Source organism: Curvibacter sp. GW821-FHT09D12, assembly GCF_059416245.1.
In genome coordinates this window covers 1-57671 of the sequence record NZ_JBWKOU010000005.1, presented here as the reverse complement: position 1 = coordinate 57671, position 57671 = coordinate 1, and the positions used below count along the sequence as shown (strand labels likewise).

Below are 57671 nucleotides of genomic sequence, written 5' to 3'. Positions count from 1 at the left end.
CCCAGCAACAGAGGCGAAAGCTGGAAGGCGGCCGACAGCGCCACGATCTGCGTGGTCACACCCGAATCCACCAGAATGCGGTTAAGGCCGCCCCCTGCGCCCACCAGCAAGGTGATGCCCGCGGTGGGTGCCAGGCACTCCTGCGAGAACTTGAGAACGTCTTCGCGTGAAAAGCCACGCGCCAGGCCCAGTGTCCAGAAACTGACCACGGTGGCGATCAACAGCGCGATCACCGAATTGCCGACGAACAGCAGAAAACCGTTCAAGGCACTGCCAGCAGGCGCCAGCACAGGGGCCCAACCGCCCAGCAGCATCAGCGCCACGGGCAACAGCACGGTGAACATGGTGATGCCGAAGCCCGGCAGAGATCGGGTGCCGGTGTCGCGGTCCGTGAACTGGTCGGCCATCGGATTGTGGGCGGGCAGCACGATGCGTGGCGCCACAAATTTGGCGAACAGCGGGCCGGCAATGATGGCCGTGGGCACACCGACCAGGATCGCGTACGCCACCGTCTTGCCCACCTCGGCGCCATAGGCGCCCACCGCCATCATGGCGGCCGGGTGCGGTGGCACCAGGCCGTGCACCACCGACAGGCCTGCCACCATGGGCAGCCCCACCATCAGCATCGACACCCCCGTGCGCCGGGCCACGGTGAAGGCGATCGGGATCAGCAGCACAAAGCCCACCTCGAAGAACAAGGGCAGACCGCAGACGAACGCAATGCAGACCATGGCCCAGTGCGCGTTGCGCTCGCCAAAGCGATCAATCAAGGTAAGCGCAATGCGGTCGGCACCACCGGACTCGGCCATCATCTTGCCCAGCATGGTGCCAAGAGCCACCACCAGGGCAATGTGCCCAAGGGTCTTGCCGACGCCAGTCTCGTAGGCGCCCATGATGTCCTTGGCCGGCATGCCAGCCACCAGCGCCAGGCCCAGGGACACCAGGGTCAGCACGATGAAGGGGTTGATGCGGTAGCGTGCAATCAGCAGCACCAACGCCACGATGGCGATGAGCGCGTAAAGCAGCAAAGAGGGGTTAGCGACAGCGGGCACGGGGTCTCCTTGGTTGTTTCTTGTAGCAAACGGTTCAATGGGTGCCATCTGCAGGACGGCGCCGACGCACCGATCCAGAGCGGCCTGGCACGCAGGTCTCACGGGGCGGTCCGACGGGCCGTCGGCGGGTCAGGGCCTCAGCGTCAGAACAGGGTCTCGACAGCGCTCAGCACCTGGTAGTGCTCGTCGACCAGCAACAGCTGACGCCATTTGTCGAAAGTCAGACAGGGGTGGGAGATGTCGAAGATCAGGATGTCGCCCACCCGCAGGTCAGCCCCCTCCGGCACGCTCATGAAGGCGTGCTGATCCATCATCGCCGTCAGCACCCAATCCTCAGGGGCTGGCCGCACACCGGCAAACCCGCCTGGGCGGGCCTGCAGGCTCACGGTGGGCAGGCCGGCATCAAACGCCGCATCGCGCTTGCCCAGCGCGATGATGGCGCGCCCGGGCTCCGGCAGGGACTGCACGTGGGCGCACAACTGCAAGGCTGGCAACAGGCTTTGACCCATCTCGCGGGCGACCGGGTTGTCGGCCCGGATGCGCCGCTCGGCCTGGCGGTAAATACCGACGTCGTGCGTCAGGTAACAGCCCGGGCGCAGCACCACGTCCAGCGTACAGCCCAGGTCCTGGCGCGAAAACACCTCGGCCACCACGTCAAACCAGGCAGAACCGGCCCCCGAAAGCAGCACCGTGTCCTCGGCAAACCGCTGCTCGGCCGCCAGCGCCCGGGTCCGCTCCAGCACGTGCTGCAAAAAGCCCCGGATCGCGTCAGACTGCTGCAACACCCCCTCATAGACCTCCACCCCGACCAGGGCCAGCGCGCGGGGCCAGCGCGCCAGGGCGGCCAGACACTCGGCCTCATGGGCCGCGTCGCGCACCCCGGTGCGCCCCCCAGGCACGCCGTACTCGATCAGCACCCGCAGGCGCTGCCCCACTTCGGTGAAGAAATGCCCCAGCGCGTCAATGTTGGCCGCCGAATCGACAATGCAGCAGAAACTGAAATCAGGGTCCTGGGCCTGGATGCGGGCAATCAGCGCCATGTTGCCGCGCCCCACCAGTTGATTGGCCATCAGGATGCGGCGCACACCGTGGCGGTACGCGGCGTTGACCTGCGAGGCCGTCGCCAGCGTGATGCCCCAGGCGCCATGCTCAAGCTGTCGATGGAACAGCGCCGGGCTCATGGTGGTCTTGCCATGGGGCGCCAACTGCACGCCATAGCGGGCCATGAAGGACTGCATCCAGCGCAGGTTGTGCTCGATACAACTCTCGCGAAGCACGGCCACCGGCAGGCTGACCTCATCATCAAGAATTCGCCATTGCAAGTCCTTGAGCTGGGCCGGCGTACACCCGGCGGGCGCCGCGCCCAAACCCTTGGTATCGAAGTTCAGGGGGGCCTGGGTAAAAGAGGCTGAAAGAGGAGCTGCAGTGTTCATCATCGATCCTGGTCTGGACCGAGATTCTTGGCGATGGCGACTGTTTCGCGTTTGGGATTTTCAAACACTTGTGACTCGCAACACCTGGTCACAGGTGCACGCCTTCCAAGGACTGTGCGGGCCAAGCCGGTAAAATCACAGGTCGCGGGCCAGGCTCAGGCCTCCGCCCTTGGCTCCAACGATGGATCCGCCGCCCCTGGCGGCTTCCGGCCAGCCCTGAGTGCTTGCCGGCCAGGCCACGACAACCCTCTGCCTCAATCGGACAAAGACCTTGAGCTTTCTCGAAGAAACCCGCCGCCGCCGCACTTTCGCGATCATTTCCCACCCGGACGCGGGCAAGACCACGCTGACCGAAAAACTGCTGCTGTTCTCGGGCGCGATCCAGATCGCCGGCTCGGTGAAGGCGCGCAAGGCCAGTCGCCACGCCACCTCGGACTGGATGGAAATCGAAAAGCAGCGCGGCATTTCGGTGGCCTCGTCGGTGATGCAGATGCTGTACCGCGACCATGTGATCAACCTGCTCGACACCCCGGGCCACAAAGACTTCTCGGAAGACACCTACCGGGTGCTGACCGCCGTCGATTCGGCCTTGATGGTGATCGATGCCGCCAACGGTGTGGAATCGCAGACTCGCCGACTGATCGAGGTCTGCCGTCAACGCGACACCCCCATCCTCACCTTCGTCAACAAGATGGACCGCGAAGTGCGCGAGCCACTGGACATTCTCGACGAGGTGGAGCGCGAGCTGGGCATGCCCTGCGTGCCCATGACCTGGCCCGTGGGCCAGGGCAAGAGCTTTGCCGGCATCATCAACCTGCGCACCCAGGCCATGACGGTGTTCGAGGCTGGCAGCGAACGCCTGCCGCACGACTTTGAATCCATCCCCTTGTCTGAGCGCGCCACACTGGTCAAGCGCTTCGGCAGCGAATTTGAGGCGGCCGTGGAGGCCATGGAGCTGGCCACGGGCGCCTCGCCCAGCTACGACCATGACGCCTTCCTGGCGGGCAAGCAGACCCCGGTGTTCTTTGGCTCGGGGGTGAATAATTTTGGGGTGATGGAGGTGCTTGACGCCTTGGTCGATCTGGCGCCTCCGCCGCAATCTCGCACGAGCACCGTGGTCGTCAACCGCCAGCCGGTCGAAAAAGTGATCCAGCCTGAGGATGACGCGTTTTCAGGCGTGGTGTTCAAGGTGCAGGCCAACATGGATGCCAACCACCGCGACCGCATCGCCTTTGTGCGCATGGCCTCGGGCAAATACACGCCCGGCATGAAGCTGCGTGTGCAACGCACGGCCAAGGAGCTGCGGCCCACCAGCGTGGTGACCTTTCTGTCGCAGCGGCGCGAAGCCGTGGATGAAGCCTATGCCGGCGACATCATCGGCTTCACCACCCATGGCGGCGTGCAACTGGGCGACACCATCACCGACGGTGCCAGCCTGCAGTTCACAGGCCTGCCCTTCTTTGCGCCCGAGCTGTTCATGAACGTGATCCTGAAAAACCCGCTGCGCACCAAACAGTTGCAACAGGGCCTGGCCCAGTTGGGCGAAGAAGGCGCCATCCAGGTCTTCAAGCCCGACATGGGGGGAGCCATGTTGCTGGGTGCGGTGGGTCAGCTGCAGTTTGAGGTGGTGCAGCACCGCCTCAAGACCGAGTACGACGCCGACGTGCGCCTGGAGAGCAGCCAATACACCGGGGCCCGCTGGATCACCGCCGACACCCCCGCCGAGCTCAAGGCCTTCACCGACGCCTACCCACTGCGTCTGGCCCACGACGCTGCCAACACCCTGGCCTATCTGTGCACCTCACCCTATGACGTGCGTCTGGCCCAGGAGCGCTTCCCGAAAATCCATTTCCACCCCTTGCGCGAGCACGCGGGCCTGGCCCTGCAGACGGCGGGTTGAAGGCCATGAAAGCCGAAACCGGCCCATCAAGGGCCTCGGCACGCGCCGTGATCCGTCAACTGTTCTGGTTCGGGGTCTCGGGTGTGCTGGGCCTGCTGGTCGACATGGCGGTGCTGTGGCTGCTCACCCCCTGGCTGGGCCTTTATGGTGGGCGGGTGCTGTCCTTCCTGTGTGCCGCCACCACCACCTGGGCCTTCAACCGCCGCCAAACCTTTGCACCGACCGGCCGCCAGGGCAAGACGCTGGTGGCTGAATATGTGGCCTACCTGGGCACCATGAGCGTGGGCGGGGTCATCAACTACAGCGCCTATGTGGCCTTTGTTCATCACTTTCCCGAACTGAAAGGATCCGCCATGCTGGGCGTCGCCGTCGGGAGCCTGGCAGGCATGTGCGTCAACTTCCTGAGTGCGCGGTTTCTGGTGTTTCGTCGTCTGTCGCATACCGGCCGCCATTGAGATGATCACGACTGTCAATCGGTGGAGCCTGTGTAGCCGCCCCTCTGACAAACATCGTCCCGCTTAACCCGAGACACCTTCATGAAGCTGAGTCAATGCTTGGAAAGGCACAACAACAACTTCGATTTGCTGCGCCTCATTTTTGCAGCCCTGGTGATCGTCGGCCACGCCTATGCGCTGGTACCTGCTGCCGAAGGACGAGGGGATTTTGTCCAAGCACTGCTGGGGTTCGACTATGCAGGCTCACTGGCGGTGAAATCGTTTTTCTTTCTCAGCGGGCTGATGGTCAGCAACAGCCCATCCCTGCGCCATGACCTGCCCGGCTTCATCGGCGCCCGCGTCTTTCGCATCTTTCCTGGCTTGATCGTCTGCACCGTGTTCTGCATGGCCGTGGTGGGCCCGATCATGACCCGCATGCCGCTGGGCGACTACCTGACCCACCCAGCGACCCGCAGCTATGCAAACAACATGCTGCTGAGCCTGCAATGGACCCTGCCGGGGGTCTTCGAATTGAACCGCATGAACGCGGTCAACGGATCACTCTGGACGCTGCCGTCTGAGGTGTATTGCTATTCGATGCTGGTGGCACTGAGTCTGATCGGCCTGATGGCAACGCCCATGCTCAGCACGGTGCTCGCTGTCGGCGTGATCGCTGCAGGCTTTTGGGCGCCAGACACCATGGCGACCCTGAAGTTTGGCGGTGAAGCCCGCCTGCTGCCGGCGTGCTTTGCGCTGGGCATGTTGATGGCCTTGAACAAAGACCGGATCGAGGTCCGGGCCAGCATCGCAACCGGCTTGTTGCTGCTGACCCTGCTGCTGCGACAAAGCCCCCTGTTTCAGGCGCTGGTGTACCTGAGCCTGTTCTACGGTTCGCTGGTGATCGCCAGCGCTCGCGGGTTCAGAAAGCTGCAAACGCCCGGTGACTTCTCTTATGGCGTTTACCTGTACGGATTTCCTGCCCAACAAATGGCCGTCGCATGGTGGCCTCAGTGGGGAATCCATGCCAATCAGATTTTTGGCTTCGGCTTGGCACTTGCCCTGGCAGCCGCATCTTGGTACGCCGTGGAAAAGCCAGCCATGCGCCTTGGAAAACGTTGGGTCACCTTCTGCGCCTCTCGCCCCTTCATGCAGGCCCTCACACCGAATCGCCTCAACCATCCACCATGAGCCAGCCTCACCCCACGCTGCAGAGCTTGACCAATTTGCCGGCAGAGCAGGCCGCTCCCCTGCTAGGCCTTCTCACTGACATCGACGACACCCTCACGACGGACGGTGCCATCACGCCCGAAGCCTTGCAGGCCTTGCATGATCTGAAATCGGCGGGATTGCGGGTGGTGGCCATCACGGGGCGGCCTGTGGGCTGGAGCGAGCCCTTTGCGCGGACCTGGCCGCTGGATGCCATCGTGGCAGAGAACGGCGCTGTGGCCTTGATCCCCCAGGCCGACGGCAGCTTGCGGCGGTGCTACCAGCAGAGTTTGGCCCTGCGAGAGCAGCAGTACCAGCGCATGCAGTCGGTGTTGCATGACATCGAAGCCAACGTGCCCGGCGCCCGACGGGCCACCGACTCGGACGGGCGCGAAACCGACATTGCGATCGACCACAGCGAATTCACCGAGTTGCCACCCCAGGCCATCGAACAGGTGGTGGCCCGGATGCGGGCTGCAGGCATGAACGCCACCGTGAGCAGCATCCACATCAACGGCTGGTACGGCCCGCACAACAAGCTCGAAGGGGCGCGCTGGATTTTGCGCGAGTTGTGGGATCGCCCACTGGATGAGGAGCTGGTTCGCTGGGTGTACGTCGGCGACTCCACCAATGACCAACTGATGTTCCAGCACTTTCCGCTCAGCGTGGGGGTGGCCAATGTGCGCCGCTTCGTCCCGCAGTTGCAGCACCTGCCGCGCTACATCACGCCCAGCGAACGCGGCGCCGGGTTTGCTGAACTGGCGCAGACCCTGCTGAGGGCACGCTCAGGCGCTGTCTCGATGTGAACCGGGAACTTCGATGGCAACATCGCGGCCCGTGCCGGCGGCGATCCAGCGCCGGGCCAGGCGGACCCAATTTCCCAGCGGCCGAGGCCAACCGAAGATCGCACCGGACAGGCTGGTCGGGGTTGCATGACAGGGCTATGGCAAGATGATGTCTCTTGTCAATTACCTGACGCTCAGGGAGGAAAGGGGAAACGATATCCCTGACCTGGTTGCTGTCAGCCACATCCACGCCAAAGGTCATGATCCAGCCACGCATTGCAGTCGTCATCCCCTGCTACAACGAAGCCCTTTCGATCCAATTGGTGATCGACGAATTCAAGATATGCCTGCCCGAAGCTGAATTATTTGTCTTCGACAACAATTCCAGCGATGACACGGCCGGCATCGCCCGCCGGGCCGGCGCCACCGTGATCCCGGTCAAACTGCGGGGCAAAGGCCATGTGGTGCGACGCATGTTTGCCGATGTCGAAGCCGATGTCTATGTGATGGTCGACGGTGACGCCACCTATGACCTGTGCGACATCCGGACCCACATCGATCAATTGCTGGCCCAACGCCTGGATATGCTGGTAGGCTGCCGGCGTGACGACGGTTCAAAACCGCAGACGTACCGGCCGGGTCACCGCCTGGGCAACCTCATGCTGACGGGCTCGGTGGCCTGGATCTTCGGCGGCGGCTTCACCGACATGCTGTCGGGCTACCGCGTTTTTTCGCGCCGCTACGTGAAATCTTTCCCGGCCATGTCGCAAGGCTTCGAGATCGAAACCGAACTGACCGTGCATGCGCTCGAACTCCGCATGCCCTATGCCGAAGCCGAAATTACCTACCGCCCCCGCCCAGAGGGCTCAACCAGCAAGCTCTCGACCCTGCGCGATGGCTGGCGCATCCTGGGCACGATCCTGAAGCTTTTCATCAGCGAGCGCCCGCTGGCCTTCTTCGGGCTCCTGGCACTGCTGCTGTCCCTGTCAGGTCTGGCACTGGCCAGTCCCCTTTTGCTGACCTACGCCAAAACCGGACTGGTTCCTCGTCTGCCCACCGGGGTCCTTGCCACCGGCATCATGATGTGCGCCGGACTGTCGCTGGTGTGCGGGGTCATCCTGCACACCGTGACCATCGGACGACGCGAGGCCAAGCAACTGACCTACCTGTCCATCCCGTACTACGCTTCGGTCCGATGAACACGTCCGACGAGGCAAGCAGACAACACATCCGACATGGGTCGGGCCATGGACTGGCCACTGCCCTGATCGACGCTCGAGCTTCGATGCCTTGCTAGAAACCCAATCAGCACGGGGACCCTCCTCCACACTCGGAACCCGGCCCGCAACAGACACAAAGCCGCATGACTGAATTCGCATTTTTGCAAAAGTTCTATGGATCTCTGGCCTTGATGGTGCTGGCATTCTGGGGGCTGGGGCGATTCCTTCTGGACATCCTCAAGGCCGAACACCGGGGCGACCGTTGGCTGTCCAATGCACTGGCCATTGCGGTTGGTCTGGGCGCCTTCGCACTGGCCCTCCAGGGCCTGGCCATCGCCGCTCAACTCAAACGTCCTTTCTTGCTGGCTTTGTTGATCCTGAGTTGGTGCCTGGCTGCTCGACAAACATGGCGTTCTTGGCAAGACCGGCGCTTGACTGAAACACGATCGAGCGACGTGACCTGGCAGGCCCTGGACCTGCTCAGCCTGGGCTTGGTGCTGACGGTCTGGGTACCCACTTTGGTGGCCCCCTTGACTCCCCCCATGCAATGGGACGAACTGATGTACCACCTGCCCCACGCCAAGCAATGGGCTCAAAGTGGAGCACTGACGATCAACGAATGGCTGCGCTACCCCTGGTTTCCGTATAACTACGACTTGCTCTACGCTGCGGCCATCATCCTCAAAGGCGATATTCTTGCCCACCTCCTGCATGCACTGGCGGGCTGGCTTGTGGCACTCATGATGTATCGGCTGGGCCTACGCCATGGCGGGCGGGCTGTCGCGTGCCTCGCGACGTCAGCCTGGTTAGTGATGGGAGGGCACCTTTATGCATCGGCCTACATCGATCTGGGCATGGCACTCTTCGTGACGAGCAGTTTCGTATCGATGTGGCTTTGGTGGCAGCAAAGGTCACAACAAGGCTGGCTGAAGGTTGCCGCCTTTTGCCTGGGCATGGCCGCAGGCAGCAAGTACCAGGCATTGACGTACCTCCCTCTCTTTGTAACGGTCCTGCTGTGTTTGGAGCGCAGATCATGGAAGACTTGGGCCACTGCAGCGGTAGCCTTTCTGCTGCCCTGCGCCTATTGGTACCTGCGCAACTACGTCGAGACAGGAGATCCTTTTGATCCGCTGGGTGCGCGCATTTTTGGCTTTCATGACTGGAACGAATGGGATCTGTCTGGGCAACTTGCTGACCTCAAGAGGGTCTCCAACTGGCCTCCCAAGGCACTGTGGCCGGCTCTTCTGGCCTTGTTCATGCCCCGCTTCTACCGCGACCCGGATCGACGTGGCCTCTTAATATTTGGAGCCTATGGCAGTCTGGTCTGGCTGGCCACTTCACATTACGACCGTTACCTGCTGCCGATGTACCCCGCTCTGGCCATACTAAGTGCCCAGGTGATCGTTGACGCAGCAGGCTGGGCACTCAGGTATCGGCCACGCCTGGTCCTCGAACCCGCATGGATACGCCAGCAGTTGAGCCTGCTGTTGGCATTGGGTTTGCTGGTGGCGGCTGGACGCCACGGTTGGCAGGCCAGCCAGGATTACCTTCGCCGCGTGGCCTTTACACCAGCCCAGCGGGAACTCATCCTGACTCAGGTCTTCCCGGTCTACCCCATGCTTCAACATCTGAACCTATTAACAGACCGAAAGATCTATCAAATCGGCCTGGAAAACCTGATCTATTACGCCCCAGCGCCCATATGGGGAGAGGTCTTCGGCCCTTGGCGGTACAGCGAGCGCCTGCACATTGGCATGCAAATAGGGGCGCAAGCCTTGGCACAGCGTCTCCGCAGCGATGGATTCAATACGTTGCTGGCGCGCGATGACGTGCTGCAAGATTTTCGGCGCGATCCCGAATTCGACCGCTACTTCCGCAGCATCGAGAAAGGGGCTGGGGCCGAGGCTTTCCATATCCTTCCATGAGTGTTGGCCCCTTTCACCTTCGGGCCGGTGGCGTCTCTTCTGAAGGCGCTCTCAACCCCCGTGGCTCGCGGAACCTGCACCGTGCCCCAGGCCGGGAACTTCGATGGCAGCATCGCAGCCCGTGCCGGCGGCGATCCAGCGCCGGGCCAGGCGGACCAGCAGCGGCGCAGCCCAACGCAGGGCCGCGGGCAGGTGGGTGGCCGGGGCACTGACCATGCCACAGCGGTAAATCAACAGCTCGGGCGCCCACTGCAGGGCCTTGCAGGCGCCGCGGCGGCGGCGCGACACCAGCACCCCCAGGGGACAGGGCTCGGCCAGGCAACACACGCCGCAGCCATTGCAGGGCTGTCCCCAGACCGGCTTGGACGGGGCTTCAGGGTGGATCTCGATGACGCGGTGTTCGGACATGGGCAACAGGCCACGCCATCATGCCAGCCCAAGCCCGGGGCTCACGCGATCAGGCCGGCTTGTTCAGGCCCAGCTTCTCGATCAAGGCTTTTTCGCGGTTGAAGGTGTCCTGGGCAAACTTCAGGTATTGGGCGCTGTCCATGTAGTTGGGCAGCATGTCGTAGCGGCCCAGGGCCTGCACATAGCTGGGCTCTTCCATGGCCTTTTTGAACGCGTCATGCAGGCGTTTGACGACCTCGGGCGGTGTGCCGCGCGGCGCCCCGATACCGAAGGGTGAGTTCTGCACCAGATCCAGCCCCAGCTCCTTGAGCGTGGGCGCATCAGGGAACTTGGCCAGGCGCTGCTCGCCCCAGGTGTTGAGCACGCGCAGCTTGCCGCTTTCCACCTGGGGTGCGAAGCCGGTCGAATCGGCAGCGGCCATCACATGGCCACCGAGCACGGCCTGCATCAGGTCGGCGCTGCCCTTGTAGGGCACATGGGTCAGCTGCAGGCCCAGCTTCTGCGCCACCTGCTCCATGGTCAGGTGCGGGCTGGTCAGGGTGCCGGTCGAGCCGAAGGTGAGCTTGCCCGGGTTGGCCTTGGCATAGGCCACAAAGTCGGCCCAGGTCTTGATCGCGCTGCTGCTGGGCACCACCAGGCCGAAGGCGTAGCCGGTGACGTTGATCACGTAGCTGATGTCCTTCACCGGGTCCCAGTTGATCTTGGTGGTGTAGGGCATGCGGAACACGCCCAGGGGGATCTGCGCCACGGTGTAGCCGTCGGGCGCCGAGCTCTGCAAGGCCTGCGCGGGCAGGGTGCCGCCTGCGCCGGGCTTGTTCTCGACGATGACGGGCTGGCCCAGGATCTTGCCGGCGTTGTCGGCCAGCTGGCGCATCGTGATATCGGTGGGACCACCGGCCGGAAAGGCCACGATCAGCTTGACCGGTCGGGTCGGAAATGCCTGGGCGCGTGCGGCCAGCGGGCCCAGGGCCAGGGTGCTGCCAGCCAGCTTCAGCAGGGATCTTCTTTGCATAGGGGTGTCTCCAGTGACAGGGCGCCGGGCGCCGATTCGCAGGCCGCGCTTTGGCGCAGCCTGATTCCGGCACCCTAAACGATCAGACCTCGGCGACCTGTCCCCCGCGCGCCAGCACCGGCGCCAGCGCCACCCCGGTGTGGGTGGCACGCTGCACCAGCCCCTCGGGGGTGGTAGCAGCCACGATGCGGCCGCCGCCCTGCCCGCCTTCGGGACCCAGATCGATGATCCAGTCAGCCTCGGCCATCACGTCCAGGTCGTGTTCGATCACCACCACGCTGTGGCCGCCATTGACCAGGCGGTGCAGCACATGGATCAACTTCTCGACGTCCGCCATGTGCAGACCCACGGTGGGTTCGTCCAGCACGTACAGGGTGTGCGGCGCCTTGTTGCCGCGCCGGGTCACATCGTCACGCACCTTGCTGAGCTCGGTCACCAGCTTGATGCGCTGCGCCTCGCCGCCCGACAGCGTGGGCGAGGGCTGGCCCAGGGTGAGGTAGCCCAGACCCACATCCTTGAGCAACTGCAGCGGGTGGCTGATGTTGGGCATGGAGGCGAAGAAGTCCACCGCCTCGTCCACCTCCATCTGCAACACGTCGCCGATGCTCTTGCCACGCCAGGTCACGGCCAGGGTCTCGGGGTTGAAGCGCGCGCCGTGGCAGGTCTCGCAGGGCACCTTCACATCGGGCAGAAAGCTCATCTCGATGGTGCGCACACCAGCGCCGTCGCAGGCCGGGCAGCGCCCTTCGCCGGTGTTGAACGAGAAGCGCCCGGCCGCATAGCCCCGGGCCTTGGCCTCCAGGGTTTCGGCAAACAGTTTGCGGATGGTGTCCCAGAACCCGATGTAGGTGGCCGGGCAACTGCGCGGCGTTTTGCCGATGGGGGTCTGATCGACCTCCAGCACCCGGTCGATCACCTCATAGCCCTGCACATCGGCGCAGCCGACCAGGCCCACACGGCGGCCCTCGGCCTGGGCCTGCCGCCCGGCCTGGGTGCTGCGCTGCTGCACCAGGGCCTGCACATTGGTGAGCAGAACATCGCGCGCCAGCGTCGACTTGCCCGAGCCTGACACACCCGTCACCGCCACCAGCCGCTTGAGCGGCACCTGCAAGGTGATGTTGGCCAGGTTGTGCAGGCGCGCGCCGTCGACGCTCAGCCACTGACCGCCTTCGGGCGCACTCAGCACCTCACGGCGCGGGGCCAGCGGGTGCCGGATGGCGTGCAGCAGGTAGCGGCCGGTGACCGACTCGACGCAGGCCCCGATCTCGGCGGCCGTGCCCTGGGCCACCAGGCGGCCCCCGCGTTTGCCCGCGCTGGGACCAATGTCGATGATGTGGTCGGCGTGGCGGATGGTGTCCTCGTCGTGCTCGACCACCACCAGGGTGTTGCCTTTGTCGCTGAGGTTCTGCAGCGCCTTCAGCAGGATCTGGTTGTCACGCGGGTGCAAGCCGATGGTGGGCTCGTCCAGCACGTAGCACACGCCCTGCAGATTGCTGCCCAACTGGGCCGCGAGGCGGATGCGCTGGGCTTCGCCACCGCTCAGGGTGGGGGCACCGCGGTCCAGGGTGAGGTAGCCCAGGCCGACCTCGTCCAGAAAATCGAGACGGCTGCCAATCTCGGGGATCAGATCGCGGGCGATGTCGCGCTCACGCGCACTCATCTCGTCGGGCAGGGCCAGCGAGGCCACCCAGTCGCGCACCTGCAGCACCGAGCGACGGGCGATGTCGGTGATGCCCACCTGCGCAAAGCGCACTGCCCGCGCCACCTTGTTGAGCCGGGTGCCCTCACAGCTCGGGCAGGCCTCATCGCTGAGGTCTTCCACCTCGGGTTCGGCAAAGGTCTGTTCACGCCCCTTGTTGTCGTCGTCACGCACCGAATCGTCGAGTGCCTTGCGCTGCTCCTTGCTCAGGCGCACGCCGGTGCCCACGCAATCGGGGCACCAGCCATGCTTGCTGTTGTACGAGAACAGGCGCGGGTCCAGCTCGGCATAGCTGGTGCTGCACACCGGGCAGGCCCGTTTGGTGCTGTAGGGGGTCAGGCGGCCGATGGCCGAGGTGTCGCGCCCCTCGGCCATGGCCTCCTTGAGGCCGGTCAGGTCGCTCAGCACATGGACCACGCCCTTACCGTGCTCCAGCGCAGTGGCCAGGGCCTGACGCAATTCGGCCTCGTTGTCGGGCCGCACCATCAGGCTCCACACCGGCAGTTCGATGGTGTGTTCCTTGAATCGGTCGATGCGCGGAAAGCCCGTGGTGGGCAGAAACTGGCCATCCACCCGCAGGTGGGTGTAGCCGCGGGGGCGGGCCCAGTCGGCCAGCTCGGTGTAGACCCCCTTGCGGTTGATCACCAGCGGCGCCAGCAGGCCGATGTGCTGGCCACGGAACTGGCGCAGCAACTGAGAGGCAATGCTGTCGGGTGTCTGCGGCTGCACAGGGGCGCCGTCGTGGACGCAGTGCTGCACGCCCAGCTTCACATAAAGCAGGCGCAGAAAGTGCCACAACTCGGTGGTGGTCCCCACGGTGGACTTGCGCCCGCCGCGCGACAGGCGCTGCTCGATCGCCACCGTGGGCGGGATGCCGTACACCGCATCCACCTCGGGCCGCCCGGCCGGCTGCACGATGCTGCGGGCATAGGCATTGAGGCTTTCGAGGTAGCGACGCTGGCCCTCATTGAACAGAATGTCGAAGGCCAGGGTGGATTTGCCCGAGCCGCTGACCCCCGTCACCACGCTGAACTTGCCGCGGGGAATGTCGACCGACAGGCCCTTCAGGTTGTGCTCGCGGGCGTTCACGATCTGGATCGCATCGGCCCCATGGGCCGGGGCCTGCCGGCGCGGGCGCACCAGGGCCTGCAACGGCGTGCCCTCCTCGACCGAATAGGCACCCAGGCCCATGGCCCGGTCGTACTCCCGCAGCGCCTGGCCGGTGTGTGAGCTGGCATGGGCTCGCACCTCTTCGGGCGTGCCCACGGCCACCACCAGACCGCCGGCGTCACCCCCTTCCGGGCCCAGGTCGATCAGCCAGTCGCTGGCACGGATCACGTCGAGGTTGTGCTCGATCACCAACAGCGAATGCCCGGCCTCCAGCAGCTTGCGCAGGGCACGCATGAGCTTGGCGATGTCGTCGAAATGCAGGCCCGTGGTGGGTTCGTCGAACAGGAACAGCGTGCCCTTGCGCGCCACCGGCTGGCGGCTGCTGCTGCCGGCCTTGGCGGCCTCGGCCAGAAAACCGGCCAGCTTCAGGCGCTGGGCCTCGCCGCCCGACAGCGTGGGCACGGGCTGGCCCAGCTTCACGTACTCCAGACCCACGTCCACAATGGGTTGCAGGGCGCGCAGCACCTCGCGGTCGGCGGCGAACAGGCTCGCCGCCTCGCTGACCGTGAGGTCCAGCACATCCGCCACACTCAGGTGGCGGCCACCGCGCTCGATCTTGACCTCCAGGATCTCGGGCCGATAGCGCTGGCCATCGCAATCCTGGCAGCGCAGGTAGACGTCGGACAAAAACTGCATCTCGACGTGCTCGAAGCCCGAACCACCGCAGGTGGGGCAACGGCCATCGCCGCTGTTGAAGCTGAACTTGCTGGCGGTGTAGCTGCGCTGGCGGGCCATCGGCGCGGTGGCAAAAATCTCGCGCAGGGTGTCCCAGGCGCCCACATAGCTGACGGGGTTGGAGCGCGCGGTCTTGCCGATGGGCGACTGGTCGACAAACACCACATCGCCCAAGTGATCGGCGCCCAGCAGGCGGTCATGCAGGCCCGGGGTCTCCGTGGCCTTGCCGAAGTGGCGCAGCAGCGCGGGCGCCAGCACGTCCTGGATCAGCGAGGACTTGCCCGACCCCGACACCCCGGTCACACACACCAGGCGCTGCAACGGGATCTCGACCGACACGTTCTGCAGGTTGTGCTCGCGCGCCCCCTCCAGGATGAGGCGCGGTGTGTTGTCGCTGACCAGGCGCTTGAAGCCCATGCCCACCTGCTTGCGCGCGCCCAGGTACTGGCCGGTCAGGGTATCGGCACGGCGCAGGTCGTCGGTGGACCCGTCAAACACGATCTGCCCGCCGCGTTCGCCGGGGCCCGGGCCCATGTCGATCATGCGGTCGGCCGCCAGCATCACGGCCGGGTCGTGCTCTACCACCACCAGGGTGTTGCCGGCATCGCGCAGCCGGTGCATGGCCTCGGTGATGCGGTTCATGTCGCGCGGGTGCAGGCCGATGCTGGGCTCGTCCAGCACGAACAGCGTGTTGACCAGGGAGGTGCCCAGCGCGGTGGTCAGGTTGATGCGCTGCACCTCGCCACCCGACAGGGTGCGGCTTTGCCGGTCCAGCGTGAGGTAACCAATGCCCACATCGCACAGGTACCTGAGGCGGGTGGTGATTTCCTCGTACAGCAGCTTGAGGGCCTGGGCCTCGCCGTCCGAACCGTGGCCCGGCAGGTGCAGTGCGTCGAAGAAACGGCGCAGGCGATCGAGCGGCAACAGCATCAGGTCATGCAGGCACAGGCCGGGCAAGGCCTCGAGCTGATCGCGCGACCAGGCCACCCCGGCCGGCATGAAACGCTTGGCCGGCGCCAACACGGCATCGGCGGCCTCGCGGCTGCCGATGCGCCACAGCAGGCTTTCGGTCTTCAGGCGTGCGCCCGCACAGGTTTCGCAAGGCGTGTAGCTGCGGTATTTGGACAACAGCACCCGGATGTGCATCTTGTAGCTCTTGGTCTCCAGGTACTCGAAGAAACGTTTGACGCCGTACCAGTGCTGGTTCCATTTGCCGTTCCAGTTGGGCGAGCCCTGAATCACCCATTTCTGCTGCTCGGGGGTGAGCTTGTACCAGGGCGTGTCCCGCGGGATGCCGGCGGCCTCGGCATGGCGCATCAGGTCGTCCTGGCACTCGGCCCAGGCCGGGGTCTGCATGGGTTTGATGGCGCCGGCCCGCAGCGTGAGCTTGTCGTTCGGGATCACCAGGCCGTAGTCCACCCCGATCACGCGCCCGAAGCCACGGCACACCTCGCAAGCGCCCACGGCCGAGTTGAAGGAGAACGCCGACGGGATCGGCTCGCTGTAACGCAGGTCGCTGTCGGGGCAGTGCAAGCCGGTGGAAAAGCGCCACAGCTGGGGTTCTGCATCTTCGCCCGACAGGGCATAGACGTTCAGCCGACCACTGCCGCGCTTGAGCGCGGTCTCGATGGCCTCGATCACCCGCACTTTCTCGGCGTTGCCCGCACGCAGGCGGTCGGCCACCACATCCAGAACTTTGCGCGGACCAGTGGGCGTGGCCACCTCGCGCTCGGCCTGCACCCGGGTGAAACCGCTGGCCGCCAGCCACTGGCTCACCTCGTCGGCCGTGGCGCTGGCCGGCAGTTCGACCGGAAAGGTCAGGATCAGGCGCGGCTCCACCCCGTCAACGCTGGCCGCCTGGGCCCGCGCCAGCAACTGGGTGTAGATGGTCTCGGGCGAATCATGGCGCACCGGCTGGGCGGTCTGGCGGTCGAACAAGGCGCCAGCGCGAGCGAACAAGAGCTTCAGGTGATCGTTCAACTCGGTCATCGTGCCCACGGTCGAGCGCGAACTGCGCACCGGGTTGGTCTGATCGATGGCGATCGCCGGCGGTACGCCCTCCACCCGATCCACGGCGGGCTTGTCCATGCGATCAAGAAACTGGCGCGCATAGGCCGAGAAAGTTTCGACGTAACGCCGCTGCCCCTCGGCGTACAGGGTGTCAAACACCAGACTCGACTTGCCTGAACCACTGGGCCCCGTGACCACGGTCAGCTCACCCGTTCGGATGTCCAGATCAAGGTTCTTGAGGTTGTGCTGGCGGGCACCGCGGATTTTGATGATTCCCTGGGTCATGGTCGGCTGGTTCCTGTGGAGGCCAAACATTCTAGGCAGGCCACCGCAATGCCGGCATGACACAGGCCAAAGCCCTTCAAACCCGCCACCGGCACCTTCACAGTGGTGACTCGCGACCTCAAGTGCAGGATCAGCTGGCAACGCCCCCTGGCTGATCGGCTCAGGCCCATAACGAAGAGGTCAGGCCGGCGCCGGGCCGCCCCAAGGCGGCCTGCGGCCCCCTTGGGGGGCAGCGACCACACGAAGTGAGGGAGCGTGGGGGCGCTACTCAATCACCACTGTAGATATCGACTTGCCGAGTCTCTGGCACAAACACCAACCCGATGGCCAGGGTGGCCGCCGCGATCACCACCGGATACCACAGGCCATGGAACATGTTGCCGTTCTGCGCCACCATGGCAAAGCTGATGGTGGGCAACAGGCCGCCAAACCAGCCGTTGCCCACGTGGTAGGGCAGGCTCATCGAGGTGTAGCGGATGCGGGTGGGGAACAGCTCGACCAGCATGGCCGCAATCGGTGCGTAGACCATGGTCACATAGATCACCAACAGGGTCAGGATGAGCACGATGGTCACATGGTCCACCTTGGCCGGATCAGCCTGGGGCGGGTAGCCCGCACTCTTCAGGGCCTCGCCCACCTGCTTCTTGAAAGCCGTGATGGCCCGGTAGCTCTCATCGTCAAACTTGTGGTTGACCACCCGCCCCACCGGGGCCGTGATGTCTTGCTCGCCAATGCGCACCCGCGCCGGGCCGCCAGCCGCCGACACCTGATTGGAGTAACTCACCGCGTTCTGGGCCAGGAAGCGCTTGGCAATGTCACACGAGCGGTAAAAGTCGATCTCGCGGGCCACCGGGTTGCCCTGGAACGAGCAGTCCCCCGCGGCCGCGATCACCACGATCTGATTGCGCGCCTGGGCCGCCGCCAGGTCGGGGTTGGCCGCCTGGGTCAGCGCCTTGAACAGGGGGAAATAGCTCACGGTGGCCAGCAGCAGACCTGCCAGGATGATGGGCTTGCGCCCGATGCGGTCGGACAGCGTGCCGAACACGATGAAAAAAGGCGTGCCCAACAGCAGGGCCACGGCGGTCAGGATGTTGGCGGTGGAGCCATCCACCCGCAGCACGTTGGTCAGGAAAAAGGGCGCATAGAACTGCCCCGTGTACCAGACCACCGCCTGCCCGGCCACCAGGCCAAACAAGGCCAGCAACACCACCCGCAGGTTCTTCCATTGGCCAAAGGACTCGGTCAGCGGGGCTTTGGAGGTCTTGCCCTCGGCCTTCATCTGCTTGAAGGCAGGCGATTCGTTCATGGACAGGCGGATGAACACCGACACCCCCAGCAACAGGATGGAGATCAGAAAGGGCATGCGCCAACCCCAATCGGCAAAAGCCGCCTCGCCCACCAGATTGCGCACGCCCAGGATGACGACCAGGGACAGGAACAGGCCGAGCGTGGCCGTGGTCTGGATCCAGGCCGTGTAGGCACCACGGCGCCCGGGCGGCGAATGCTCGGCCACGTAGGTGGCGGCCCCGCCATATTCACCGCCCAAGGCCAGGCCTTGCAGCATGCGCAGGGCCACCAGGATCACCGGCGCCGCCAGCCCCACCGTGGCATACGAGGGCAGGATGCCCACGATGAAGGTGGACATGCCCATGATCAGGATCGTGACCAGAAAGGTGTACTTGCGCCCGATCATGTCGCCCAGCCGACCGAACACGAGCGCACCGAAGGGCCGCACGATGAACCCGGCCGCAAAGGCCAGCAGCGCAAAGATGAAGGCCGAACTTGGGTCCAACCCCGAGAAGAACTGCTGCGCGATGATGCCGGCCAGCGAACCGTACAGGTAGAAGTCGTACCACTCGAAGACGGTTCCGAGTGAGGACGCGACGATGACACGGCGCTCCTCGGGTGTCATGGGTCGTGCAGGGGCTGCCATGGTGTGTCTCCGTTGGTGGGGGCCAGCGATCCGGCCCAGGCTGTGGCAGCCACTATCAGAAGCTACTCTGACCGAACCCTGACAAACAGACTTGGGACAAGCCCTGATGCAAGGGTAAACACGGGTCAGGGGTTTACCCGATCCCCCTGCCGCCTGTCGACAGCTGAACGGTCAATCACATACCGTTCAGCGCTCCACAACACCGCTGAAACCCGCATGGGGCCTGGGTTTGCTGATTTTCGACGCTCGCACGCCCGGCCTGGCTTATCGCTGGCTTACGTAAGCAGTTGGTCAGGGACGCTGCCCAGAATTGTTTCGTGGCCGGTGGCTTTCGGGCCACGCCCTGCATCCATTCCAACTACTGGAGAGAGACATGAGCGACCCTGTTGTCGACAAGATAAAAACCCACCCGAAGTACCTGGAGCTGCGCCGCAAACGCAATGGCCTGGGCGTTTTCCTGACCATCCTGATGCTGGTCGTGTACTACGGCTACATCGGCCTGATCGCCTTCGACAAGGCCTTTCTGGCTCAGCCCATCGGCGCCGGCGTGACCTCGCTGGGCATCCCGATCGGCATGGGCGTGATCGTTTTCACCATCATCATCACGGGCATCTACGTGAAGCGTGCCAACGGTGAATTCGACCAGTTGACCAAGGACATCCTGAAGGACGCCACCAAATGAACAAGCAACTCCAATTCGCACTGGCGGGCGCGCTGGCCCTGGCCGCCAGCGGCTCGGCCCTCGCGGCGGGCGGTGATCTGGGCGAAGCCGCCAAGCAGGCCACCAACTGGACCGCCATCATCATGTTCGCCGCCTTTGTGGCAGGCACGCTGTGGATCACCAAGTGGGCTGCGGCCAAGACCAAATCGGCCGCCGACTTCTACACCGCAGGTGGTGGCATCACCGGCTTCCAGAACGGCCTGGCGATTGCCGGCGACTACATGTCGGCGGCCTCGTTCCTGGGCATTTCGGCCATGGTGATGGGCGTTGGCTATGACGGCATCATCTACTCCATCGGCTTCCTGGTGGGCTGGCCCATCATCACCTTCCTGATGGCCGAGCGCCTGCGCAACCTGGGCAAGTTCACCTTTGCCGACGTGGCAGGGTACCGCTTCCAACAGGCTCCGATCCGCGCCTTTGCGGCCTCGGGCACCCTGGTGGTGGTGGCCTTCTACCTGATCGCCCAGATGGTGGGTGCCGGCCAGCTGATCAAGCTGTTGTTCGGCCTGGACTACTGGCTGGCCGTGGTGATCGTGGGCGCGCTGATGATGGTCTACGTGCTGTTTGGTGGCATGACGGCCACCACCTGGGTGCAGATCATCAAGGCCTGCATGCTGCTGGCGGGCGTGAGCTTCATGGCCTTCATGGTGCTGGCCAAGTATGGTTTCAGCCCTGAAGCCCTGTTTGCCGAAGGCGTGAAGGTGAAGGCGGCCATCGCCGCCAACGCCGGCAAGTCGCCCGAAGAGGCGGCCAAGATCGGCCTGTCGGTCATGGGCCCTGGCGGCTTCATCAAAGACCCGATTTCGGCGATCTCTTTCGGCATGGCCCTGATGTTCGGTACCGCTGGCCTGCCTCACATCCTGATGCGCTTCTTCACCGTGCCCGATGCCAAGGAAGCCCGCAAGTCGGTGCTGTGGGCCACCACCTGGATCGGCTACTTCTACGTGCTGATCTTCATCATCGGCTTCGGCGCCATCACCCTGGTGCTGACCAACCCTGAAATGGCCGACGTGGCCAAGGGCGTGATCAAGGGCGGTGCCGGTACCGCCAACATGGCAGCGGTTCTGGTGGCCAAGTCGGTCGGCGGCGACGTGTTCTTCGGCTTCATCTCGGCCGTGGCCTTCGCTACCATCCTGGCTGTGGTGGCCGGTCTGACGCTGTCGGGCGCCTCGGCCGTGTCGCACGACCTGTACGCCACCGTGTTCAAGAGCGGCAAGGCCGACAGCGCCTCCGAGCTGAAGGTGTCGCGCATGACCACTGTGGCCCTGGGCATCGTCGCCGTGGTGCTGGGCATCGCCTTCGAGAAGCAGAACATCGCCTTCATGGTGTCGCTGGCCTTCGCGATTGCGGCCTCGGCCAACTTCCCGGTGCTGTTCCTGTCGGTGCTCTGGAAAGACTGCACCACCAAGGGCGCTGTGATCGGTGGCTTCCTGGGCCTGATCTCCTCGGTGGGCCTGACCATCGTGTCGCCCTCGGTGTGGGAAGCCACGCTGGGCTACCCCAAGGGCTCGGCCTGGTTCCCGTACTCGTCGCCAGCCCTGTTCTCGATGGCCATCGGCTTCTTCGGTGTGTGGCTGTTCTCGGTCCTGGACCGCAGCGGCCAGGCCGCCAAGGAACGCGAAGCCTTCGCTTCGCAGCAGGTGCGCTCGGAAACCGGCCTGGGTGCCTCGGGCGCCTCGGGTCACTGAAGCGGAAACGGGTCGCCCTGACGCGCCCCGTCTCCCACCCATGAAAAAACCGGGCCTCGGCCCGGTTTTTCTTTTTCTGCGCTGCGGGCGCTAGCCGCTTTTCAGCGCCCGCAGCTTGATGAAGGCCAGGCCGGCCATCACCGCGTCATTGATGGCGTCGTGGGCATCGCGCAGCGGCAGCTGCAAGTCGGCCATCAGGGTGGCAAAGCGCAGGTCGATGTCGGCGTTGTCGTGCTGCTGGTAGGGAGGCAGCTGACGAAACTTGTGGTCGTAGTACAGGGCCGACACTTCGATCTTGGGCTGCGGCAAAGGCTGACCCAGCAGGGGCCGCACCACGCGGTTGAGCATGGCCACATCGAACTCCAAAAAATAACCCACCAGCGGGCGTGGCCCGATGAAGTGCAGCAGGCGGCGCACTGCCTCGTCGGCGGGCAGGCCTTCGGCCACGTCGCGCTCGCGCAGGCGGTGGATGCGCACGCTCTCGGCCGAGACACCGCGCTCAGGCCGCACCAGCAGCTCCAGCCGTTCGCTGGTCATGAGGCGGTCCCCCACGATGCGCACGGCGCCAATGGACACGATCTCGTCGCTGCGCACATTGAGGCCGGTGGTCTCGCAATCCAGCGAGACCCACTCATCGGGCGGAGGATCGTCGAACAGAAATGCAAACGACGGGTCGGCCAGCCGGCGCAAGGCCCAGTCACGGCGCAGGCGCTGCAACCAGCGGTTGGCCACCGAGGGCAAGGGCACGGTGCTCATGACAGGGCGTCCAGGCGAAAACGGTGGCGCAGCTGCACCTTGAAGCGCTTGACCACGCTCAGCGAATCCTTGAGCAGGTCGCGGTCCAGCGCACTGAGCTGGGCAAAGTCGACCGCGCCGGTGACCGGGCGCTTCAGGTCGATCTCGGCCAGGCCGGCCTTGAGCTTGAGGCCCATGAACACCTGCAGGCTGTCGGTCAATTCGGTGGCCGTGTCGGCACTGAGGGCCCCGGCGGCCACCAGGGCGGCAATGCGCCCGCTGGTGCTGGTCTCGGTGATCCGGTGGGCCAGCGCCAGGCTGCGCACCCCATGCACCAGCGGAAAAATGCCCTCTTTCTTGAGGTTGAGCTGGCGCCCGTCCTCGCCCAGCGAGAACAGGCGGTGCAGCCAGCCATTGGAGGATTCGCCAAAAGCATCGAGCGCCGAGGCAAAGCGGCTGAGCATGGCTTCGTTGTCCAGCGACAGCGCCTGCACCTGCTCCTGCACCCGGGTCAGCAAGAAGGCATCGCCGCACACCGCGTGGGCGTCCATGAAGATGGCCAGCTTCATGAGCTTGTCGGCATCGGGCACCAGCAACCAATCGCGGGCGCGCTGGCTGAACTCGCTGACGCTGCCGCGCCAGTCGGGGTTGCTCAGCATGATGTGGCCCGGGCATTCGGGGTAGCCAAAGCGGCTCAGGGCTGCTGAGAAGCGTTCGCACAGGGCCTGCAGGTCGGCTGGCGGCACGTAGCCGTCGCGCAGCACCAGGGCGTTGTCCTGATCGGTCTTGAGCAACTGCTCGCCGCGGCCCTCGCTGCCCATCACGAACAGGCAGCTGTTGGCGACCAGCTCGGGCGGTGCCAGCATGTCCCAGGCGCGCTCGAACAGGCGCAGATTGAGTTGCTGTACCAGCCGCGCAATCAGCCCCACCCGGGTGCCGCCGCGCGACAGCAGGCCGATCATGCGGTTGATCTGGCCTGCCGCCTGCTCCAGGCCGGCCAGATCGCGGGCCTGCTCGATCTGCACCGTGATGAGGTGCGAATGGTTGCCCAGGAAGCTGAACAGGTCCAAGGCCTCAAGGATGCCGCGCACCTCGCCGCCTTCGGCCACCACCACCCGGTGCACGCGGCTGCGCAGCATCAGGGCCATGGCATCGCCCAGCAGATCGCCCGGGCGCACGGTGACCAGTTGGTAGCTGGCCAGCTCGCCAACGGCCAATTGGTCGAGCGGTCGGCCATCGAGCACGGCACGCTGCAAGGCGGTGGCCGTGAAGATGCCCAGCCGGGGCGGGTCGCTGCGGCCATCACGCACCAGCACATTGGAGGTTTTCTCCGCCTGAAAGCGACGCACCACGGTGACGATGTCGGTGTCGGCCTCCACCGTGGGGGCCGGGCGGACAAAGGCCTCCTCGACCCGGGCCATGGTGAGCGAGTGAAGCTCGTGGCTGCCCTGACGCTGGGCCAGGGTGCTGAGCTTGTTGCTGAGATCGGAGAACAACAAGGCGCCAAAAGTGGCGTTGGACGCGATCAGTTCGTTGACCGCCTGGTGCGCCAGTTGGTAGGCCACCACCTCTTCAGACGCCACAAATCGGTGGCTGACCCGCCCGGCCACCAGGCCTCGGCCATCAAAGCAGTCGTCCGGGCCGTAGCTGCCGATGACCTCTTCGCCATCGAGCTGGGTCACAAAGCCCTTGATGATGACAAACAGATGGGTGGGCACGGAACCCACTTCGAGGATGGGGGTGCCGGCGCGAAAGTAGGCCACATCGACACTGTTGCGCACCAGACGCTGCTCGTCAGGTTTCAGGCAGTCGAATGGCGAAGCCGAGAAATTGAAGGCGTTGGGCATCGCTTGTCTCCGATCAGGGGCCGCTGCGCCGGGGCGGGCTGCGGTGTTGTCAGAGGATTGTCGCGTGCGCGATCACATCAGGACTTGACCCAGGTTCAGCTTTCGCGCCCCTGCCCCAGACCGTTCATCACCTGAGGCACGGAGTCCCAGTGGGTTTCCAGCCAAGGGTCACCCGCCAGGCAAGCCCGCAGGAGGGGCAAGGCGTCCAGGCCCCAGAACACTCGACCCTCGACCCGCCAGGCCGGCACACCAAAGGCCCCGGCGGTCAGCGCCTCTTGCGTGTTCTGGCGCAGCCGGGCCCGTACGGCATCGGCGCCCGGCTCGTGGCGCAGCGTGAGGCGCTGCTGCAAGGCCAGCAGGCGCTCCGGGTCGAGCGCATCGTGGCCGCCGTGCCAGACATGGCGCATCACCTCGCGCGCCACATGGCGGCTGATGCAGCCGTCCACGCTGGTGGCCAGGGCCAGGCCCAGCAAAGGCACGGGCGAGAACGGGTGCTGCGCCGGCATCTGCAGTCCCACGCCCAGGCTGTGCCCCAGCCAGGCCACGTGGCGGTAGGTCCAGTCACGTTTGGGGGCGATCGCCGCCGGCCCGCCGTGGCCGTACTGCTTGACCAGCGCGCCCAGCAGCACGGGCTTGTAGCTCACGTGGTAACTCAGGCCCTGCAGGGCCTGGGGCAGTTGCTCCAGCGCCAGCCAGGCATAGGGGGACACGAAGTCGAAGTAGAAATCGATGTGTTTCATGCGGGCCTGAGGCGCTGGGCCTGGGTTCGGGGCCATGTTCAGGCCTGGGGCTCGCGCACCAGGCCGCTGCGCAGCATCACCTGGCGCCAGACGCTGCGTTTGTAGCCGTCGGAGGCTCCGCTCCAGGCCCGCAGCTCGTCCAGCGTGCGGTAGCAGCCTTGACAAAGGCTGCGGTCGGCCGTCATGCGACACACCGAGACACAGGGCGAGGGCACGTTGTCTTCGGCCGCCAAGGCGGCCTCGGCCTTGGCGGCCAGCAGTTCAAGCGGCTGACTCATGGCGTCGGGGCCTGCACCACATCGGCCACCGGGGCGCCTCCCGTGAGGGCTTCCAGGTCTTGCGGGCGCAGGCGGAACACGCCGTTGGGGTGCCCGGCCGCGGCCCAGACTTCTTCGAAGCGAAACAGTTCGCGGTCGATCAGCGTCACCGGCGGGTTGAGGTGGCCCACAGGGGAGACGCCACCGATGGCAAAGCCCGTGCTGGCCCGCACGAAATCGGCGTCAGCGCGGCCGGTCTTGCCCACCAGGGCATCGACCTTCTTTTCATCCACCCGGCGATCGCCCGAGGCAATCACCAACACCGCGAGGTTGTCGCTCTTGCGCTTGAAGATGATGCTCTTGGCAATCTGGCCCACCGCCACACCCAGGGTGTCGGCCGCCTCTTGGGCGGTGCGGCAGGATTCACCCAGCATCTGCGGGGCGTGGGGATGGCCCTTGGCCTGCAGCGCAGCGGCCACGCGCTGCACGCCGTCAGGCAGGGGTTTCAGTTCGGCACCACACATGGTTCTGGCTTCCTCAGGGTTCATCACGGCCAGCATTGTGCCGCCGTCGGGATGACCGGGTGGTCCAGGAGGAAAAACCGGTCAGGCCACACGCTTGTTGAGGATGGCCTTGCCAGCCCGCGAACCGGTGGGCCGGCCCAGGTGGCGACTGATGAAGTCGCCGGCGTCGATCAAGGCGTCCAGGTCGATGCCGGTGGCGATGCCCATGCCATGCAGCATGTACACCACGTCTTCGGTGGCCACGTTGCCGGTGGCACCCTTGGCATACGGGCAGCCGCCCAGGCCGGCCACCGAGGTGTCGTACTGCCAGACCCCCATCTGCAAGGTGGCCAGGGTGTTGGCCAGGGCCTGGCCATAGGTGTCGTGAAAGTGGCCCGACACGTCGTCGAGCGCATACACCTTGAGGGCCGCCTCCATGGCGCGCTGCACCTTGAGGGGCGTGCCCACGCCAATGGTGTCGGCCACACCCACATGCTGCACGCCGATGTCTTTCATGAGCCGGGCCACCTGGGTCACGCGCTCGGGGGCGATGTCCCCCTCGTAAGGGCAGCCCACGGTGCAGGAGATGGCCCCCCGCACGCGGATGCCGGCGGCCAGCGCCGCGGCCACCACGGGAGCGAAACGCTCGATGCTCTCGGCGATCGAGCAATTGATGTTGCGCTGGCTGAAGGCCTCGCTGGCTGCGCCGAACACCACGATCTCGTCAGGCCGCGAGAGCACCGCCGCCTCGTAGCCCTTGAGGTTGGGCGTGAGCACCGAGTACTGCACCCCGGCACGGCGCTGCAGCCCTGCCATCACCTCGGCGTTGTCACCCATCTGGGGCACCCACTTGGGGCTGACGAAGCTGGTGACCTCGATGTGGGTGAGGCCGGCCTCCTGCAGGCGGTGCACCAGGCCGATCTTGATCTCGGCCGGCACGGGCTGTTTTTCGTTCTGCAGGCCGTCACGGGGGCCGACCTCGACCAGTTTGACGCGGGTGGGCAATGTCATGGGGTGTCTCCAAAAAAAATGCGCCGGCCTCAGTAGCCGCGCTCAGGGCTGACCACGCCCGCGATCGCACTCAGCGGTTCCCCGGCCTGCAAGGCCCGGATCTTGCCGGCGATCTGCGCAATGCTTTCCTCGCGCAGGGTGCGGGCCGAGGTGTGGGGTGTCACAGTGATCTGTGGGTGCTGCCAGAAAGGGTGACCGGCGGGCAGCGGCTCGGTGCGGAACACGTCCAGGGTGGCGCCGGCCACGTGGCCACTGGCCAGGGCCTCCAGCAGATCGGCTTCGACCAGGTGCGCGCCACGCGCCACGTTGATCACATAGGCCGCCGGGGCCAGGGCCGCCAGCGTGTTGCGGTCGATGATGTTCTCGGTCTCGGGGGTGAGGGGGAGCAGACAGACCAGCACCCGGGTGCCACGCAAGAAGGCCTGGAAGCCCTCGCCCCCCACCGGTCCCGAGAAGCATTCGATGCCGTCGACCTGTTTGGCGCTGCGGCTGTAGCCCCGCACCGGGAAATCGAACAGACGCAAGGCCTGGGCCACACGCTGGCCCAGCACACCCAGGCCCATCACGCCGACGGTGAAATCGGTGCGCAGTCGCGGCTTGCGGTACGACCACTTGCCCTGGGCCACATCGGCTTCGTAGCCATCGAGTTCACGAAAATGCCGGATCACGGCGTGGGCCACAAACTCAGCCATCTGCACCGACATGCCGGCATCATCCAGGCGCACCACCGGCACCCCGGCGGGTAGACGGCTTTTCATCAAGGCATCGACGCCCGCGCCGATGTTGAAGAGGGCACGCAGGCCGGGCTGTTGATCCAGAAAGGCCTGGGGCGGTGCCCAGACCACGGCGTAGTCGGCCGGCGCGGCGCCAGCTTGCCAGACAGAGACCCGGGCATCGGGAAAGGCGGCGGACAAGCCGGCCTGCCAGGGCTCGGGCTTGGTATCGGTGAGGCAGAGGGTGATGTTCATGGTGCAGCAGTCTGCCATCCCACAGGTCGGCCCGCAGTCACACGCCGGTCAGGCGGCCACCTTGACTGCGGTGGCCACCTCCAGGCGCAGCAGTTCGGCACCATCGCTGACCTGATCGCCTGGGGCATAGAGCAGCTCCTGCACCGTGCCATCGGAAGGCGCCGCGATGGTGTGCTCCATCTTCATGGCCTCCATCACCGCCAGGGGCTGGCCCTTGCGGACCACATCGCCGGGCTTGACGGCAAAGGACACCACCTTGCCCGGCATGGGCGCCGTCAGTCGACCGCCCTCGCCATGGCTGTCGCCGGCATGGGCCAGCAGATCGATCACAGTGATCTGGGAGGCCCCCTCGGCCGCAAAGACATGGGCCACCTCACCCTGGACATCGACTTGCACGACGGTGCGCCGGCCACCGAACTCGAGCAGCAAACCGGGGTCGGCGTGGCGCCAGCTCAGCGGGGTGGTGCTGTCGCCCATCGACACTTGCAGTTGTCCATCGTGCCCGTAGGTGAGGCGGGCCTCACAGGGTTCACCATGGAACTCGAAGGCGAAGCGGCGCACGGTCTCGCCATGCGAGCGCCAGCCGTCGCGACGGCTGAAGGGATCGGCACCCGCCAAGGCCTGCTCCGAAGCCAGGGTCTGGGCCACCACGGCGGCGGCCACCAGGGTCAGCCCCAAGGGCTCCTGCTTGAACAGGACCGCCTGCTCACGCTGGATCAGGGCCGTGTCGAGCTGGGCCCCCGCGAACGACGGGCTGCGCACCACATGGCGCAAGAACTGCACATTGGTGGCCAGGCCGACGATGTGGGTCTGGGCCAGTGCGGTGTCAAGACGCGCCAGCGCCTCTTCGCGGGTGGCGCCGTGCACGATCAGCTTGGCCACCATGGAGTCGTAGAACGGGCTGATGGCGTCGCCCTGGCGCACGCCATCGTCGATGCGCACCGTGCCGCGCTCAAAGCTGGTGCTGGCTGGCTTGCGGTAGATGTCGAGGCGCCCGGTGGCCGGCAGAAACTGGTTGTCGGGGTTCTCGGCACAGATACGGGCTTCGATCGCATGGCCCTGGATGCGCAGCTCGGACTGCTGCAAAGGCAGCGGCTCGCCGCTGGCCACGCGCAACTGCCACTCGACCAGATCCAGGCCCGTGATGGCCTCGGTGACCGGGTGCTCCACCTGCAGGCGGGTGTTCATCTCCATGAAGAAGAAGTCCATGCGACCGTCAGGCCGCTGCTCAACGATGAACTCGACCGTGCCGGCGCCCACGTACTGCACCGCCTTGGCGGCCGCCACGGCGGCCGCCCCCATTTGCTGGCGCATGATCTCGCTCATGCCGGGGGCCGGGGCCTCTTCGAGCACCTTTTGATGGCGGCGCTGCACCGAGCAATCACGCTCGAACAGGTACACGCACTGGCCATGGGTGTCGCCAAACACCTGGATCTCGATGTGGCGCGGGCGCTGCACGTATTTCTCGATCAGCACCGCGTCGTCACCAAAGCTGTTGATGGCCTCGCGTTGGCACGAGGCCAGCGCGGCGGCGAAGTCTTCAGCCCGTTCGACGGCCCGCATGCCCTTGCCGCCACCGCCAGCGCTGGCCTTGATCAGCACCGGGTAGCCGATGCGGTCGGTCTCGCGCTGCAGCAACGCGGGGTTCTGGTCGGCGCCATGGTAGCCGGGCACCAGGGGCACGCCGGCCTTTTCCATCAGCTGCTTGGACTCGGCCTTGAGGCCCATGGCCTTGATGGCCGAGGCCGGCGGGCCGATGAAGACCAGACCGGCGGCCGCGCAGGCCTGGGCAAAGTCTTCGTTCTCACTGAGAAAGCCATAGCCTGGATGGATGGCCTCGGCGCCCGTGGCCTTGGCGGCCTCCAGGATGCGCTCCCAGCGCAGGTAACTGTCCTTGGGCGCGCTGCCGCCCACATGCACGGCCTCATCACAGGCGGCCACATGCTTGGCCTGGGCGTCGGCGTCAGAGTAGACCGCCACGGTCTTGATGCCCATGCGGCGGGCGGTGGCGGCGACGCGGCACGCGATCTCCCCCCGGTTTGCAATCAGAATTTTCTTGAACATACGGTGGTCTCCAAAATCACGGTGCCCAGACGACCTGGTCGTCCACGGCGTACAACTTGCAGGTTTGGCCTTTGCGGGCCTGACAAAAGCCCAGCGCGCGGCCCACGGCCCAGTCGCCCGTGGCCCAGCCCACGTTGCCCGTGGGGCCGATGGCGAAGGCGCGGGGCGCCGGGGCGGCGAGGAATTTGCGGTAGAAGCCCTCGCGAGCGCTGTCGCTGATGGGCACCTCGTTCACAGCGTCGACGCGGTGTTGGCCCTGTGCAACAGGCACCGTGGGCACCCCCGATCGGGTGAAGCCCAGCTTGGCCAGGTAGGCCTCCACCAGGGGCACCCAGTGGTCCATGTCTGCATTCATGCCGTTGTGGCCGTCCTTGCCCGATGCCGGCAGGGTGTGGAACGCCACCTGGCCGCCACCGGCCGTCCAGGCCTGTTGCCAGCGGCGGGGATGGTCCTCGCCCCAGTAAAGGTCATTGGCCCAATAAAGCCACAGCATGGGCACCTGGGCCTGTCGGGCCTGGGCCTCCCAGGCCTTGGCAACCACCGCCGGGCCGCAGGGATTGCCGGGACGGCGCTCGGGGTCGCCACCGGTGCCCCCCGAAAAATTGATGCCGCCTACCAACCCGGCGGGGTGGCGCGCCACCGTGGCCACAGCGGTCAGCCCCCCCACAGACTGGCCCATGACCAGCCAGCGCGAGGTGTCGATGTCGGGTTGGCTCTGGGCATAGGCCAGGGTCGCCAGCACCTGATCCGAGGCGGCCTTGGCCATGGGTTCGATGCGCATGCCATTGCAGTTGCCACTGTCTTCGGGGTCGAAGTCGCCGTAGGTTTCCCAATAGCCCAGGCGGGTGGGCAGCATCACGGCAAAGCCTTTGGTGACCAGGTAGCGCGCCAGGTGCTCGTAGCGCTGGCGCCCCTGCTGGGCGCGCTTGTCGCGGGTGGCCCGGCCGTGGTTGAGGATCACCAGTGGGTGCGGGCCCGCGCCCACGGGCCGGAACACCGTGATGGGAATCTGACGCGTTTCCTGACGACCGTACAGGTCACTCACCGTGACGGGAATGTGCTGTATCTCTTCACGGAGATCGGCCGCGAGTACAGGCTCGGCCGGCGCTGCGGCGGCGGGGGTCTGCGCCCCGGCCTGGCCCAACGGGCCCAGGGCGAGCATCAACAGGCCGGCTTGGCCCAGAAGACGCAAACGTGTCGTCAGGCACCCCATGGCTCAACCCAGAAGCCAGTTCGGCTTGCGCTTTTGCAGAAAGGACTGGATGCCCTCGCGCCCTTCGGGGCTGACGCGCACATCGGCAATGCGCTCGACGGTGGCGGCGATCAGCGTCGCGTCGATGTCGTGCCCGGCCACGTCGTGCACCAGGCGCTTGCTCAGGCGCACGGCCTCGGGGCCGGCCGCCAGCAGGGCCGCCGTGACGGCGTCCACCCGGGCGTCCAGAGCATCCGCCGCCGCCACCTCATGAATGAAGCCGATGCGCAGGGCTTCGGCAGCGCTGAAACGCTCGGCCGTCAGAAAGTAGCGGTGGGCCGCGCGGGCGCCCATGGCCCGGATCACGTAGGGGCTGATGGTGGCGGGGATCAGGCCCAGTTTGACCTCGCTGAGGCAGTAATGCGCCGTGTCGACACTGATGGCCACATCACAGGCCGCGACCAGACCGGTGCCGCCGGCATAGACATCGCCCTGCACCCGAGCCACGGTGGGCTTGGGGCAGGCGTAGATCACGCGCAGCATCTCGGCCAGTTGCCCAGCATCAGCCAGGTTCTGCTCGCGGCTGTAGTCGGCCATGCTGCGCATCCAGTTCAGGTCGGCCCCGGCGCAGAAGGCCGGGCCCTGGCCGGCCAGCACGATGGCCCGGACCTCGGGGAGCAGTCCCAGATCGCGGAAGGCCTGGGTGAGCTCGGCGATCACGGTCTCGTTGAAGGCGTTGCGTACGTCGGGGCGGTTCAGGGTGACACGGGCCACGGGGCCGATGTCGACGGTGATGGTGCTCAGCGCGGCCATGTGGGGAGTCCTCTCAAAGTTTCGAACACGTCAAAATCTGCATCGCGGTGCAGTAGCTGGTGGCCATGGTGGATGCAGAAGCTGGCCAGCAGAATGTCGATGGGGCTGCGGATGGTGATGCCCCGTGCACGCAACTTGCGGTACTCGCGGGCCGCCAGCAGGGCGGCCGACGAGCCGCCCAACTGGACCTGCGGCAGACTGCCCAGGTAGTGCTCGGCCAACTCCAGCGCGCCCCCCGAACGAAAACCGCGCAACACCTCGAACATCACCAAGTCGGCCACAGCAATGTCACCACGATTGCCCTGCAGCAATGCCCTCAAGGCCTCGACAGCCCGGTTGCTGCGGCCTGCAAAGAAATCGATCCAGACACTGGAATCCACCAGAATCACGGGCGCCGCCTTTTGACTGGACGAGCCACGGCAGGCGTCGTCTTGTAGGCCGGAGCGGGCGTTTCTGCGACGGCCATGGCCGCGCCATGCTGGCTTGCCGTCTGGGCTGATGCCTCAGCCCAGCCCTCATCGGAATCATCCCAGTGCAACTGACCTTGCAGGGCCAGCAGGCCGTCGTAGATTTCTTTGCGCGCCAGCAGGCGCAAGCCGGCCTCCACAGCCTCTTTTTTGGTCTTGAACGCCCCGGCCGCCATGGCCCGCGCCAGCAGTTCGTCGTTGATGTCGATGTTGGTTCGCACAGGCGGCCTCGAATGTGTATGAATTCAGGAAAATATACACATCACATGCGGAAGACGCCAAATCGAGTGTCTTCGATCGGCGCATTGCGGGCGGTCGACAGGCCCAGGGCCAGCACGCGGCGGGTGTCGGCGGGGTCGATCACGCCGTCGTCCCACAGGCGGGCGGTGGCGTAGTAGGGGTGGCCCTGGTCTTCGTACTGCTGGCGGATCGGGGCCTTGAAAGCTTCTTCTTCGTCGGCGCTCCATTGGCCGCCCTTGGCCTCGATGCCGTCGCGCTTGACGGTGGCCAGCACGCTGGCCGCCTGTTCGCCGCCCATGACGCTGATGCGGGCGTTGGGCCACATCCACAGAAAGCGCGGGCTGTAGGCCCGGCCGCACATGCCGTAGTTGCCGGCGCCAAAGCTGCCGCCAATGATGATGGTGAACTTGGGTACGCTGGCGGTGGCCACGGCCGTGACCATCTTGGCACCGTTGCGGGCGATGCCTTCGTTCTCGTACTTGCGGCCCACCATGAAACCGGTGATGTTCTGCAGGAACACCAGCGGGATCTTGCGCTGACAGCACAGCTCGATGAAGTGGGCGCCCTTGAGCGCCGACTCGGAGAACAGGATGCCGTTGTTGGCAATGATGCCCACGGGCATGCCTTCGATGCGGGCAAAGCCGGTGACCAGGGTGGTGCCGAAGCGGGCCTTGAACTCGTCGAACTCGCTGTCGTCCACGACGCGGGCGATGATTTCGCGCACATCAAAGGGCTTGCGAGTGTCGGTGGGGATCACGCCATACAGCTCGCTGGCCTCGAAGCGTGGCGGCTTGGCCGCGTCGGTGGGCAGCGGGTCGGCCTTGCGGGCGTTCAGGTTTTTGACGGCCTGGCGGGCCAGCGCCAGGCCGTGCAGGTCGTTCTGCGCCAGGTGATCAGCCACGCCCGAAAGGCGGGTGTGCACATCGCCCCCGCCCAGGTCTTCGGCCGTGACCACTTCGCCGGTCGCCGCCTTCACCAGGGGCGGGCCGCCCAGAAAGATGGTGCCCTGGTTCTTGACGATGATGGTCTCGTCGCTCATGGCGGGCACATAGGCACCGCCGGCCGTGCAGCTGCCCATCACCACCGCGATCTGCGAGATGCCCTGGGCGCTCATGTTGGCCTGGTTGAAGAAGATGCGGCCAAAGTGGTCACGGTCGGGGAACACCTCGTCCTGATTGGGCAGGTTGGCGCCCCCCGAATCGACCAGGTAGATGCAGGTGAGGTGGTTCTGCGCTGCGATCTCCTGGGCCCGCAGGTGCTTTTTCACCGTCATGGGGTAGTAGGTGCCGCCCTTGACAGTGGCATCGTTGCACACGATCAGGCAGTCCACGCCATTGACGCGGCCGATGCCGGTGATGACACCGGCGCAGGGTGCCGCATCGCCATACATGGCGTGGGCCGCCAGCGGGCTCAGCTCCAGAAAGGGCGTGCCGGGGTCCAGCAGCATCTGCACCCGCTCGCGCGGCAGCAGCTTGCCGCGGGCCGTGTGCTTGGCGCGGGCGGCCTCGCCGCCACCAGCCGCCGCCCTGGCGACCTGCACGGCCAGGTCATCGACCACAGTGCGCATGGCGCTGGCATTGGCCTGGAACTCGGCCGAACGGGGGTTGAGTTTGCTTTCAAGAATCATGGGGGCCTCAGGCGGTCTTGGTTTCTTCAAGACCCAGTTGGGTCTTCATCTCGTCGCGGATCTTGAACTTCTGGATCTTGCCGGTGACGGTCATGGGGAAGCCGGATACAAATCGGATGTAGTGCGGCACTTTGTAGTGGGCGATCTGGCCTTTGCAAAAGGCTCGCAGTTCGTCCTCGGACAAAGTCTGGCCGGGCTTGACCACCACCCACGCACACAGTTGCTCGCCATATTGGTGGTCGGGCACGCCCACCACCTGCACATCCTGCACCTTGGGGTGGCGGTAGAGAAACTCTTCGATCTCGCGCGGGTAGATGTTCTCGCCGCCCCGGATCACCATGTCCTTGATGCGGCCAACGATGTTGACGTAGCCCTCGGCGTCCATGGTGGCGAGGTCGCCGGTGTGCATCCAGCCGTCGGCATCGATGGCCTCGCGGGTCTTTTCCTCGTCATCCCAGTAGCCATGCATGACCGAGTAGCCACGCGTGCAGAGCTCGCCCGAGCTGCCGCGGGGCTGGGTCGCACCGGTTTCGGGGTTGACGATTCTGACCTCCAGGTGCGGCTGCACCAGGCCCACGGTGCTGACGCGCTTTTCCAGCGGCGTGTCGGTGCTGCTCTGGCAGCTGACGGGACTGGTCTCGGTCATGCCGTAGGCGATGGTGATCTGGCCCAGGTGCATGTCGGCCACCACGCGCTTCATCACCTCGATCGGGCAAGGCGAGCCGGCCATGATGCCGGTGCGCAGGGTGTGCAGATCGAACTCTTTGAAGCGGGGGTGGTCCAGCTCGGCAATGAACATGGTGGGCACGCCGTGCAGGCCGGTGCATCGCTCATCCTGCACCGCCTGCAACACGGTCAGGGGATCGAAACCATCGTTGGGGTAGACGATGGTGGCGCCGTGGGTGAGGCAGGCCAGGTTGCCCAGCACCATGCCGAAGCAGTGGTACAGCGGCACGGGGATGCACAGGCGGTCGTCGGGCGTGAGCTTCATGGCCTCGCCGATGAAGAAGCCGTTGTTGAGGATGTTGCGATGGGTCAGCGTGGCCCCCTTGGGAAATCCGGTGGTCCCGCTGGTGAACTGGATGTTGATGGGCTGGGTGGCCTTGAGCGTGGCCGCAAACGAGGGCAGTCGCGGATCAAACCGGTCACCGCGGGCCAGCAGGCTGGAGAAACGCAGCATGCCGGGCTCGTCAGCCCCCTCGCCTTCGACATCGATCCAGAGCACGTTGCGCAACTCAGGCAGGCGCTTGGCCTGCAGCTGGCCGGGGACACTGGTGGCCAGTTCGGGCGCCAGCTCACGCAGCATGCCCAGGTAGTCGCTGGTCTTGAAGCGGGCCATGCTGACCAGGGCCTTGCAGCCCACTTTGTTGAGCGCGTATTCGACCTCGGAGGTGCGGTAGGCCGGGTTGATGTTGACCAGCACCAGGCCCACTTTGGCCGTGGCCAGTTGCATCAACACCCATTCGGCGTTGTTGTGCGACCAGATACCGACGCGGTCGCCGACGGTGAGGTTCAGCCCCAGCAAGGCGCTGGCCAGTTGGTTCACCTCAGCCTGCAACTGGCGGTAGGTGTAACGGCGACCCTGGTGCAGGCTGACCAGGGCTTCGCGATCGGGGTGGCGCTCGACCATGGCATCGAAGAAATCACCCAGGGTGTCTTCGATGAGGGCGGTGTCGGTGCGACCCTGGGCGTAGCTCAGGGCCACCGGTGCGGCGGTATCGGCTGGGACCATGTGTTTGTCTCCTCTGACGGGGTGGCGCCCTCAGGGGACGCCGCTCCGCAGGATACGTCGGCGACTCGAAAATGCCGAGGCCAAGAAGGTTGCAAATCACGCCACTGACCGGCACACTTACCGCATGTCGCCCGAGCCCCGCCGCCCCCCCTTGCCTGCGCCACAACAGGCGGCCACCCCCATGGCCTTTGTGCAGGCCATTCTCCAAGCCTATGAACGTCGCGGCCTGACGCCCGATCGGGCCTTGAAGGCGGCACAAATCACGCCAGATGAGACCCTGGATGCTCAAAAAAGGGTCACCGCCTTGCAGTTCGAGCTGTTGTCGGGTGCCGCCATGCAGGAGCTGGACGATGAGGCCCTGGGCTGGTTCGGACGGCGCCTGCCTTGGGGCAGCTACGGCATGCTGGCCCGGGCCTCGATCAGCGCGCCGTCGCTGGGCGTGGCACTGAAGCGCTGGTGCCGGCACCACGGCCTGATTGCCGACGACATCACACTGAACCTGAGCGTGCAAGGCCGGCACAGCAGCCTCACCATCACCGAGCACCGCGACCTGGGCGAACTGCGCGAATTCTGTCTGGTGTCGGTGCTGCGCAATGTCCACGGCCTGGCCTGCTGGCTGATCGACTCGCGTCTGCCGCTGCAGCAAGCGGCGTTCCCCCTGGCCGCGCCAGCCCATGCCGAGGTCTATCCCCTCTTGTTTCCGGGGCCGGTGGCCTTTGGTGCCGCCCAGGCCGGCATCCATTTCGACGCCCGCTACCTGGAGATGCCGCTGCGGCGCGACGAAGCCGCGCTCAAACAAATGCTGCAGCGCGCCCTGCCCTTGACCGTGCTGCAATACCGGCGCGACCGGCTGCTGGTGCAGCGGGTGCGCCAGTTGCTGGCCCGCCAGCCGCAGGACACTCAAAGCGCCGAGGCGCTGGCGCACTGGCTGCACATCTCGCCGCGCACCCTGCACCGGCAGCTCAAGGACGAAGGCGCCACCTTGCAGGCCCTGAAAGACGAGGTGCGCCGCGAGCGCGCCACCGAGTTGCTGCTGCGCACCAGCCGCCCCATCAAGCAAGTGGCCGAGGCGGCGGGCTTTCGCAACGAGAAAAGCTTCATGCGGGCCTTTCGCGACTGGACGGGGCAATCGCCGGCGGAGTTCCGGCGCCAGGCCGGCGCCGGCTGAAGTCCCAACGTCACCGTGGCCGGATTTGCACCGGCCGTGGCACACCACGGCTGGCGGGTGCCGCTACGCTGTGGGCAGCGAACGCATCACCCCAGGAGACACACCCCCATGATCACGCTGCATCACTGCGTCAGTGCCCGTTCATTCCGCCCCCTGTGGATGCTGGAGGAACTGGCCCTGCCCTACCGTTTGCGCATGCTGCCCTTTCCACCCCGGGTGTGGCAGCGCGAGTTCCTGGCGGACAACCCGCTGGGCACCGTGCCCTTGCTGGAGGACGGCGCCGTGCGCATGACCGAGTCGGCAGCCATCTGCCAGTACCTGACCAGCCGTGTGCCGGGCACCCCACTGGCGGTGACGCCCGACGAGCCTGACTACGCCCCTTGGCTGAACTGGTTGCACCAAGGCGAGGCCACCCTGACCTTTCCGCAGACCCTGGTCCTGCGCTATGGCCGATTCGAGCCGCCCGAGCGGCGCCAGCCCCAGGTCGTGGAGGATTACAGCCGCTGGTTTCTGGCCCGGCTCAAGGCGGTGGACGCGGCGCTGGCCACGGGTGCCCCCTGGCTGTGTGGGGGCCGATTCACGGCCGCCGATGTGTCGGTGGGTTACGCCTTGATGGTGGCCAGCCACCTGGGCCTGTTGGAACGCATGAGCCCGGCCATCCAGGCCTACTGGCAGCGCCTGCAGGATCGGCCGGCCTTCATCCGCGCCCTGGCGGCGCAACACCAGGCCGCCCTGGATCAGGGCGTGCCAACCACCCCGGCCCCTGAGACCGGGCCACCTGTCTGAAGCTAGGGCCTGTTAACACTGATTTCGCCGGATGCGTTGGAGATCCAAAAGGCCTAGCGCCAGGCGCCAACCGCAGCTGGGTCGGTGACCCAGCGAGGATTGGCAACGCCGCGATCGGCCTTTTGGGCTCCAACCCGAAGGGAAGCCGGCTGGCCAAGCGCCACTCGGCGTTGCGAGTCTTGCCCAGACGCCCGGTCTGGGCGGCGACACGCGCCTTGATTGGCGCTTGGCCAGCAGGCTTCGCACCGGCGAAATCAGTGTTAACAGGCCCCAGGCCGGCTCAGCAGCCCAGCAAAGCTGGCAGCTCGGCCATGCTGCGGAACACCTGCACCGCCCCCGCGGCCAACAAGGCGTCGCGGCTGTCGTGCAGGGTCTGGGCGGGCAGGTAGGCGAACACGGTGGCCCCGGCGGCCACGCCTGCCGTGACCCCGGTGACCGTGTCCTCAACCACGGCGCAACGGCGCGGGTCGGCCTGCAGATGGTCAGCCGCGGCCAGGTAGACATCCGGGGCGGGCTTGCTGCGCGGCATTTCGTGGCCGCTGAAAATGCGGCCCTCGAAATAAGGGCTCAGGCCCACCTTGTCGAGTTGCAGATTGACCTTGAACCGGTCTGCCCCCGAGGCGCAGGCGATGCGCCCCTGATGGTAGGCATGCACCCGCTCGACCGCACCATGCACATGCTCGACGGCGGTGAGCCGCTCGTTCAGGGCCGCATTGCGCCGGGCATAGAACTCGGCCATCCAGGCGTCGGTCAGGGGTTTGCCGGTGCGGGCCTCGATGTTGGCCCGCTCGTCACGCACGGCCTTGCCCACAAAGACACGGAAGCACTCTTCGGCACTCATCACCCAGCCCGACTCTTCGAGCATGTCGCGCAGCAGGCCATTGGTGATGGGCTCGCTGTCCACCAGCACACCATCGCAGTCGAACAGCACCGCATCAAATCGCATCATGGTTGAACTCCAAAATTCAAGACTGGCTTCAAGAGGGGCGGTCGGCTGGGAACTCGCCATCCACGTAATACCAGCGGGGCAAGCCCGGGCCATCGGCCACAGGCCGGGTTTCGCGCACAAAGCGACTGCGTTCATGCAGGCGCACCGCCCGGCCCTGCTCACGGTAGCGGGCCACGAACTCGACCTGGGCCCGATCGCCATCGGGCCAGTGGCCACGCAGCGCCAGGCCCAGCCAGCGCGGTGCGGGCTCGAAGTCCAACTCGGTGGGGCGGGTGTCAGGGTGCCAGGTGGCCAGCAGGTACTCGCGCCGCTGCAGCACAAAGGCGCTGTAGCGTGAGCGCATCAGGCTTTCGGCATCGGGCGCGGGTGCGTGATCAAAGTGGTCGACATAGCGGCCACAGCAATCCGCCCAGGCCAGAGGGCGGCTGCGAGGGTCCAGGCGACCGCAGGGGCAGGGATCAGAGGGGGCCATCACATTGACAGGCCGTTGCCGGCCAGGGCAAAGGCCCGGATTCTACGAGACGGCGGCCGGGGCGGCCGCCCCAGGGGTATCAGGCCAGGGCGCGCTGAATGATGATCTTCTGCACGTCGCTGGTGCCTTCGTAGATCTGGCACACGCGCACGTCGCGGTAAATGCGTTCCAGTGGAAAGTCTTTCACGTAGCCGTAGCCCCCCAGGGTCTGGATGGCCGCGCTGCAGACCTTCTCCGCCATTTCGCTGGCAAACAGCTTGGCCATGGCGGCCTCCTTGAGACAGGGGCGGCCGGCGTCGCGCAAGGCGGCGGCGTGCCAGATCAGCTGCCGGGCCGCCTCCAGTTGGGTGGCGCAGTCGGCCAGGCGAAAGCCCACCGCCTGGTGGTTGAAGATGGCCGTGCCAAAGCTCTCGCGCTGCTTGGCGTAGTCCACCGCCACTTCGAAGGCGCTTCGCGCCATGCCCAGGCTTTGCGCCGCAATGCCGATGCGCCCGCCTTCCAGGGCCGACAGGGCGATCTTGTAGCCCTCGCCTTCGGCCCCGATCAGGTTCTCGGCCGGGATGCGGCAGTGGTCGAAATTGATCTGGGCCGTGTCGCTGCTGTGCTGGCCCAGCTTGTCCTCCAGCCGAGCCACGACGTAGCCTGGGTTGTCGGTGGGCACCAGAAAAGCGCTCATGCCACGCTTGCCGGCCCCTTTGTCCGTGACCGCGATCACGATGGCCACATGGCCGTTCTGACCACTGGTGATGAACTGCTTGACGCCATGGATGACGTAGTCGTCGCCTTGCTTGACCGCGGTGGTGCGCAGGGCCGAGGCATCGCTGCCCACATGGGGTTCGGTCAGGCAGAAAGCGCCCAGCATGTGCCCCTGGGCCAGGGGCACCAGCCACTGCTGCTTCTGGGCCTCGTTGCCATAGCGCATCAGGATGGCGTTGACCGGGCAATTGGTAACGCTGATGGCGGTGCTGGTGCCGCCGTCGCCGGCGGCCACCTCTTCAAGCACCAGGGCCAGGCTCACATAGTCGAGCTCGGCGCCGCCATAGGCCTCAGGCACGCAGATGCCATAGGCCCCCAGCGCGGCCAGGCCCTGATGGGCCTCCTTGGGAAAGTGGTGCTCGCGGTCCCAGCGGGCGGCATGGGGCCAGAGTTGCTCGCGGGCGAAGTCGCGCACGGCGTCGCGGATCATTTCCTGGTCTTGGGTCAACAGCATTCTTGTCTCCTGGATCGTTGTTCTGGGGTGCTCCGGCTGGCGGAGGGTTTACCAATGGCTGGCGCGGCGGCCGTCGTGGTGCAGCAGGCGCCCCCGGTCGGCCTGGGTGAGGCCGGCCAGGGTGCGGCGCAGGCCCTGCACGCTTTGCTCAACCGTCAGCGGAGCGGACTCGCCGCCCATGTCGGTGCGCACCCAGCCCGGGTCGATGGTGACCAGGGTGGCGCGCGGGTAATCGTGCTGGGCCGCGGCCACTGCCATGTTGAGTGCGGCCTTGCTGACGCGGTACAGCCAGGCGCTGCTGTTGGGTACGCTGCCGATCTGGCTCATGGCGCTGGAGATGGCGGCAAACACACCGCCCGCCTCTTCGACCATGGGCATGACCTGGGGCAGCACCTGCATGGCGCCCAGCACATTGGGATGCATGACGGCATCGAAGTGCTCACGCGTGGGCGGTGAGAGCGCATTGCCGCGATCCATGACACCGGCCACATACAGGGCCAGGTCGATCTTTTCGCCATCCAGCTGCCACGACAGGCCACTGACGCTGGCCGGATCGGCCACGTCCAGCTTGAGCACCTGGGCGCCCAGCGTTTGCAGTTGGCTGCGCGCGGCCTCGCTGCGCACGGTGGCAATGACGCGCTCGCCGGCCGCCAGCGCCTGGCGGGCCAGTTCCAGGCCCAGGCCGCGGGAAGCGCCGATGATCAAGGTGGTGCTCATGGGAATGCTCCGTGAAACAGGCCTCGGGCTTCAGCCCAGGCCTTCCTGTTGCAATTGGGCCTGGTAGCGGGCCACCATCTCGGCCTGTGATTCGGGCGCGGTGGCCAGACCGATCTGGTCATGCAGCATCTCGCCCAAGGTGGGCAGCACGCTGCGCGGTTGCTGCGCCTCGGGCCGCCACAGGCGCGAACGCATGAGCGCTTTGGCGCAATGAAGGTAGGCCTCTTGCACCTGCACCTCGATGACCAGCCTGGGGGGCTGACGCCCTTGGGCAAAGCGCCGCGTGTACTCGGCCTCGTCGCGCAGGCGGGCCTGCCCATTGATGCGCAGGGTTTCGTCCACCCCCGGGATCATGAACAGCAGGCCGATGCGTGGGTCATGCACCAGGTTCTGCAAGGTATCGAGGCGGTTGTTGCCTGAGGAATCCGGCAACAGCAGGGTGTGCTCATCCAGCGTGTGCACAAAGCCGGGGGCGCCGCCACGCGGCGAGGCGTCCATCCACTGCCCCGGGGCGCCTGCGGAGGCCAGCACGCAAAAAGGCGACAGGCTGATGAAGCGCCGGGCGTGCCGGTCGAGTTGCGCCATCTGCTTGAGGCGCGGGCGCTCGGCCGGCGCTGGGTACAGCGCACGCAGTTGCTCCAGGGTACGGATCATGGAACGCCTCAGACGCGGGTCAGAGCAGTTCGACCGCCATGGCCGTGGCCTCGCCACCACCGATGCACAGGGTGGCCAGGCCGCGCTTCTTGCCGCGGGCCTTCAAGGCATGCAGCAGCGTGACGATGATGCGGGCACCGCTGGCCCCGATGGGGTGGCCCAGGGCGCAGGCCCCACCATGGACGTTGACGATGTCGTGCGGCAGTTTCAACTCAGTCATCAGTGCCATGGGCACCACGGCAAAAGCCTCGTTGATTTCCCAGAGGTCCACCTGGTCGGCCGACCAGCCGGCCTTGGCCAGGGCCTTTTGAGTGGCTCCCAGCGGAGCGGTGGCAAACCATTCGGGCTCCTGGGCGTGGGTGGCATGGCTGACGATGCGGGCCAGGGGTTGGCAGCCCAGCTTCTGAGCGGTGGACGCGCGCATCATCACCAGGGCGGCGGCACCATCGTTGATCGACGAGCTGGAGGCGGCGGTGATGGTGCCGTCCTTCTTGAACGCGGGCTTCAGGCCGGGGATCTTGTCGAGCTTGACCTTGCCCGGGCCCTCATCCACCGAGATCACGGTCTCGCCGGCCCGCGACTTGACCGTGACGGGGGCGATTTCGGCCGCAAAGGCGCCGGATTCGGTGGCGGCCTTGGCGCGCTGCACGCTGGTGACGGCGAAGTGGTCCTGCTGTTCACGTGTGAAGCTGTATTTGGCGGCACAGTCTTCGCCGAAAGTGCCCATGGAGCGGCCGGGTTCGTAGGCGTCTTCCAGGCCGTCGAGCATCATGTGGTCAAAGATACGGTCGTGGCCCATGCGGTAGCCGCCCCGGCCCTTTTGCAGCAGGTAGGGGGCGTTGGTCATGCTTTCCATGCCGCCGGCCACCATCACGTCATGGGTGCCGGCCAGCAGCATGTCATGCGCGAACATGGCGGCCTTCATGCCCGAACCGCACATCTTGGACAGGGTGACGGCCCCGGCCCCCTTGGGCAGACCGCCCTTGAACGCGGCCTGGCGGGCCGGGGCCTGGCCCTGGCCTGCCATCAGGCAGTTGCCGAACAGCACCTCACCCACCGCATCGGGGGAGACGCCCGCGCGCTCGATGGCCGCACGGATGGCGACGCCGCCCAGATCGTGGGCCGCGAGGCTGCTGAAGTCGCCCTGGAAGCTGCCCATGGGGGTACGGGCGGCGCCGACGATGACGATGGATTCGGACATGTTGATCTCCTGATGTTGGATGGGCTTGCTCGGATGAAAAGACGCCCTCATGAAGCCAGGCTGGCCTGCGAGGGTGAAAAGCGCCTGCTGCGCTCGTAGGGGAAGATGTCGTGCACGTGGCCGGCCTGGATGCGCTCTTTGTGCTGTTGCCAGAAGCTGACGTCAAGCAAGTCGGCGTGGTGCTGCATGAAGACTTCGCGCACCGCGGGATGGCCCAGCAGAAAGGGGGCGAAGGTCTCGGGAAACACGTCGCGCGGGCCCACGCTGTACCAGATCTCGCCCGAGAGTTCGTCTTCCTCATGGCGGGGCTCAGGCACGCGGCGAAAGTTGCAGTCGGTGATGTACTCAATTTCGTCGTAGTCGTAGAAGACCACCTTGCCGTTGCGCGTGATGCCGAAGTTCTTCCACAGCATGTCGCCCGGGAAGATGTTGGCCGCCACCAGGTCCTTGATGGCCTTGCCGTATTCGATGACGCTGCGCTCGATCTGGGCCCGCGCGGCCGGATGCTCCAGCCCCTGGTCGAAGGCTTCTTGCAGGTACAGGTTGAGTGGAATCATGCGGCGCTCGATGTAGAGGTGCTTGATGATGACCTCGGTGCGACCATCGCCGTCGCGGTCGCTGATTTCGAGCTGGCTGGGAGCGAACTTCTGGATTTCGGCGATCAACTCGTCACTGAAGCGCTCGCGTGGAAAGGCTACCTCGCTGTACTCCAGCGTGTCGGCCATGCGCCCCACCCGGTCGTGTTGCTTGACCAGCAGGTACTTGCCCTTGATCTGCTCGCGGGTGGTGTCTTTGGGGGGCGGGAAGTAGTCTTTGATGAGCTTGAAGACGAAGGGAAACGAGGGCAGATCGAACACCAGCATGACCATGCCCTTGATGCCGGGTGCGATGCGGAAGCGGTCGGTGGAATGACGCAGATGGGCCAGGAAATCGCGGTAGAACAGCGTCTTGCCCTGCTTGGCAAGCCCCAGCGCGTTGTAGATCTCGGCCCGGGGCTTGCGCGGCATCAGGGAGCGCAGAAACTGCACGTAGGCCGAAGGGATCTCCATGTCGACCATGAAATAGGCACGAGCAAAGCTGAACAGCATCTGCAAGTCGTCCTCGCCGAACAGGGCCGCATCGATGCGCAACTGGCCGCGGCTGTTGTGCAGGATGGGCAGGGCGAAGGGCAGCTCATTGAATCCGTTGATGAGTTTGCCCACGACATAGGCGCCCTTGTTGCGAAAAAACAGACTCGACAGGACCTGGATCTGGAAGTTGGCGCGCAGTTTGACCTCGCCCAGGCGCAGGTGCAGGGCCTGCAGCACACTGGCCACATCGCGGGGCAGGTCTTCGAACTCGCGCTGCAGCCGGAAATGCTCGATGAGCTGGGTCAGCACCTCGGGCAGGGTGGCGCGCGAGGGGTAGTAGGCCCGAAAGCTGGGCTGGGCGCCGGGTTCGTCGTTTTCGATGTACTCGGTGCTGACCGCGGGGCGCACAAAGATGAAGTCGTTGTGGAAATGGGTGCGGTGCAGGATCTTGGTGGTGACCGAGTTGAAGAAGGTCTCGGCGAGTTCAGGCTGGTGGTGGTCCACCAGCAGCCCGATGTAATGCAGCTTGACCTGTTGCCACACATCCATGGGCTGCGCGCCGGCCTTGAACTCTTTCTCAAGCCGCATCACGCATTCCTTGACGCGCAGGCCATAGAACTCGATGCGTTCGCGCTGGGCACGTTGTTGGCCGTGCCAGTCGCAGGTCTCGAAGCGGTGCTTGGCGCGGGCCGATTCGGTGCGGAACAGGCGGTAATGGCGGTTGAAGCCGTCCATCATGGCCTTTGCGATGCCATGGGCCTGGGGGGCGTCAAGCCGGGATGGGAACATGGCTCTCGCCCCGCCGCTCAGAAACTCAGACGCCGACGCCGCGCGGGTAGCGCTTGAGCCCGTTGCGGAACATGGGCATCACATCGTCGGGGCCTTGCATGCTGACGTGCAGGTCATTGACCAGGCCATCCTTGAGGCCATAGCACCAGCCGTGCAAGGCCAGCTTCTGGCCCCGGTGCCAGGCGTCTTGCACGACATTGGTCAGGGCCACGTTGCCGACCTGCTCGATGACGTTCATCTCGCACAGGACATCCTCTTGCTCGGCCAGGCTCAGGTGATCCAGGCGGCGACGATGACGCACCTTGACGTCATGTACATGACGCAGCCAGTTGTCCGCCAGACCAACACGCATGCCGCGCAAGGTAGCCAGCACGCCACCACAGCCATAGTGCCCGACCACCATGATGTGCTCGACCTTGAGGTAATCGACCGCGAACTGAATCACCGACAAGGCGTTCAGATCGGAATGCACCACCACGTTCGCCACATTGCGATGCACGAACACTTCGCCCGGATCCAGCCCCGTGATCTCATTGGCAGGCACTCGGCTGTCGGAGCAGCCGATCCACAGGTACTTGGGGTTTTGCTGCTGGGCCAGTTGGCTGAAAAAACCAGGGCGGGCCTGCTCCATTCGGGCCGCCCAAACGCGGTTGTTGTCGATCAGATGCTGAAGGCTGGAGGAAGAAGTCATGCGGCGATGTTAGCGGCTGTGCATGTCAGGTGCTTGAGGCTCAGCAAGTCTCCGCAAAGAGCTCGCGGCCAATCAGCATGCGGCGGATCTCGCTGGTGCCGGCGCCGATCTCGTAGAGTTTGGCGTCGCGCCACAGGCGGCCCAGAGGGTATTCATTGATGTAGCCATTGCCACCGAAGATCTGCACGCCCTCACCCGCCATCCAGGTGGCCTTTTCGGCGCACCACAGGATGACGCTGGCGCAGTCTTTGCGCACCTGGCGAACGTGCTCGGTGCCCAGCAGATCGAGGTTCTTGGCCACGGTGTAGGCAAACGAACGGCCGGCCTGCAGCACGGTGTACATGTCGGCCACCTTGCCCTGGATGAGCTGGAACTCACCAATGCTCTGGCCGAACTGCTTGCGGTCATGGATGTAGGGGATGACGTTGTCCATCACCGACTGCATGATGCCCAACGGGCCACCGGTGAGCACGGCACGCTCGTAGTCAAGGCCGCTCATGAGCACCTTGGCGCCCATGTTGAGGCCGCCCAGGATGTTCTCGGCCGGCACTTCGACGTTATTGAACACCAGCTCGCCCGTGTGGCTGCCGCGCATGCCGAGCTTGTCGAGCTTTTGCGCGATGCTGAAGCCCTTCATGCCCTTCTCGATCAGGAACGCGGTGACGCCACGGGCGCCCAGCTCGGGTTCGCTCTTGGCGTAGACCACCAGGGTGTCGGCGTCGGGGCCGTTGGTGATCCACATCTTGTTGCCATTGAGCAGGTAGTAGCCGCCCTTGTCTTCAGCCTTGAGTTTCATGCTGATGACGTCGGAGCCAGCGCCGGGCTCGCTCATGGCCAGAGCGCCCACGTGCTCGCCGGAGATCAGCTTGGGCAGGTACTTGGCTTTCTGGGCTTCGGTGCCATTGCGGTTGATCTGATTCACGCAGAGGTTGCTGTGCGCACCATACGACAAGCCGACCGAGGCGCTGGCACGGGAGATCTCTTCCATGGCCACCATGTGAGCCAGGTAGCCCATGTTGGCACCGCCATAGCTTTCAGGCACGGTGATGCCCAAGACACCCAGATCACCCATCTTGCGCCACAGGTCCATGGGGAACTGGTCGTTGCGGTCGATTTCGGCCGCGCGCGGGGCGATCTCGGCCTGGGCAAAGTCGCGCACCGCGTCGCGCAGGGCATCGATGTCGTCGCCAAGTTGGAAGTTGAGGCCGGGCAGGTTCATGGAAGTCTCCTTGGAATTCAGTATTTTTGAGGGACCGGTGCCAGCGTCTGCTGCATCACCGCACAGGATTGACGGCGCCCATCGGGCGCCACGTGAAAGAGTTCGGCCGTGGTCACGATGACCCGCTTGCCTGGACGCACCACGCGGCCCAACGCGTGAAGTTCGCCACCGTTGAAGCTGGCCAGAAAGTTGATCTTGTACTCGACCGTGACCACCTCCAGCCCCTCATCAAGCACCGACAGGCCCGCGTAGCCGCCGGCGATGTCCGCCAGGGCGCCCATGGCCCCACCATGGAAGCCCCCTTGCTGCTGGGTGACCCGATCGGAATAGGGCAAGGCGATCTCGCACAAGCCGGGCTCGACCCGCAGCAGGCGCGCCCCCAGGTGCTGCATCAGCCCCTGACGGGCCAGACTGGCTTCGATGCGGGCATGCAGGGCGTTGGGGACTGCAGCCTCGTCGGAAGTGGATCGGTTCATGGGCCGGCAGCTTAATTGACGTTTACGTAAACGTCAATCAGTGAAAGACTGCGAAAGGTCTCAGCGGATCAGGCGGCGCGACGCTTGCGAGTGGAGGACACGCCGATCGGGGCTTGAGGCGACGCCGCCGGCCCCGTGTCCCCCTCGGCCCCCTGCCCTTTGCTGGCTTTGGCAAGCAGGGCCCGGGCCTCCTTCTCGTGCACCTTGACCTCTTCAAGGTTGGCCTGCAGATCGGCCATCTGCTCTTCGAGTTGACGGCGGTGCCCGGCCAGCACATCGAGAAATTTACGCAACTGCGGTCCGGTGTCCCGCGGGCTGTCATACATGTCGATGATTTCACGCGCCTCCGACAGGGACAAGCCCAGGCGCTTGGCCCGCAACGTGAGCTTCAGGCGGGTGCGGTCGCGGGCGGTGTAGATGCGGGTGCGACCGCCAGGCCCCTCACGCAGCGGTTGCAGCAGCCCCATGTCCTCATAAAAGCGCATGGCGCGGGTGGTGAGGTCGAATTCGTGGGCGAGGTCGCTGATGGTGTAAGTGGTGGCCATGGAAAAAACAGATCGAATCGGTAGCACGGCGGTGACATCTGCCCTGTGCACGCCTGCCTAGAATGAGCCGATTACAGCTGACGCTTACGTCAACGTCAATCCTGGCGAACGCCGCGTCAAAGCCCTGACACAAGTCCAAACGAAGGCCCCACACCATGAACTCCCTCGAACTGGAACTGGACTACCCTCTCGGCGAGACCTTGCCCGAATCCGGCCACACCCTGGAAGTGGCGCCTGGGGTGCGGTGGATTCGCATGGCGCTGCCTTTTGCGCTGAACCACATCAACCTGTGGCTGCTCGCCGACGAGCTGGATGGGGTGAAAGGCTGGACGGTGGTGGACTGCTGCATTGCCAGCGACGACGCCAAGACCACCTGGGAACAGATTTTTGCCACGCAATTGCAAGGGCGCCCCATCCTGCGCGTGCTGGTGACCCACATGCACCCGGATCATGTCGGACTGGCGCATTGGCTGTGCGAACGCTGGAACGCCCCCCTTTGGATGAGCGCCACCGACTATTACGCTGCCCGCCTGGGTTCGCAGAGCACCACGGGCTTCGGCGGGCCTGATGCCGCGGGATTTTTTGCAAGCCATGGGCTGAGCGACCCCGAGGCCGTGGACAAGATACGTGGGCGCACCCGCTATTACCCCAGCATGGTGCCCGCCATGCCGAGCCGCTTTCACCGGCTCATGGACGGCGCCTCTGTGCGCATTGGCGCCCACGACTGGCAATGCATCAGCGGCTATGGCCATGCCCCGGAGCACATGGCCCTGCACTGCCCTACGCTGGGCGTTCTGCTGGGTGGGGACATGATGCTGCCGCGCATCTCGACCAATGTGAGCGTGTTCGACATCGAGCCCGAGTCGAACCCCTTGAAGCTGTTTCTGGATTCAGTGGATCGATTTGCCACGCTGCCGGCGGACACCCTGACGCTGCCATCCCACGGCAAACCCTTCCGTGGCCTGCATCAGCGCATCCGGCAGCTCCATGATCACCACCGCGACCGCTTGAGCGAGGTGATGCAAGCCTGCCAGGAACACCCCTGCTGCGGCGCCGACATCCTGCCGGTGATGTTCAAACGGCCGCTGGATTTGCACCAGACCACTTTTGCCATGGGCGAAGCCGTGGCCCACCTGCATGCACTGTGGTTTCAAGGCCTGCTGCGGCGGGAACTGGGCGCGGACGGGATTTACCGCTTCAGCGCGGTATCAAGCTGAGGCCTTTGCGCGCACCGCGCAGGTTCAGGCAAACACGTCGGCCTGAGCCAAAGGCACACCCTGTGCATCCTTGGCCGACAGACGGGGGGGCTCCCCCAGATCGGGCCACTGAACCCCCAGGGTGGGGTCGTTCCAGGCAATGCAGCGCTCGTATTGCGGCGCATAGTAGTCGGTGGTCTTGTACAGAAAGTCGGCGCTTTCACTGGTCACCACAAAGCCATGCGCAAAGCCGGCCGGCACCCACAACTGGCGGTGGTTGTCCTCACTCAACTCCACGCCCACCCATTGGCCGAAAGTGGGCGAGCTTTTGCGGATGTCCACCGCCACATCGAACACCGAGCCGCGCACCACGCGCACCAGCTTGCCCTGGGCCTGCTGCAACTGGTAATGCAACCCACGCAACACGCCCTGGGTCGATCGGCTGTGGTTGTCCTGCACAAATTCGACTTGCAGGCCGGTGGCCTCGTTGAAGGCCTTCTGGTTGAAGCTTTCGAAGAAGAAGCCTCGGGCATCGCCAAATACTTTGGGCTCAAGGATCAGGACTTCGGGAATGGCGGTGGGGATGACGTTCATGATGGGGCTTAATCTTTGAGCAGGCGCAGCAGGTATTGGCCGTAGCCGTTCTTGGCCAAGGGTTGGGCCAGGCGCTCAAGCTGTTCACTGGTGATGAACCCGTTGCGCCAGGCAATCTCTTCGGGGCAGGCCACCTTCAGGCCTTGGCGGCGCTCCAACGTGGCGATGAACTGGCCCGCCTCCAGCAGGCTGTCGTGGGTGCCGGTGTCGAGCCAGGCGTAGCCACGCTTCATGATCTGCACGTTGAGTTGGCCACGCTGCAGGTAGGTTTCATTGACGGTGGTGATCTCCAGCTCGCCGCGGGCGCTGGGGCGGATGCTCTTGGCGATGTCCACCACCTGCTGGTCGTAGAAGTACAAGCCCGTGACCGCGTAATTGCTCTTGGGGACCGGGGGCTTTTCTTCGATGCTGCTGGCCTTGCCACTCTTGTCAAAGGCCACCACGCCGTAACGTTCAGGATCGGTGACGTGGTAGGCGAACACGGTGGCACCGGCCGTCTGCGCATCGGCATTGGCCAACAGGGGGCCAAAGTCATGGCCATAGAAGATGTTGTCGCCCAGCACCAGGGCACTCGGGTGGTTGCCGACAAACTGCTCACCGATGATGAAGGCCTGGGCCAACCCGTCGGGGCTGGGTTGAACGGCGTACTGCAGGTTCAGACCCCATTGGCTGCCGTCGCCCAGCAGTTGCTGGAAGCGGGGGGTGTCTTGCGGGGTGCTGATGAGCAGGATGTCGCGCATGCCCGCCAGCATCAGGGTGCTGAGCGGGTAGTACACCATGGGCTTGTCGTACACCGGCAGCAGCTGCTTGCTGATGGCCAGCGTGGCCGGGTGCAGTCGGGTGCCGGAGCCCCCGGCGAGGATGATGCCTTTGCGTTGCGTGGTCATGATGTGTGGTTCTCCCTGAAGTTCTTGCCGGTTCGCTCAGGCCTGGGTCGGCAGCGAGGCCGGCAGGATTTCGTCGAGCATGCGGGCCACGCCCTGCTGCCAGTCGGGCAAGGCCAGGTCAAACGCGCTTTGCAGTTTGGCCGTGCTCAGGCGCGAGTTGTTCGGGCGCCGTGCTGGCGTGGGGAAGGCACTGGTGGGCACAGGGGCGATACCGTCTTCTGGCGTCTTGAGGGCCACACCAGCACGGCGTGCATGCTCGATCACAAAGCGGGCATACCCATGCCAGCTGGTCTGGCCTGCGGCCACGGCGTGGTACAGGCCTGAGAGTTCGGGGCGTACTTGCACGGCACGGATGGCGTGGGCACTGAGGTCGGCCAGCAGGTCGGCCCCGGTGGGGGCGCCGAACTGATCATCGATCACGGTCAGGCGTTCGCGCTCGGCCGCCAGGCGCAGCATGGTCTTGGCAAAGTTGCCACCGCGTGCGGCGTACACCCAACTGGTGCGAAAGATCAGATGGCGGGCACCGCTTTGCTGGATCAGTTGCTCGCCTTCGCGCTTGGTGCGGCCATAGACGCTGAGCGGGCCGGTGGCATCGCCCTCGTGCCAGGGCGCATCGCCGCTGCCGTCAAACACATAGTCGGTGCTGTAGTGGACCAGGGTGGCGCCCAGTTGGGCCGCCTCGCGGGCCAGCGCGCCGGGGGCCAGGGCGTTGAGGGTTCGCGCCAGTTCGGGCTCGCTCTCAGCACGATCGACTGCGGTGTGGGCGGCGGCGTTGACGATGACGTTGGGACGCAAGGCACGCACGGTGGCAGCCAGGTCGTCCAGCCGGCTGAGGTCGCCGCAGTGTTCGGTGCTGTGGCGATCCAGTGCCGTGATCCGGCCCAGCGGGGCCAGGCTGCGTTGCAGCTCCCAGCCCAGTTGACCGTTTTTGCCCAGCAGCAGGATGTGCAGGCTCATACGGCGCCTTCGCTGGCGTATTGTTTTTGCACCCAGTCGCGGTAGGCGCCGCTTTGCACATGGCTCACCCAGTCCTCATGGCTGAGGTACCACTGCACGGTTTTGCGGATGCCGGACTCAAAGGTTTCTGCCGGCTTCCAGCCCAGTTCACGCTCAAGCTTGCGGGCGTCGATGGCGTAGCGGCGGTCGTGGCCGGGGCGGTCTTTGACGTAGGTGATCTGCTCGCGGTAAGGTTTGCCGTCGCTGCGGGGGCGCAGTTCATCAAGCAGCGCACACACGGTGTGCACGATGTCGAGGTTGGGCTTTTCGTTCCAACCGCCCACGTTGTAGGTCTCGCCCACGCGCCCGCCCTCGAGCACACGCCGGATCGCGCTGCAGTGGTCTTTCACATACAGCCAGTCGCGCACCTGCTGGCCATCACCATAGATGGGCAAGGGCTTGCCCGCCAGCGCGTTGACGATCATCAGCGGGATGAGCTTTTCCGGGAAATGGTAGGGGCCGTAGTTGTTGGAGCAGTTGGTGGTGAGCACCGGCAGCCCGTAGGTGTGGTGCCAGGCGCGCACCAGGTGGTCACTGGCAGCCTTGCTGGCCGAGTAGGGGCTGTTGGGCTCGAAGGGGTTGTCTTCAGTGAACGCGGGGTCGGTGGGCGACAGTGACCCATAGACCTCGTCGGTCGAGACGTGCAGAAAACGGAAACTGGCTTTTTGCTCTGCAGCCAGGCCATTCCAGTAGCCGCGCACCGATTCGAGCAGGCGCAAGGTGCCAACAACGTTGGTCTGGATGAAGTCTTCTGGGCCATGGATGGAGCGGTCCACGTGCGATTCGGCCGCAAAGTTGATCACGGCCCGGGGCTGATGCACCCGCAGCAGCTCGTCGACCAAGGCGCTGTCGCCGATGTCACCGTGCGCGAAGTGGTGGCGGCCATCGCCTTCGAGCGAGGCCAGGTTCTCGCGGTTGCCCGCGTAGGTCAGCTTGTCGAGGTTGACCACAGGCTCATCGCTCTGAGCCAGCCAATCGAGCACGAAATTGGCGCCAATGAAGCCTGCGCCGCCGGTTACGAGAATCATCTGTCTGCCCTGGATGGAGTCGGCTCAGCCGGAGCCAAAGTGCCGGATTATCTCATTTGACGTCCGGACTCCGACGTCCGCTTCGGGCCCGACGCCGCCAACTGGGTGCGCTCACGCCGGACCGGGGCTAGCAAGATCCCTAGTATCTGTACCCGCCTCGCTGGGCTAGAGTGAAATCAGATTTCGAAAAATACTGGGAGACGACTTCATGGTGAAAAAGGCGCCTCGCAGAACTGCCGAGCGAATCCTCGAAGTCACGCTCGATCTATTCAATCGGTTTGGTGAACCCAACGTCTCGACGACGCTGATCGCTGGTGCTCTGGGCATCAGCCCCGGAAATTTGTACTACCACTTTCCGGCAAAGGACGAACTGGTCAATGCGTTGTCCGACCGCTACGAAGCCGAGTTGCGTCCTTTGCTACAGGATGTCTCAAGCATCAACGACCTGGAGGGGACCAAGCGCTCGCTTCATCTGCTTTTCGAATTGAACTGGTCTCATCGGTTCCTGTTTCGCGATCTCAACGATTTGCTGAGTAAGAACCGCCACTTGGAAACCCAATTGCAGAAAATTCAGATCGATTCATCGAGTGCACTGATGGGGCTGTTGCAGCGTCTCAGGGCTGGCGGAACCCTTCAAATGAATGCCGATCAAGTGGAAGTGACTACATCAAACCTGATGGTGGTGCTCAATTATTGGCTCAGCTATGAATATGTCCAGTCTCCACGTCTTGCGTCCAGCCCGGAGCAAGGAAAACTCAGCACTGCGCGTGGCGTCCTGCAAGCGCTGAGTTTGCTGATCCCCTGGCTGGGAACAGCCGAACGAGAACGCCTCCAAGAGCCTCTCATGTGCGAGCGCGGCAACACGCTTGACGTCACGACTTCCTAAGGAGACAAGCAATGGCAACCTGGTCCCCATTTCCACATCCGGGTCTGTTCAGCTTCACAGCGGATTCCGTGAAAAGATCCTGGGCAGTACTGCATGCGGGCGATTCTGAACCTCTGCCCCGTAGCCCTTTGCTGTTGCAAGCCTGGGCATACTTCCACAATGGTGATTTTTCGGCAGCCAGAACGCTGGGCCTGGAAGCGGCAGCCACTGGCGAAACAGGCGGAATGACCGTCGCCAACAAAGCCACCTGCATCTATGCCTGCTATCTCGAAAAAAGTGAGCACGCACGCCTTGATTTGTTCATGGATGTCGCTCAGCGTGCGGGTGTGCAAACGGTACATGCTCCTCAGGATCAGAATGCGTGGTTTTTGCTGGCTTACGCATTGGGGCGGTACAGCCAAGCCATCAGTGTCGCCAAAGCTTTGGCTCAAGGCTTGGGCAGCAAAGTCAAAGAGTCTCTTGAACGAACCCTGGAGCTCTGTCCCAAGCATGTTGAAGCACGCATAGCGCTGGGATCATTTCATGCCGAAGTCATCGACAAGGTAGGGGCCTTGATAGGTGGGATGACCTACGGCGCGCGCAAAGATGTCGGGCTGCAACTTTTGGCAGAGGCATTGCAACAAAATCCGGACTCGGCAGCGGGTCTGGTGGAGTATGCCGACGCACTGGTCATGTTGAATGGCGAAGCCTGTCATGACCAAGCAAATCAACTCTACGAACGTGCGGCCAGCTGTGTGCCTGTCGACGCCATGGAGGCGCTCTATTGCGAGTTGGCCAGAACCGAGTTGGCAACCCATTGAGCCATAGGCCCAATGCCAATCAAGCTTGGTCAGCGCTGGAAAATCTGCGAGCCGCGATTTCCAACAAGCCGTCAAAGATGAGATTGTCCACCAGTTCGCACTCAACCGACATGCTCGGCGCCATCTTCCATCCAGCACCGCCCGTCATCACACATTGCGGCTCCTGCCCGCAGTGCATCCTCAGGTGATCGACCATGCGTGCCACCGCCCCGGCAATCGCATAAGTTCCACCGCTGGTCAATGCATCACTGGTATTGGTTGGAAAAAGCTTGACCTCACCCGTCGGGACATGAAGACCTGCGGTACCTGATTCAAGGGCACGGAGCATGATCCCGTGACCAGGAAGAATCAGCCCCCCCAAAAACACGCCTTCTGGATCAATTGCCTCCACCGTCACGGCCGTTCCGACCATGACCACAATCAACGGCGCGCGCTCTCCGCGGCTCAACATGCGATGTCGGGCGCCAATCATGGCGACCCAGCGATCAGAACCCAGTCGGGTTGGATGGTCATACCCATTGTGCATCCCGGCTTCACCCTGAGTTGAGACCACCCACTTTGGCGGCACATCCCAGATTTCCATCTGCTCCTCGACCCGCCGCTTGACCGCCTCGCCGGCAACTATGCAGCCCAGCATGCGGTCTGGTGGGGTCAAAGAAGCCCACGCATGGTCGGCTAATTTGTCAACGTTCTCCAGAAACTCAGCGCCTTGCGCCAACACGGTCGCCCCTCGGTGTGGGGCTTCATACAGCGCCCACTTGAGGCGTGTGTTTCCGACATCTATAGCAAGGAAGCTCATAGAGCCAATTATGGCTACTTTCAGGAACTTACCTGTCCTGCAAATTACTTAAGGAGCACACTTGCCCCAGCACTGAATCGCCCCGGGTTTTGCGGAGGCTCAACACTCTGAGAGGATTGAGCCATGACGAAGTCAAACAAGTTTTCACCCGAGGTGCGCGAGCGTGCCGTACGTATGGTGCAAGAGCACCGTGGCGAGTACCCATCGCTGTGGGCAGCCATCGAGTCCATCGCGCCAAAGATCGGCTGTGTACCGCAGACCTTGAACGAATGGGTCAAACGTGCTGAGGTGGATGCAGGCGTGCGTGAAGGCGTCACAACCACTGAGGCTCAACGCATGAAGGAACTGGAGCGTGAGGTCAAGGAGCTGCGCCGGGCCAACGAGATACTCAAGCTGGCCAGTGCGTTTTTCGCCCAGGCGGAGCTCGACCGCCGGCTGAAGTCTTGAGAGCCTTCGTCGACAAGCATCGTGATGCCTATGGGGTCGAGCCGCTCTGCAAGGTCTTGCAGGTTGCCCCTTCTGCGTATCGACGACATGCGGCGTTGCTAAGCGCGCCCCACAAGCGCTGTGCTCGGGCTTTGCGTGATGAGGTCCTGTGCCCGCAGATTCTGCGTGTTTGGCGAGCCAATATGCAGGTCTACGGCGCCGACAAGGTATGGCGCCAACTGAGCCGCGAAGGGGTGAGACCGTGGCCCGCTGCACAGTCGAGCGGCTGATGCGCAAGCTGGGGTTGCGCGGGGTGATGCGGGGCAAGGTCGTGCGAACCACTGTCAGTGACGGCAAGGCGCCATGCCCGTTGGATCGGGTCAAGCGTCAGTTCAGAGCCGAGCGACCGAACCAGTTGTGGGTCAGCGACTTCACCTACGTTTCGACCTGGCAGGGCTGGCTGTACGTGGCCTTTGTCATCGACGTGTTTGCCCGGCGCATTGTGGGCTGGCGGGTGAGCAGCTCGATGCGCACGGACTTTGTGCTCGATGCACTGGAGCAAGCCCTATATGCCCGCCAGCCTGAGCGCGATGGAAGCCTGATATGCCACAGCGACCGCGGGTCGCAATACGTCAGCATTCGGTACTCCGAACGACTAGCTGAAGCGGGCATAGAACCTTCCGTGGGCAGCAAAGGCGATAGCTATGACACTCAGTTCCAATGTCCCCGGACGCCGACGTGATCTGACCCGAGCTACGACTGGCCGTGCTGCCTTTGCGTTGACCTGTCGATCACGTCGGATGTTCCCCCGAGCGCTGTCGGGCTCAATGCACGTGACCTAATAGGAGCCTTGTTCTGCACCATGAGTGTCCTGTCCCGCTATTGAGTTTGGTGGCGCCTTCTGCAACACAGAGGAGCTTGTGTGAATCAGGACGAAGTCATTCTTGGCGTTGATACGCATTTGGACGTACATGTCGGCGCAGTGATCAGCTGCACTGGCCGGCTGCTTGGGACGCAGGCCGTAGAAACGACCGCTGCCGGCTATTTGAAGCTGCTGGACTGGGCTCGATCATTCGGACAATTGCGTCGTGCCGGTGTGGAGGGTACGGCCACCTACGGTGCTGGATTGACGCGACTGATGCGCGATCATGGGGTCGAGGTGTTCGAAGTAAACCGCCCCGACCGCTCCGCGCGGCGGACGCGTGGCAAATCCGACCCCACAGACGCTGAAAGCGCTGCATGTGCCGTTCTCGCAGGCCGTGCGACAGCCGTCCCTAAACAGCAGTCTGGCGCTGCGTACACGATGCGCGCTGTCTCAGCGGCGCGCCGGAGCGCGGTGAAGGCCAGGACGCAGACCATCAACCAGTTGCGCGGAATTCTGGTCAGCGCGCCGCAAGACATTCGAGATCGTTTGCTGCGTCCCAACGCTGAGGATTGCGTGAACATGTGCTCCAAAGTGAGATCGCTGGGGGCTGAGCCCTTGCTGCAGTCTCTGCTAGCAACCCTGCGTCTCCTGGCGAAGCGTTGGCTGGCGTTGAAAGCGGAGGTCAAGGTTCTGGATGCGGAGCTCGAGCAACTCACCTGCCAGCATGCTTCGCGGCTTCGGCAGAAGTTTGGAGTCGGTGCCCAAACCGCTGCTGTCCTGGTTTGCGTGGCTGGAGACAACCCGGATCGACTGAAGAGCGAGGCCTCTCTGGCAGCCCTCTGCGGGGTCAGTCCCTTGCAAGCCTCATCCGGAAAGACCAAGCGCCATCGCTTGAATCGAGGCGGCGACCGTTCCGCGAACAATGCTCTCTGGACCATTGCGATGGTCCGAATGCGAAGTGACCCGCGTACACGCGAGTACGTCGCTCGCCGAACGGCGCAAGGGCTGTCGACCAAGGAGATCCAGCGGTGCCTGAAGCGGTACATCGTGCGCGAGCTGTACCCGTTGATATTGGGTGATCTGGGCCGGCCACCCAGCACCCCTTGACATAGGAGCGTCAACGCCTTGGCCGAGACTATCAACGGCCTCTACAAGGCTGAGTTAATACATCGCCGGGCGCCATGGAAAACAAAGGAAGCAGTGGAGTTTGCAACTCTCGAATGGGTGTCATGGTTTAACCACCATCGCCTGCTTGAATCCATCGGGTACATCCCGCCTGCCGAAGCTGAGGCAAACTACTATCGGCAACTCGCCAGTCAGAACACCGCGATGGTGGCCTGACTTAAACCAAACAGCCTCCTCGAAACCCGGGGCGATTCAGCACCGAGTGAAGCACCACCGCATGATGTGAGACCAAAGTAAGCAACCGGCCAAGTCATCTATCCAGAGCCCTCGCCATAAGGTATTCATGTCCACGCCAATCAGCGCGGACATG

General features: G+C 64.7%; 49 protein-coding genes, 3 pseudogenes and 1 other annotated feature (1 of these 53 running past the window's edge). Of the genes and pseudogenes, 16 read left to right on the top strand and 36 right to left on the bottom strand.

The genetic code is table 11. The features are described 5' to 3' along the window. A protein-coding gene (locus AC07PT_RS09690; protein ID WP_492347394.1) for a GntT/GntP/DsdX family permease crosses the window boundary here: on the bottom strand, positions 1-1052 show its 5' portion. Its footprint begins 301 nt before the window's first position; the window shows 1052 of its 1353 coding nt (coding positions 1-1052); the start codon lies at positions 1050-1052; its stop codon lies beyond the left edge, outside the window. Between the two features lie 143 nt (positions 1053-1195). Next, the gene (locus AC07PT_RS09685; RefSeq protein ID WP_494656554.1) at positions 1196-2485 is read right to left on the bottom strand and encodes an amino acid deaminase; all 1290 of its coding nucleotides are present in this window, start codon (positions 2483-2485) and stop codon (positions 1196-1198) included. A gap of 271 nt (positions 2486-2756) precedes the next feature. Here AC07PT_RS09685 and AC07PT_RS09680 point away from each other — a divergent pair, with 271 nt between their 5' ends. The 6 genes from AC07PT_RS09680 to AC07PT_RS09655 all read left to right on the top strand — a co-directional run bounded on the left by AC07PT_RS09680 (position 2757) and on the right by AC07PT_RS09655 (position 9955). Further along, positions 2757-4385 carry a peptide chain release factor 3 gene (locus AC07PT_RS09680; RefSeq protein ID WP_492347396.1) on the top strand — a complete coding sequence of 543 codons (1629 nt, stop codon included), beginning with the start codon at positions 2757-2759 and terminating at the stop codon, positions 4383-4385. A 5-nt stretch (positions 4386-4390) separates the two neighbouring features. Beyond that, positions 4391-4840, top strand: a complete 450-nt coding sequence (locus AC07PT_RS09675) for a GtrA family protein (RefSeq protein WP_494656553.1) — start codon at positions 4391-4393, stop codon at positions 4838-4840. A gap of 81 nt (positions 4841-4921) precedes the next feature. Beyond that, a complete protein-coding gene (locus AC07PT_RS09670) occupies positions 4922-6007 on the top strand; it encodes an acyltransferase family protein (RefSeq protein WP_494656552.1) in 1086 nt (361 codons plus the stop codon). Then, the gene (locus AC07PT_RS09665) at positions 6004-6831 is read left to right on the top strand and encodes an HAD-IIB family hydrolase (protein WP_494656551.1); all 828 of its coding nucleotides are present in this window, start codon (positions 6004-6006) and stop codon (positions 6829-6831) included. Before AC07PT_RS09670 ends, AC07PT_RS09665 begins: the two co-directional genes overlap by 4 nt. A gap of 239 nt (positions 6832-7070) precedes the next feature. Further along, entirely contained in the window at positions 7071-8009 is a 939-nt protein-coding gene (locus AC07PT_RS09660) for a glycosyltransferase family 2 protein (RefSeq protein ID WP_494656550.1), read from the top strand. Between the two features lie 164 nt (positions 8010-8173). Beyond that, positions 8174-9955 carry an ArnT family glycosyltransferase gene (locus AC07PT_RS09655; protein ID WP_494656549.1) on the top strand — a complete coding sequence of 594 codons (1782 nt, stop codon included), beginning with the start codon at positions 8174-8176 and terminating at the stop codon, positions 9953-9955. A 51-nt stretch (positions 9956-10006) separates the two neighbouring features. Here AC07PT_RS09655 and AC07PT_RS09650 read toward each other — a convergent pair whose 3' ends face one another. From AC07PT_RS09650 to AC07PT_RS09635, 4 genes are all read right to left on the bottom strand, one after another. After that, positions 10007-10363, bottom strand: coding sequence for a hypothetical protein (locus AC07PT_RS09650; protein ID WP_494656548.1), 357 nt, complete (start codon positions 10361-10363; stop codon positions 10007-10009). A 49-nt stretch (positions 10364-10412) separates the two neighbouring features. Next, on the bottom strand, positions 10413-11375 hold the full coding sequence (locus AC07PT_RS09645) for a Bug family tripartite tricarboxylate transporter substrate binding protein (protein WP_494656547.1): 963 nt from the start codon (positions 11373-11375) through the stop codon (positions 10413-10415). Between the two features lie 82 nt (positions 11376-11457). Beyond that, complete coding sequence (gene uvrA / locus AC07PT_RS09640; protein WP_494656546.1) at positions 11458-17214, bottom strand: excinuclease ABC subunit UvrA; 5757 nt, start codon at positions 17212-17214, stop codon at positions 11458-11460. 268 nt (positions 17215-17482) lie between these two features. Beyond that, complete coding sequence (locus AC07PT_RS09635) at positions 17483-19147, bottom strand: MFS transporter (RefSeq protein ID WP_494656545.1); 1665 nt, start codon at positions 19145-19147, stop codon at positions 17483-17485. 373 nt (positions 19148-19520) lie between these two features. On the opposite strand from AC07PT_RS09635, the gene AC07PT_RS09630 reads away from it, so the two are divergent. Together AC07PT_RS09630 and AC07PT_RS09625 are read left to right on the top strand one after the other, a co-directional pair. Then, on the top strand, positions 19521-19829 hold the full coding sequence (locus AC07PT_RS09630) for a DUF485 domain-containing protein (RefSeq protein WP_494656544.1): 309 nt from the start codon (positions 19521-19523) through the stop codon (positions 19827-19829). Then, positions 19826-21556, top strand: a complete 1731-nt coding sequence (locus AC07PT_RS09625; RefSeq protein WP_494656543.1) for a cation acetate symporter — start codon at positions 19826-19828, stop codon at positions 21554-21556. Before AC07PT_RS09630 ends, AC07PT_RS09625 begins: the two co-directional genes overlap by 4 nt. A gap of 90 nt (positions 21557-21646) precedes the next feature. Here AC07PT_RS09625 and AC07PT_RS09620 read toward each other — a convergent pair whose 3' ends face one another. From AC07PT_RS09620 to AC07PT_RS09555, 14 genes are all read right to left on the bottom strand, one after another. Then, positions 21647-22312 (bottom strand): 3'-5' exonuclease, encoded by a 666-nt coding sequence (locus tag AC07PT_RS09620; RefSeq protein ID WP_492347407.1) that lies wholly within the window; start codon positions 22310-22312, stop codon positions 21647-21649. Further along, positions 22309-24138: a DUF294 nucleotidyltransferase-like domain-containing protein gene (locus AC07PT_RS09615; RefSeq protein ID WP_494656542.1), complete on the bottom strand. Its 1830-nt coding sequence runs from the start codon at positions 24136-24138 to the stop codon at positions 22309-22311. Before AC07PT_RS09615 ends, AC07PT_RS09620 begins: the two co-directional genes overlap by 4 nt. Positions 24139-24233: 95 nt before the next feature. Further along, positions 24234-24878 carry a 2-hydroxychromene-2-carboxylate isomerase gene (locus AC07PT_RS09610; RefSeq protein WP_492347409.1) on the bottom strand — a complete coding sequence of 215 codons (645 nt, stop codon included), beginning with the start codon at positions 24876-24878 and terminating at the stop codon, positions 24234-24236. Positions 24879-24916: 38 nt separating this feature from the next. Beyond that, entirely contained in the window at positions 24917-25156 is a 240-nt protein-coding gene (locus AC07PT_RS09605; protein ID WP_492347410.1) for a DUF1289 domain-containing protein, read from the bottom strand. Further along, positions 25153-25659 carry a YbaK/EbsC family protein gene (locus AC07PT_RS09600; RefSeq protein WP_492347448.1) on the bottom strand — a complete coding sequence of 169 codons (507 nt, stop codon included), beginning with the start codon at positions 25657-25659 and terminating at the stop codon, positions 25153-25155. The genes AC07PT_RS09605 and AC07PT_RS09600 overlap by 4 nt, the downstream gene beginning before the upstream one ends. An 81-nt stretch (positions 25660-25740) precedes the next feature. Continuing rightward, positions 25741-26649, bottom strand: a complete 909-nt coding sequence (locus tag AC07PT_RS09595) for a hydroxymethylglutaryl-CoA lyase (RefSeq protein WP_492347411.1) — start codon at positions 26647-26649, stop codon at positions 25741-25743. A 29-nt stretch (positions 26650-26678) separates the two neighbouring features. Next, positions 26679-27617: a 2-hydroxyacid dehydrogenase gene (locus tag AC07PT_RS09590; RefSeq protein ID WP_494656541.1), complete on the bottom strand. Its 939-nt coding sequence runs from the start codon at positions 27615-27617 to the stop codon at positions 26679-26681. Positions 27618-27665: 48 nt separating this feature from the next. Beyond that, positions 27666-29681: an acetyl/propionyl/methylcrotonyl-CoA carboxylase subunit alpha gene (locus AC07PT_RS09585; RefSeq protein ID WP_494656540.1), complete on the bottom strand. Its 2016-nt coding sequence runs from the start codon at positions 29679-29681 to the stop codon at positions 27666-27668. Between the two features lie 16 nt (positions 29682-29697). Then, entirely contained in the window at positions 29698-30894 is a 1197-nt protein-coding gene (locus AC07PT_RS09580; RefSeq protein WP_494656539.1) for an alpha/beta hydrolase family protein, read from the bottom strand. A gap of 3 nt (positions 30895-30897) precedes the next feature. Continuing rightward, on the bottom strand, positions 30898-31686 hold the full coding sequence (locus AC07PT_RS09575) for an enoyl-CoA hydratase/isomerase family protein (protein WP_492347415.1): 789 nt from the start codon (positions 31684-31686) through the stop codon (positions 30898-30900). Further along, positions 31674-32075 carry a type II toxin-antitoxin system VapC family toxin gene (gene vapC, locus AC07PT_RS09570; RefSeq protein ID WP_494656538.1) on the bottom strand — a complete coding sequence of 134 codons (402 nt, stop codon included), beginning with the start codon at positions 32073-32075 and terminating at the stop codon, positions 31674-31676. The genes AC07PT_RS09575 and vapC overlap by 13 nt, the downstream gene beginning before the upstream one ends. After that, the gene (locus tag AC07PT_RS09565) at positions 32072-32374 is read right to left on the bottom strand and encodes a type II toxin-antitoxin system VapB family antitoxin (protein WP_492347417.1); all 303 of its coding nucleotides are present in this window, start codon (positions 32372-32374) and stop codon (positions 32072-32074) included. The genes vapC and AC07PT_RS09565 overlap by 4 nt, the downstream gene beginning before the upstream one ends. A 41-nt stretch (positions 32375-32415) precedes the next feature. Then, the gene (locus tag AC07PT_RS09560; protein ID WP_494656537.1) at positions 32416-34020 is read right to left on the bottom strand and encodes a carboxyl transferase domain-containing protein; all 1605 of its coding nucleotides are present in this window, start codon (positions 34018-34020) and stop codon (positions 32416-32418) included. A gap of 7 nt (positions 34021-34027) precedes the next feature. Then, positions 34028-35752 carry an AMP-binding protein gene (locus AC07PT_RS09555; RefSeq protein ID WP_492347419.1) on the bottom strand — a complete coding sequence of 575 codons (1725 nt, stop codon included), beginning with the start codon at positions 35750-35752 and terminating at the stop codon, positions 34028-34030. Positions 35753-35876: 124 nt separating this feature from the next. Here AC07PT_RS09555 and AC07PT_RS09550 point away from each other — a divergent pair, with 124 nt between their 5' ends. Further along, positions 35877-36920 (top strand): AraC family transcriptional regulator, encoded by a 1044-nt coding sequence (locus AC07PT_RS09550; protein ID WP_492347420.1) that lies wholly within the window; start codon positions 35877-35879, stop codon positions 36918-36920. Positions 36921-37028: 108 nt separating this feature from the next. Next, on the top strand, positions 37029-37706 hold the full coding sequence (locus AC07PT_RS09545; RefSeq protein ID WP_494656536.1) for a glutathione S-transferase family protein: 678 nt from the start codon (positions 37029-37031) through the stop codon (positions 37704-37706). A 280-nt stretch (positions 37707-37986) separates the two neighbouring features. Here AC07PT_RS09545 and AC07PT_RS09540 read toward each other — a convergent pair whose 3' ends face one another. From AC07PT_RS09540 to AC07PT_RS09490, 11 genes and pseudogenes are all read right to left on the bottom strand, one after another. Beyond that, positions 37987-38652 (bottom strand): HAD family hydrolase, encoded by a 666-nt coding sequence (locus AC07PT_RS09540; protein ID WP_494656714.1) that lies wholly within the window; start codon positions 38650-38652, stop codon positions 37987-37989. Between the two features lie 31 nt (positions 38653-38683). Further along, positions 38684-39127: a YchJ family protein gene (locus AC07PT_RS09535; protein ID WP_492347422.1), complete on the bottom strand. Its 444-nt coding sequence runs from the start codon at positions 39125-39127 to the stop codon at positions 38684-38686. A gap of 79 nt (positions 39128-39206) precedes the next feature. Next, positions 39207-40337, bottom strand: a complete 1131-nt coding sequence (locus tag AC07PT_RS09530; RefSeq protein ID WP_492347423.1) for an acyl-CoA dehydrogenase family protein — start codon at positions 40335-40337, stop codon at positions 39207-39209. A 48-nt stretch (positions 40338-40385) separates the two neighbouring features. Beyond that, complete coding sequence (locus tag AC07PT_RS09525; RefSeq protein WP_492347424.1) at positions 40386-41054, bottom strand: SDR family oxidoreductase; 669 nt, start codon at positions 41052-41054, stop codon at positions 40386-40388. Positions 41055-41084: 30 nt separating this feature from the next. Further along, positions 41085-41708, bottom strand: a complete 624-nt coding sequence (locus tag AC07PT_RS09520) for a pyridoxamine 5'-phosphate oxidase family protein (RefSeq protein WP_494656535.1) — start codon at positions 41706-41708, stop codon at positions 41085-41087. Positions 41709-41727: 19 nt separating this feature from the next. Beyond that, complete coding sequence (locus tag AC07PT_RS09515) at positions 41728-42909, bottom strand: acetyl-CoA C-acyltransferase (protein ID WP_492347426.1); 1182 nt, start codon at positions 42907-42909, stop codon at positions 41728-41730. A 47-nt stretch (positions 42910-42956) separates the two neighbouring features. Next, positions 42957-44768 carry a bifunctional isocitrate dehydrogenase kinase/phosphatase gene (gene aceK, locus AC07PT_RS09510; protein WP_492347427.1) on the bottom strand — a complete coding sequence of 604 codons (1812 nt, stop codon included), beginning with the start codon at positions 44766-44768 and terminating at the stop codon, positions 42957-42959. 25 nt (positions 44769-44793) lie between these two features. Next, on the bottom strand, positions 44794-45459 hold the full coding sequence (can, locus tag AC07PT_RS09505) for a carbonate dehydratase (RefSeq protein ID WP_492347428.1): 666 nt from the start codon (positions 45457-45459) through the stop codon (positions 44794-44796). 40 nt (positions 45460-45499) lie between these two features. Beyond that, entirely contained in the window at positions 45500-46678 is a 1179-nt protein-coding gene (locus tag AC07PT_RS09500) for an isovaleryl-CoA dehydrogenase (RefSeq protein WP_494656534.1), read from the bottom strand. Positions 46679-46695: 17 nt separating this feature from the next. Further along, positions 46696-47154 carry a PaaI family thioesterase gene (locus AC07PT_RS09495; protein ID WP_492347430.1) on the bottom strand — a complete coding sequence of 153 codons (459 nt, stop codon included), beginning with the start codon at positions 47152-47154 and terminating at the stop codon, positions 46696-46698. A 149-nt stretch (positions 47155-47303) separates the two neighbouring features. After that, positions 47304-47699, bottom strand: a pseudogene (locus tag AC07PT_RS09490) (MerR family transcriptional regulator); the annotation flags it as partial. Positions 47700-47854: 155 nt separating this feature from the next. Between AC07PT_RS09490 and AC07PT_RS09485 the strand changes: the two are divergent. Continuing rightward, a complete protein-coding gene (locus tag AC07PT_RS09485) occupies positions 47855-48916 on the top strand; it encodes an MBL fold metallo-hydrolase (RefSeq protein ID WP_494656533.1) in 1062 nt (353 codons plus the stop codon). Positions 48917-48940: 24 nt separating this feature from the next. Here the strand turns inward: AC07PT_RS09485 and rfbC are convergent, their stop codons facing one another. Genes rfbC through rfbB form a run of 4 tightly spaced genes read right to left on the bottom strand, consistent with a single transcriptional unit; the run spans position 48941 to position 52400 of the window. Beyond that, positions 48941-49489: a dTDP-4-dehydrorhamnose 3,5-epimerase gene (gene rfbC / locus AC07PT_RS09480; RefSeq protein ID WP_492347432.1), complete on the bottom strand. Its 549-nt coding sequence runs from the start codon at positions 49487-49489 to the stop codon at positions 48941-48943. Between the two features lie 8 nt (positions 49490-49497). Continuing rightward, positions 49498-50376 (bottom strand): glucose-1-phosphate thymidylyltransferase RfbA, encoded by an 879-nt coding sequence (gene rfbA / locus AC07PT_RS09475; protein ID WP_492346574.1) that lies wholly within the window; start codon positions 50374-50376, stop codon positions 49498-49500. 36 nt (positions 50377-50412) lie between these two features. Then, the gene (gene rfbD / locus AC07PT_RS09470) at positions 50413-51327 is read right to left on the bottom strand and encodes a dTDP-4-dehydrorhamnose reductase (RefSeq protein WP_494656713.1); all 915 of its coding nucleotides are present in this window, start codon (positions 51325-51327) and stop codon (positions 50413-50415) included. 2 nt (positions 51328-51329) lie between these two features. Then, on the bottom strand, positions 51330-52400 hold the full coding sequence (gene rfbB / locus AC07PT_RS09465) for a dTDP-glucose 4,6-dehydratase (protein WP_494656532.1): 1071 nt from the start codon (positions 52398-52400) through the stop codon (positions 51330-51332). Positions 52401-52608: 208 nt separating this feature from the next. Here rfbB and AC07PT_RS09460 point away from each other — a divergent pair, with 208 nt between their 5' ends. Next, complete coding sequence (locus AC07PT_RS09460) at positions 52609-53286, top strand: TetR/AcrR family transcriptional regulator (RefSeq protein ID WP_492347435.1); 678 nt, start codon at positions 52609-52611, stop codon at positions 53284-53286. 11 nt (positions 53287-53297) lie between these two features. Further along, complete coding sequence (locus tag AC07PT_RS09455; protein WP_492347436.1) at positions 53298-54086, top strand: tetratricopeptide repeat protein; 789 nt, start codon at positions 53298-53300, stop codon at positions 54084-54086. 19 nt (positions 54087-54105) lie between these two features. Here the strand turns inward: AC07PT_RS09455 and AC07PT_RS09450 are convergent, their stop codons facing one another. Continuing rightward, positions 54106-54885 carry a type III pantothenate kinase gene (locus tag AC07PT_RS09450; protein WP_494656531.1) on the bottom strand — a complete coding sequence of 260 codons (780 nt, stop codon included), beginning with the start codon at positions 54883-54885 and terminating at the stop codon, positions 54106-54108. A gap of 123 nt (positions 54886-55008) precedes the next feature. Here AC07PT_RS09450 and AC07PT_RS09445 point away from each other — a divergent pair. From AC07PT_RS09445 to AC07PT_RS09435, 3 genes and pseudogenes are all read left to right on the top strand, one after another. Next, positions 55009-56020: pseudogene (locus tag AC07PT_RS09445) on the top strand (IS3 family transposase); the annotation flags it as partial. Continuing rightward, positions 55287-55403: a sequence feature (AL1L pseudoknot), on the top strand. (Overlaps the previous pseudogene by 117 nt.) A 213-nt stretch (positions 56021-56233) precedes the next feature. Further along, positions 56234-57283, top strand: coding sequence for an IS110 family RNA-guided transposase (locus AC07PT_RS09440; protein ID WP_494656530.1), 1050 nt, complete (start codon positions 56234-56236; stop codon positions 57281-57283). Positions 57284-57295: 12 nt separating this feature from the next. Continuing rightward, a pseudogene (locus tag AC07PT_RS09435) lies at positions 57296-57517 on the top strand (integrase core domain-containing protein); the annotation flags it as partial. Positions 57518-57671: the final 154 nt, after the last annotated feature.

Coding starts and splice junctions, on each gene's coding strand:
- AC07PT_RS09515 (WP_492347426.1), bottom strand. CDS start 42,909: ATGTCCGAATCCATCGTCATCGTCGGCGCCGCCCGTACCCCCATGGGC.
- AC07PT_RS09665 (WP_494656551.1), top strand. CDS start 6,004: ATGAGCCAGCCTCACCCCACGCTGCAGAGCTTGACCAATTTGCCGGCA.
- aceK (WP_492347427.1), bottom strand. CDS start 44,768: ATGTTCCCATCCCGGCTTGACGCCCCCCAGGCCCATGGCATCGCAAAG.
- AC07PT_RS09545 (WP_494656536.1), top strand. CDS start 37,029: ATGATCACGCTGCATCACTGCGTCAGTGCCCGTTCATTCCGCCCCCTG.
- AC07PT_RS09520 (WP_494656535.1), bottom strand. CDS start 41,708: ATGATCCGTACCCTGGAGCAACTGCGTGCGCTGTACCCAGCGCCGGCC.
- AC07PT_RS09625 (WP_494656543.1), top strand. CDS start 19,826: ATGAACAAGCAACTCCAATTCGCACTGGCGGGCGCGCTGGCCCTGGCC.
- AC07PT_RS09615 (WP_494656542.1), bottom strand. CDS start 24,138: ATGCCCAACGCCTTCAATTTCTCGGCTTCGCCATTCGACTGCCTGAAA.
- AC07PT_RS09650 (WP_494656548.1), bottom strand. CDS start 10,363: ATGTCCGAACACCGCGTCATCGAGATCCACCCTGAAGCCCCGTCCAAG.
- AC07PT_RS09620 (WP_492347407.1), bottom strand. CDS start 22,312: ATGAGCACCGTGCCCTTGCCCTCGGTGGCCAACCGCTGGTTGCAGCGC.
- AC07PT_RS09455 (WP_492347436.1), top strand. CDS start 53,298: ATGGCAACCTGGTCCCCATTTCCACATCCGGGTCTGTTCAGCTTCACA.
- rfbC (WP_492347432.1), bottom strand. CDS start 49,489: ATGAACGTCATCCCCACCGCCATTCCCGAAGTCCTGATCCTTGAGCCC.
- AC07PT_RS09590 (WP_494656541.1), bottom strand. CDS start 27,617: ATGAACATCACCCTCTGCCTCACCGATACCAAGCCCGAGCCCTGGCAG.
- AC07PT_RS09670 (WP_494656552.1), top strand. CDS start 4,922: ATGAAGCTGAGTCAATGCTTGGAAAGGCACAACAACAACTTCGATTTG.
- AC07PT_RS09610 (WP_492347409.1), bottom strand. CDS start 24,878: ATGAAACACATCGATTTCTACTTCGACTTCGTGTCCCCCTATGCCTGG.
- AC07PT_RS09450 (WP_494656531.1), bottom strand. CDS start 54,885: ATGAGCTTCCTTGCTATAGATGTCGGAAACACACGCCTCAAGTGGGCG.
- AC07PT_RS09500 (WP_494656534.1), bottom strand. CDS start 46,678: ATGAACCTGCCCGGCCTCAACTTCCAACTTGGCGACGACATCGATGCC.
- AC07PT_RS09460 (WP_492347435.1), top strand. CDS start 52,609: ATGGTGAAAAAGGCGCCTCGCAGAACTGCCGAGCGAATCCTCGAAGTC.
- AC07PT_RS09655 (WP_494656549.1), top strand. CDS start 8,174: ATGACTGAATTCGCATTTTTGCAAAAGTTCTATGGATCTCTGGCCTTG.
- AC07PT_RS09560 (WP_494656537.1), bottom strand. CDS start 34,020: ATGATTCTTGAAAGCAAACTCAACCCCCGTTCGGCCGAGTTCCAGGCC.
- AC07PT_RS09530 (WP_492347423.1), bottom strand. CDS start 40,337: ATGCTGTTGACCCAAGACCAGGAAATGATCCGCGACGCCGTGCGCGAC.
- AC07PT_RS09535 (WP_492347422.1), bottom strand. CDS start 39,127: ATGGCCCCCTCTGATCCCTGCCCCTGCGGTCGCCTGGACCCTCGCAGC.
- AC07PT_RS09595 (WP_492347411.1), bottom strand. CDS start 26,649: ATGACATTGCCCACCCGCGTCAAACTGGTCGAGGTCGGCCCCCGTGAC.
- AC07PT_RS09575 (WP_492347415.1), bottom strand. CDS start 31,686: ATGGCCGCGCTGAGCACCATCACCGTCGACATCGGCCCCGTGGCCCGT.
- AC07PT_RS09630 (WP_494656544.1), top strand. CDS start 19,521: ATGAGCGACCCTGTTGTCGACAAGATAAAAACCCACCCGAAGTACCTG.
- AC07PT_RS09485 (WP_494656533.1), top strand. CDS start 47,855: ATGAACTCCCTCGAACTGGAACTGGACTACCCTCTCGGCGAGACCTTG.
- AC07PT_RS09540 (WP_494656714.1), bottom strand. CDS start 38,652: ATGCGATTTGATGCGGTGCTGTTCGACTGCGATGGTGTGCTGGTGGAC.
- AC07PT_RS09550 (WP_492347420.1), top strand. CDS start 35,877: ATGTCGCCCGAGCCCCGCCGCCCCCCCTTGCCTGCGCCACAACAGGCG.
- AC07PT_RS09600 (WP_492347448.1), bottom strand. CDS start 25,659: ATGTGTGGTGCCGAACTGAAACCCCTGCCTGACGGCGTGCAGCGCGTG.
- AC07PT_RS09685 (WP_494656554.1), bottom strand. CDS start 2,485: ATGAACACTGCAGCTCCTCTTTCAGCCTCTTTTACCCAGGCCCCCCTG.
- can (WP_492347428.1), bottom strand. CDS start 45,459: ATGACTTCTTCCTCCAGCCTTCAGCATCTGATCGACAACAACCGCGTT.
- uvrA (WP_494656546.1), bottom strand. CDS start 17,214: ATGACCCAGGGAATCATCAAAATCCGCGGTGCCCGCCAGCACAACCTC.
- AC07PT_RS09635 (WP_494656545.1), bottom strand. CDS start 19,147: ATGGCAGCCCCTGCACGACCCATGACACCCGAGGAGCGCCGTGTCATC.
- AC07PT_RS09525 (WP_492347424.1), bottom strand. CDS start 41,054: ATGAGCACCACCTTGATCATCGGCGCTTCCCGCGGCCTGGGCCTGGAA.
- rfbA (WP_492346574.1), bottom strand. CDS start 50,376: ATGACCACGCAACGCAAAGGCATCATCCTCGCCGGGGGCTCCGGCACC.
- AC07PT_RS09605 (WP_492347410.1), bottom strand. CDS start 25,156: ATGAGTCAGCCGCTTGAACTGCTGGCCGCCAAGGCCGAGGCCGCCTTG.
- AC07PT_RS09585 (WP_494656540.1), bottom strand. CDS start 29,681: ATGTTCAAGAAAATTCTGATTGCAAACCGGGGGGAGATCGCGTGCCGC.
- AC07PT_RS09675 (WP_494656553.1), top strand. CDS start 4,391: ATGAAAGCCGAAACCGGCCCATCAAGGGCCTCGGCACGCGCCGTGATC.
- AC07PT_RS09645 (WP_494656547.1), bottom strand. CDS start 11,375: ATGCAAAGAAGATCCCTGCTGAAGCTGGCTGGCAGCACCCTGGCCCTG.
- AC07PT_RS09580 (WP_494656539.1), bottom strand. CDS start 30,894: ATGGGGTGCCTGACGACACGTTTGCGTCTTCTGGGCCAAGCCGGCCTG.
- AC07PT_RS09495 (WP_492347430.1), bottom strand. CDS start 47,154: ATGAACCGATCCACTTCCGACGAGGCTGCAGTCCCCAACGCCCTGCAT.
- AC07PT_RS09555 (WP_492347419.1), bottom strand. CDS start 35,752: ATGGTCCCAGCCGATACCGCCGCACCGGTGGCCCTGAGCTACGCCCAG.
- rfbB (WP_494656532.1), bottom strand. CDS start 52,400: ATGATTCTCGTAACCGGCGGCGCAGGCTTCATTGGCGCCAATTTCGTG.
- AC07PT_RS09660 (WP_494656550.1), top strand. CDS start 7,071: ATGATCCAGCCACGCATTGCAGTCGTCATCCCCTGCTACAACGAAGCC.